Consider the following 57,671-nt stretch of genomic DNA (forward strand, 5'->3'; position numbering starts at 1 on the left):
TTCGGTGCTGGGCAAGAGCGATGATCCCGAAACCGTCGCGACCAAGATCTTCGACTACACCATCACGAGCCTCGACTGGGCGCGCAAGAAACTAGATTTCGCGGCCGTGGGGCGCGCGGTCGATCTCTTGGCGAAGGCGCGGCGCATCGAGTTCTTTGGCTTTGGCGCATCGGGAATCGTCGCGCTGGACGCGCAGCAGAAGTTTCCGCTCTTCGGCGTGCCGTGCGTCGCGCATCAGGATTCGCATCAGCAGTTCATTGCGGCATCCATGCTGAAACCTGGCGATGCGGTCGTCGCAATTTCGAATACCGGATCGACGCGGTCGCTGATCGAAGTGGCGAGGACGGCGAAGGAACGCGGCGCGAGCGTGATCGTGATTACAGGCTCGAACAGTCCTCTGACGAGCTTTTCCGACGTCGCGGTGATCGCGGAAACGCTGGAAAACACGGATGTCTATACGCCGACTACTTCACGTCTTGCCGCGCTCGTGATCATCGATATTCTGTCCACGAGCGTCGCGTTGCGCAAAGGCGAAGCGCATACGCTCGAAGTACTGGACATGAAAAAGCGTCTGGCCGACATGCGCTCGACCGGCGTGATTTGATCCGAGCAAATGACTGATGCCGGCTCAGTTTTCGATTGAAAACGTGCCTTCCATCACGTTCACGCATTTCCCGCCGATGCGCACGCGTGGCCGCCCTTCATGAACATCGACGGTGGTGATCAGAATGCTCGGGCGCCCCATGTCCACGCCCTGGCCCGCGCGAAGCGAAAGTTCGGAAACGCCCCGCACGTCGGCGATAAGCGCAACCGCTGCCGCTGTCGCGCTGCCGGTCGCGGGATCTTCGGTCATGCGTGGCGTGAACATGCGCGCTTGAATGTCGGTCGACGTGTCATCGCCGAAATCGCGGGTATAGGCATAAATTGACGTGGCGCCATCGATGGGCAACACCTTCTTGTAGTCCACGAGACTCGGAACGCAGCGACGCAACGCTTCCCTCGACGCAAGCTCGGCCACGACGAACGGCAAGCCTACGGACGCCACTTGCGGCGCGTGGGCATCGGTACGGATATCGCCTGGATCAAGCGATAAACACGCGGCCACGCTTTCCGCCGATAACACCGATGCCCGCGTCAGCCGTTCCGGCACGGTGAGTTCTGCTCCGACCACGCGGCCGCGCTCTTTCATTTGCGTAACCGGCACGAGCCCCGCGCCTTCTTCGAACACGAGCCGATCCGGCAAGGGCGTGCCCTTCGCCGCAGCGCGCGTTGCGAGGACAAATGCCGTGCCGATATTCGGATGTCCCGCGAACGGAATCTCGCGGCTCGGCGTGAAAATGCGCACCCAGGCGGTATTCGCGGCGTCGCGCGGCGGCAAAACAAACGTGGTTTCGCTATAGCCGAATTCGGCGGTGATCGCTTGCATCTGGCTGGTCGAAAGCCCTTCGGCGTCGAGCACGACGGCAAGCGGATTGCCGTGGAATTGTGTATCGGTGAAGACGTCCGCTGTGACATAACGACGGTTCATGGCTCAGGCTCCTGTTGGATAAAACGCAGCCGCGATAAGCCCGCATTGTGGCGGCATTTCCAGGCCATGCACCATGTACAGTTACATCGGCACGCGTTGGGCCAGCCTACGAAAACACCCGGAACACATGAACAGTTCGTGATGTTTTCCGTCTCAAACTCCGCTTGCATATCCACCATCTACCGGCAGCGTCACGCCCGTGATGAACGCCGACGCCGGCGATGCCAGAAACAACGTCGCCCCAACGAGGTCATCGACTTCGCCCCAGCGCTTGAGCGCACTACGCGCCGCGATCTTGTCGGCGCTCGAAGGCACTTCCCAAAGCGCACGCGTCATATCGGTGCGATGGTAGCCCGGCGCAATCGCGTTCACGCGCACGCCCGCCGGCCCGAACGCGTGAGCCAAGGACCGCGTCAAACCGAGAATGCCGGTCTTGCTCGCGCAATACGCGGGCACTTCCACATCGGCGATATAACTCAGCATTGAAGCCACGTTGACAATCGCCCCGTGCGCGCGTTCGAGCATGTCGCGCGATGCCATCGCGAGACGCATGGCGGCAGTCAGGTTCACGTCGATCACTTCACGGAATACATCGTCACGATATTCGTCGGCGGGACGCGCAACGCCCGCGGCATTCACGAGCACATCGAGTTCTGCAAGGCTTCCAACAAACGCCTTGATAGCGTCGTTGTCGCGGACGTCGAGCTGCTCGAAGCGGATGCCCTCGAGCGTCGAGTCCGCGCGCAAGGCGTCCAGCTTTCGCGCGGAGCTTCCCGTCGCGATCACTTCGGCGCCGAGCGCTGCAAAACCTTGCGCGATCGCGAGACCAATCCCGCTCGTCGCGCCCGATACAAGCACCTTCTTTCCATCGAAGAGGCCGGGACGGAACGCCGCTGTTTCCTGACCTTTGAGTTCAGTTGCCATGATGTTTCTCGCGTGAGTTCAGATTGAGGTTTCGAAGCGCGCTCATTGGACTGCGTAACGGTAACGGTCCATCGCTTTCAGTGCGGCAACGACGAGCGCTGCATCGACGGGATATGGTTCGTTGTGGATGATCTCGCCCGCGCGGCACGCACGCTTCGCAACGGTTTCGAGCGCGGCTTGATCGGTGACGTCCACGTTGATATCGGCGAGCCGCGTCGGCAATCCGACAGCACGGCAGAACCTGAAAACGCGCTGACGCTCGTCATCCGGCACCGCCGATAAAAACAGCGAAGCCAGCACGCCAATCGCGACCTTCTCGCCGTGCAACAAGCCATGCGATGAAGGCAGATCAGCCAGACCATGATGAATCGCGTGCGCCGCCGCGACGCCGCCCGACTCGAAGCCCACGCCCGAGAGCAACACGGTCGCCTCCAGCGTGGCATCGAAATCCGGCGTGACGATCTGCGCGCGGCAATCGTCCACGGCCTGCACGGCGTGCGCGAACAAGGTATCGCGGCAGAGCTTTGCCGCTTCGAACGCGAGCGCCGTTCCGCGTCCGCCGCAAAGGTTGTTCGCGTATGCGCGGCGGCAGGCATCGGCTTCATAGAACGTGGCGAGCGCGTCCCCAATTCCCGCGATGAAAAACCGCACCGGCGCGCACACGATCAGGTTGGTATCGAGCAGCACGAGATCCGGATTGCGGCGTACGAAACGATCGCGCACCACGCGCCCTTCTTCGTCGTAGATCACGGCGAGCGCCGAACACGGCGCATCGGATGCGGCAATGGTCGGCACGCATACGAACGGCAGGCGCAGGTCGTCGGCGGCGGCGCGGCCCGTGTCGACCACCTTGCCGCCACCGAACGACACTACGATGTCCGCCCCGCTTTCGCGAATCCACTCGGCGGCGGCCGCGACCGAACGCTCGGTGCAGGCGGCATCGACGGCGCGCACGACGAGCTTCACGCGCTCCGCCTTCCGTAACGCCGGCTGCAACAGCGCCGCCACGTTGGTATCGACAAGACACGCGGCGTGCGTGCCGAGACGCGCGAGTTCGGCATCGAGGGAATCGAGCGCGCCTGCGCCCTGGACGTATCGCGATGGAAAAATGCTGGTTCGTAGCATGGTCGTGGATCAGGAATTAATGCGCACGCCGAGTGCGGCGGCGAGTTCGTGTTCGGAGAAAACCAGTTCGGCGCCGTCGGGAAACGACCGTGCGGCGTCCGGATGTTCGGGCCACGCCAGCACGCGCATGCCTGCCGCGATGGCCGCACGCGCGCCCGTCGGGCTGTCTTCGACGACGATTGCTTCATCAGGCTCGATGCGCAAAAGCCACGCGGCGCGTTCGTACGGTTCGGGATGCGGTTTGCCGTCGCGCACGTCGTTGGTGCTGATCGAAATGAGTTGCGGATCTTGCAAGTCGAGCGCGCGAAGTCCGGCTTCGAGCAACATGCGCGATGAATTCGATACGATCGCCTGACGAATTCCCGCTGCACGCACCGCACGATAAACGCTCAGCGCGCCGTGTCTGGGGCGCATGTTTATCGCTTCGGAAACGTAGTGGCGCGCGCGTGCCATCGACCAGTCGTCGTAATCGAAATCGACGCCGAAAAGCTCGCGACACAACGTGTGCACTTCGCGCGCGGTCTTGCCGAATATCGATGCATGAAGGTTGTCGTTCGGCTCGATGCCGTGATGTTTCAGGACCGCGACGAGCGTCGCCAGATGCAGCGCTTCGCTGTCCGCGAGCGTGCCGTCCATGTCCCACAAAACTGCCTTGATTGCGTGCGTCATTTGCGTCGTTTGCGTCATGCGTGGGTCTCGGCGAGACGATCGAGGTCGTCGTAGAACTGTTGCGAGCTGGCGTAGAGCCGCTCGAAGATCGGCATCATCCGGTCGTAGGTGTCGGCGGCGCGCGGATCGGGCTGCACTTCGCGCTCGAACTGAACGAAGGCCGCGACGGCGTCGCCAAGACGCGCGAACTGGCCGTGCGCGGTCGCCGCGAGAATCGCGCAGCCCATCACGCCGCATTCCACTTCGGCCGGCACGAGAATGGGCGTCCGATACATGCTCGCCTTGATATCGAGCCACAACGCGGCCTTCGCGCCGCCGCTCGCGGCAACGAGCCGTTCCATGCGCACGCCCGCCGATTCGATCACGCCAATGTGGCGGCGCACGCCGAACGCAACGCCTTCCAGCACGGCCCGATGCAAATGCGCCGTGCCGTGTTTTGCGCCGATGCCAAAAAATTGCGCCCGTGAATTCGAGTGCTCGCCAAGACGCTCGCCGGTGAGATACGGCAGGAAAAAGAGTCCTTCGGAACCGACCGGCGCTTCCGCCGCTTTCTGTGCGACGGCGTCGTAGCTCAAGGCGTTTTCGTGGAAGGCGCGGCGCGCCCAGCGCATCGCGTCGCCGCCTGAATCGAGCAGCATGAAACGTCCCCACAAGCCTTCGGCCGTCGCCACGTTCGATACTTCCGGATGCAGCATGGGGGTATCGGCGATAACGGTGATGATCGACGACGTACCCGTGATGTCCGATCCGAGACCCGGCGCGTACACGCCCGAGCCGAGCACCGACAACGGATAATCCGCGCCGCCGACGAGCACCGGCGTGCCTTCGCGCAAACCAGTCGCTTGCGCGGCCTCGGCGCTCACGCTGCCGAGAATCTCCTGCGGCGCGCGGATAGGCGGGAATTTGGCGATATCGAGGCCGAGTGCATCGAGCATCGGCCTGGACCAGGTCCGCGTTTGCGGGTCCATCAGGAAACTCGTCGATGCGTCGCTCCAGTCCCACGCGCGTTCGCCCGTGAGACGGAAGTTGATGTAGTCCTTCGACATGAAGACGGTCGCCGCGCGCTCGTACGCTTGCGGTTCGTTCTGCTTGAGCCATTGCAGCTTGAAACCGGGCCACGCGGGCGTGGCGGGATTTGCCGTCAGCGGAAGATAAGCGGTCGAGTCGTGTTGCGCCCGGAAGGCTTCGACTTGAGCGAGCGTGCGTTTGTCGTTCCAGAGCGGCGCGGTTTCGCGGGTGAGCTGGCCGTCGGCATCGATCAGAACCGTGCCGTGCATTTGCCCGCACGCGCAGATTGCCGCGATGTTCGCCGCCGCGTCCGGCACGCTTTCGAGGACTTCGCGAATGGCGCCGGCCGCGCCTTGCCACCAATCGGCGGGGCGTTGTTCCGACCAACCGTAACGCGGCACGATTTGCTCATGCTCACGCGCCGCCATGCTGGCTATTTTTCCACGTCCGTTGACCAGGGCAGCGCGAACGCTGCCAGTGCCGACGTCGATGGCAAGGTAATACGTCTCCATGACTCGAGTCCCCAGGTATTGCCTGAACGAGCGAATTCGCGATGCGAAGATCCGCGCCGAGCTTCTAATTAACGTTATCTTGACTACGTTTTGTAGTCGTGTCAATTAGCTGCTGACGCTTGTTCCGCCTTGAAATTGCTGATCGATCAATCCTGAGTCTCGTTTTCGTGCCCTCTATTTCGTTCTTTTCACTAACTTTATTCTCCAGCGATGCGAAAGACCTTTCGCATCGCGTTCAAGCCTGAAATATCAATACAGCACGTTCTTTGCAACCGGCTGATCGATGTTGCCCTTATCGACCATCACCACGCCCGTATCGACAAATTTCGGCGGCGATTTCTTCTCGATCACTTGGACCACCGTTTCAATGCCCTTGTAGCCCATCTGATAAGAACCCTGCACGGCGATAGCCTGAATGGTCCCGTCCTTCACAAAATTCTGCAGATCCTGGTTGCCGTCGAAACCGATCGCCACGACCTTTCCAGCCTTGCCCGACTGCGCCAACGCACGACCCATGCCGACAGCAGTCGGTTCATTTGCACCGAAGATGCCCTTGAGGTCAGGATTGGCGGCGAGTACGTCGGTCGTCTGGTTCAGCGCGTTCGCCATTTGCGATTGCGAGTAGAACGGGCCGACCACGGTCAGCTTCGAATGCGCTTCCAGGTATTTGCGGAATCCGCCGACACGCGCAGCTTCCGACCCCGCGCCCGCCACGTACGACATCAGCGCAATCTTGCCCGTCTGCCCCACCTTCGCGATCAACGCCTGCGCGCAGAGCTCGCCGGCCTTGGCGTTATCGGTGGAAAGGAAAGCCTGGTAGTACTGCTTGCCCGAATCGGCGAGCGCCGAGTCGATGATCACCACGGGAATATGCGCTTCCCACGCCTTCTTCACGGCCGGCACGAGCGCATCCGGATCGGACGCGGCCAGCACGATGCCCGAGACCTTGCGGTTCACCGCGTTCTCGACCATGTTCACTTCGGCCGCTATATCCGATTCAGCCGTCGGCCCCTGGAAGGTCATGGTGTAACCCTTCTGCTTGGCCATCGCCGCAGTCGCGCCCTTGTTGACGTTCTGCCAGTAATTGGAATCGGCGCTCTTCACGATCACCGCAATCTCGCCGCCCGCGGCAAAAGCGGTGCTCGCGGCAACGGCCAGCATGGTGGCAAACATCGCTTTCGTAGTCAGTTTCATGTCTCGCTCCTTTGGTTTTATAAGGCCGCTGCGGCCCGCTTCGCTTCTGCCCCTCGGACGCTTTCACGACAATTCCCGCGTCCGATAAAACTCATCGCCGGTTTCGAATCTGGTCGATCCACACCGTGCCCAGGATCACGAGGCCAATGATGATCTGCTGGATAAAACTCGATACGCCGTTCATGTTCAGGCCATTGCGCAAGATGCCGATCACGAACGCGCCGATCGCCGTGCCCGAGATCGTTCCCACGCCGCCCATGAGCGATGTTCCGCCGATCACCGCGCTGGCGATGGCATCGAGTTCGTACATCACGCCTTCGTTCGGCTGTGCGGTCACGAGCCGCGACATCAGCACGCAGCCTGTCAAACCGGCGAGCGCGCCGGACAGGACATACGTGAACAACTTCACGCGATTCACGTTCACGCCCGACAGCCGCGCCGCTTCCGCATTCGATCCAACCGCGTAGATATGCCGCCCGAGCGATGTCCGGCTGAGCATGATCGAAACCAGCACGGCGAGCACGACCATGATGATCACGGGATACGGAATGCCGGGAAAAACGACATCGGGGAAACCGTCCGAACCCATCCGCACGATACGAAACAGCGACCCGTTGCCGAGTTCCGCGAACGAATCGCCGAGGCCCGACACCGGCCGTGCGCCCGTGATCTGCAACGCAACGCCGCGAGCGACCAGCATCATCCCCAACGTGGCGATAAACGGCGGCAAGCCCATGCGCGTCACGAAGATGCCGTTGAAGGCGCCGCAAACCGCGCCGACGATCACACCGCCGAGCATGCCGATTGGCACCGGAACGCCCGCCTTCACGAGCAACGCCGCGCACACGCCGGAGAGCGCGAGCACCGATCCCACCGACAGATCGATACCCCCGGTGATGATCACGCACGTCGCGCCCAACCCGAGATACGCAATCGACGTCACTTGCAGCGCGACCGTCATGCCGTTGCCGAGCGACATGAACGCGTTGCTCGTCGCGGAAAACACGATCACGAGCATCACCAGACTGCCGAGCGCGGCGAACTTCTGGATCAGGTCGCGGCGTCGTTCACGAGCGCGGGCGCGATCGGCATGAGCGGGATCTGTAGTCATCTCAAGCATGGGTCGTCCGTCCTGATGCGTAGTGCATGATTTCTTCCTGATTGGTCTTGCGGGTCTCGAGCACGCCCGCTATCTCGCCTTCGTGGAACACGGCGACGCGATCGGTCATGCCCATGATTTCGGGCAATTCCGAACTGATTAGGACTACGCCAATTCCCTGCGCGGCCAGCCGGTCCATGAGTTCGTAGATGGCGTATTTCGCGCCGACGTCGATGCCGCGCGTGGGTTCATCGAAGAAAAGAATCTTCGATTCGCGGAACAGCCATTTGCTGATCACCACCTTCTGCTGATTGCCGCCCGAGAGGTTGCGCGTGATCTGGTTCGCGCTCGGCGTGCGGATGCCGAGCGCATCGATATATTTGCGCGCGACCTTGCCTTCTTCCTCGAAACGGATGAACCCGCCCGCACCGGAAACCGCCTCCACGTTCGCGAGCGTGATGTTCTTCGCGACCGTCATTTGCAGCGCAAGCCCGTTGCCTTTACGATCTTCCGAGAGATACGCAATGCCGTTGCGGATGGCATCGATAGGCGAATGAATCGACAGCTTCTCGCCGCCCAGATGGACTTCGCCGCCGTCCACCGGATCGGCGCCGAACACCGCGCGCGCCACTTCCGTGCGTCCCGAACCCATCAAACCCGCAAAGCCCAGAATCTCTCCGCGACGCAATTCGAAACTCACCGGTCCGAAGACTTCGCGGCGCTTCAAGCCATTGACGCTCAAGAGGACATCGGTTGTCGGCTGCGATTTGCGTTCCGGGAACACATCGTCGAGATCGCGCCCGACCATATGCGACACCACCTGGTCGATGGTCGTGGCCGCGAAGTCATCGGTGGAAATCGTGCGGCCATCGCGCAGCACGGTCACGCGGTCCGCGATCTCCGCCAGCTCGTCCAGCCGATGCGAGATGTACACAATGCCCACGCCCGACTTGCGCAACTCCTTGATGATCCGAAACAAATGCACCGTCTCGGATTCGGTGAGCGACGACGTGGGTTCATCCATGATCAGAAGCCGCGCGTTGAGCGACAGCGCCTTCGCGATTTCGATCATCTGCTGTTGCGCGACGGACAACGACCCAACCAGCGTTCGCGGTTTCAACGGCAGGCCGATCCGGTCGAGCGCGGCCTGTGAATCGGCGGCAAGCCGCGCACGATCGATAAATATCCCGCGCTTCGGCTCGCGCGCCAGAAAGATGTTTTCCGCGATCGACAGATGCGGAATCAGGTTCAGCTCCTGATGAATGATCGCGATGCCCGCGGCTTGCGCGTCGAGCGTGGACGCGAAATGCTGCACGCGGCCATCGAGATAGATCTCGCCTTCATCCGGCCGATATTGCCCGCTGACAATTTTCATCAGCGTGGATTTGCCCGCGCCGTTCTCGCCGCAAATGGCGTGCACTTCGCCGGCGCGGACATCGAAGCTGACGTTCTGCAACGCAATTACACCCGGGAAGCGCTTGCCCACGCCATTCAGGCGCAGCAAGGATTCCGCCGGCATGACGGAGCGGGACGAAACGTCCGGTTCGGCCGTCACGGTCATCGCACGGCCCGAGAGACTGATTGGGACGGATGCATCGTTTTTGTCTCCTCGATGTGTGGCAGTTCGTCCAAGTCGATCCTGCAATCAAAGTGGTCAAGCCAATTTAGTGTTTGAAGATCCGGCCTGACCTGTCGCTAATGATAATGGCGTTATGCCTGTACTGGAATCGCGGTATTTACCCTTATATCCAACGACATACGCTCCAAGCGATGCTGGCGCGAATTAAGCGCAATTGGTCAAGCCACCTTACACGTTTTGGTCCGGACATCGCCTGCACCTTCATGACATCTCTCGTAAAACCTGTTGAAACAAGGCGGCTGTATCAATCCATCGCCGATCAGATCAACACGCTTATCCGGCACGGAAGCTTTCAGGCCGGCACCCGTTTGCCGCCGGAACGTGAATTGGCGCAGCAGCTGGGTGTATCGCGTCCGTCGTTGCGCGAGGCCTTGATTGCGCTCGAAATTCGCGGACAAGTCGAAATTCGCATGGGCTCGGGCGTCTACGTGTGCGACGTCGGCAGCGAAACATCGCCTTTGACCGCGATGGGCGAAAGCCCGACCGAGTTGATGCAGGCGCGCGCGGCAATAGAAGGATCGGTGATCGTGCTCGCGTGCACGCGGCTGACGTCCGACGGCACGGCCAGGCTGCAAAAAACGCTCGACGTCATGCGCGAGTTGATCGCGGCTGGCCGTTCGCCTTTGGATCCGGACCGGCAGTTCCATATCACTATCGCGGAAATTGCCGGGAATTCGGTGCTGACGCGTCTCGTAGGCGAATTATTCGATGGCCGCAACGACCCGATTGCGGCAAAAGCCAGCGTGCTTTCGGAGAACATCACCACGTGGGGCGTGGCGTTGTCCGAGCACGAACGCATTCTCAGAACGCTCGAAGCGCGTGATCCAATCGCCGCGCAGGCAGCGATCCGATCGCACCTGAAAGCATCGGAGGAACGATGGGTCGGCGACGCGTGAGTGGTCGCACGTCGTCGAAGCACGTCCCTAACCCTCAGAAAATCATCCCGCCACAGCAATGAATCCGTGTGTCGTTTTTTAGTTTCATGAATGATAACGATTCGCATTCATGTATAATCCGCACGTTTGTCAGGTCTTGTTGTCCAGCTGTAAATCCAGACTCGCAAGTCCAAACATAAACCCACGACAAAAGCACCGTTCCGTTGCCCATCGGATACCTGATGGATGACGGGGCGAAATCACGACCACTTCGCTACTCCGCTCCTTGATGCTTCCAAACAAACAGCAATCGCTTCGCGTCCGGCCCGTGTCCGCTGCCGTGCGTCATGTCTTCCTTCGTGCGGCGATGCCGCTGGCTATCAGTGTTGCAGGAACCGCGTATGCGCAAAGCGCGCCGACCGCGGATTCCGCCGACAAGACCCTTCCCGCAGTCAAAGTCCAGGGCACGGCGGAAGCGCTCCCCGGCGACTTTGCGCCAACATACAGCGGCGGCCAGGTTGCACGCGGCGCGAGTTTTGGCGTCCTGGGCGACCAGAAGATGATCGACGTGCCGTTCAGCATGACCACGTACACCTCGAAGCTGATTGAAGACCAGCAGGCGCGCACGCTCGCCGATGTCCTCGACAACGACCCGTCCGTGCGTTCAAGCCTGGGCTTTGGCAACCAGTCGCAAGTCTTCGTGATCCGCGGCTTCCAGTTGAATGGCGACGACATCTCGCTCAACGGTCTTTACGGCATTACGCCGCGTCAGCTCGTGGCGACAGAAACGCTCGAACGCGTCGATGTCTTCAAGGGCGCAAACGCCTTCCTGGGCGGCGCGTCGCCAACAGGCTCCGCAATCGGCGGCGGCGTGAACCTCGAACTGAAGCGTGCCGACGACAAACCCCTGACGCGCGTCACCGTAGAAGGCACGGCTTCGGGCGAACTCGGAACCCATGTCGATGTGGGCCGCCGCTTCGGCAGCGAAGGACAATTCGGCGTGCGCGTGAACAGCTTCGTGCGCGACGGCGAAACCAGCGTGGACGACGAGCACAGGCGCAGCGAGGCGACGTCTGTCTCGCTGGATTATCGTGGCGACAAATTGCGGCTTTACGGCGACTTCCTGTATCAACGCGAACGCGCAAACGAAGCCCGTCCAACCGTGAACCTGAGCGGCACGGACATCGTGATTCCGGCGGTGCCTTCCGCGACGCACAACTATGCGCAGCCGTGGTCGTTCACCGCGCTCGAAGATACGGTCGGCATAGCGCGGGCGGAATACGACTTCATGCCGGGCTGGACCGCTTACGTGGCCGGCGGCGTGCATCACGCGAACGAGCATGGCGATTATTCGTCGCCGAACTTCAACGGCGATACCGGATTGACGACGGCGTTTCGCCTCGGCGTGCCGCGCAAGACCGATGCATATTCAACCGAAGGCGGCGTTCGCGGACGCTTCAACACCGGTCCTGTTTCGCATTTCGTCACGCTCGGCGGATCGCTTACGAGCATTGAAGACCGTTCGGCTTTCGACTTCTCGAATACGTACAACACGGATCTCTACAACACGCCACAGGTGCCGCGTCCCGGGGCGAGCCCGGTCGGCAATTTCGCCGATCCGTTCGTCACCGACCGCGTGCTGATCCGGAGCGTGGCGGTATCGGATACGCTCGGCTTTTTGAACGATCGCGTGTTGTTCACGCTTGGCGCGCGCCGCCAGGAACTGCATCAGAACAACTACGACACGGGCACCGGCACGCTCACGTCTTCGTACAACGATTCCATCACCACGCCGATTCTCGGGCTCGTGATCAAGCCCTGGCAGAACGTCGCGTTCTTCGCCAATCGCAGCGAAGCGCTGGCGCAGGGACAACCGGCGCCATCGACTGCGGCGAACTTCGGCACGAACCTCGCGCCATCGCGCTCGAAGCAATACGAAGTCGGCGTGAAATACGATACGAACCACTTCGGCTCGACTTTTTCCGCTTACCAGATCGAAGAACCGAGCGCGTACACGAACGGCGACAACATCTTCGCGGCGAACGGGCGCGAACGGCATCGCGGGCTCGAGGCGTCGATCACCGGCGAGCCGTACAAAGGCGTGCGCTTGCTGGCGGGCGCGTCCTATATCCAGGCTGAATTGCTCGACACCGCCGGCGGCCTGACCAACGGCAATCGTCCAACCGGCGTACCGGCGTTCCTGTTCAATCTCGGCGCGGAATACGACCTGCCGATGGTGCCCGGCCTGACGTTCACGGCGCGCTATCTGCACACGGGCAAGCAATATTTCGATGTCGCCAATACGGCATCGATTTCATCGTGGAACCGCTTCGATCTCGGCGCGCGTTACGCGACCAATGTGTTCCACAAGAACACGACCTTCCGGGTCAGCGTCCTGAACGTGGCGAACAAGGCGTACTGGGAATCGGCCGCGACATCGGGTCAAGGGTACTTGACGCAAGGCGCGCCGCGCACGTTCCTGTTCTCTATGACGACAGACTTTTAATGCAGGTTGCAAGCATGTGTTGAATAGCGCCGGTGGAAGATTTCCGCCGGCGCTTTTTTATGGCTTACGCGTTTTGCGCATCTCGCGCCGGGCGCGCCCAAACGCTATCTTGTGCGCCCGTTCTGACTCGCCGCGCCGTCATTCGCCACATCCAGCCAAAACACGCGGCAGCAGCGAGCGCGCCAATATCGACGCCAACGGTGGACGATTCGAACCACATTCCCGTCGATGGAAACAGCCAGCCAATCGCCGATACCACCGGCACGAGCAAGGTTGCGAACGTCGTCATCGCCAGAAGTTCGACCGATCCGCGCGCCCCGCCCCGCACGAACGCCCAGCCAATGCTCGCTAAAAACACGGCGTAGTAGATCCGCGCGTGCCAGGCCGGCAGATCGGCGACGCGTCCACTTAATATTTTGCCGGCGGCGAGCGTCGCGGAAATGCCCGCCATGCAACCGAGCGTCACGCCGACCGTCAGCGCGGCCATGAAATACGTGGCCGGCCGTTGCCTGACCACAATGCTTTCGCCGCGACGTTCGGCCTTGCGGCGGCTTTCTATCCATAGCAAGTTGCCCGAATAAAACAGAAAAGCGCCGCCGAGTCCGAGGAAGAAATACGCCCATTGAATCGTTCCGCCGCCATAGCTGCCAAAGTGCAGCGCGAAGAGCGCGCTGGTGGCGGCGGACCACGCGGTGCCATCGGCGCCGGGAAGGAACTGTGCATTCAGAAAGCGGCCGGACACGGGATCGAGCAACGCGAAACCGCCGCTGCGAGCGAGATAACGCGGATCGTCACCCGCAACGAACACAGTCGCGCCCGGTTCCCCCGCGCCCCGGTAACTCAGCTCGGACGGCTCGAACATGGGTGCACGCTGTTTCACGGACGCGAGAATTTGTTCGGGTGGAAGCAACTTGGCGGAATCGAAACCCGGCGCGGCCGGCGCCTTCGCGAAATACGGGTTTTGCGCTTTGATGGTGGCATCGAGCGTACCGCCGTAGATCACCCGGTCCTGCACCGGAAAGATGTAATCGTTCAGCCCGAACGCAACGACCGACAAAGCCATCACCACATGAAACGGCAAGCTCAAAATGCCGACTACGTTGTGTGCATCGAGCCACATCCGCTTGAGGTTCTTGCCCACCCGCACCACGAACAAATCCTTGATCAGGCTCGGCAACAGCACGATCACGCCCGATACCAGCGCGAGCCCGTACACCAGCGAAACCACGCCCATTACGCCCATGCCGACATCGAAACCGCCGGGAATGCCCGCCGTCATATGCAGGATATCGATGAACCTCGCGGCGTCCGACAACCCTCGGATATGCGTCTTCAGGTGGCCTTTGGCATCGAGCGTCGTGGAAACGCGTTGCGGTTTGCCGCGCTCGCGCCACGATAAACTCGCTTGCCCTTTGGGTTCGAGCCGCAGCGTGAACTGCCGCCGCGCAGCGGGAAAAGCCGCCAGCGTCTGTTGAATGACCGACGGCGCCTGCGCCATCGGAAACACTTGCACGCGGGCGACGGGCGGCGTAACCCAAGCGTCGAGCGTGTCTTTGAACATGGTCACCGCGCCCGCATAGAACGCGATAAAAAGCGCCAGCCCGGCGATGATGCCCGTCCACGTATGAACTGTCTTATAGACGCGAATGACGTCGCTGCGCATGCTTTTCCAGTTAGCGAACAATGAAATGGCGGGCGAGCGCAAGCATCGCGAAACCGAGCGCATTGGCGCCGCCGAGCCACAGCCACGCGCGCACTCCGCTGCGAAACACGAAGCTCACGCTCATTACGCCGATCCACACGGGCGGCACGAGCCACATTGCGACCTGGAATTTGTTTTGTGCATCGAGCGGACCGGGTGTGAGGCAAGCGAGCAACCCGCTCGCGGCAATCCCAAGCCAAATCCGCCGATAACCCCCGCCAGCGTCTTGAGCGTCCAGTCACGCGACGTGATTTCGGCTTTCTTGCCGGACCGGCCGGTCTTCGAAGTCACCGCGGCGCGTCCAGCGAGTGAGGCCGAGAGCGCGACCGGGCGGCTAGCACGCCAAGGAACGGACATGCGGTCAGACACGCCATGACTGTAGTGAACACGACAGCCAGCGCCGTAGCGGGATGCAACCCGTTTGCTCCGATCACAATCGCCGAGCAAATGAACACCGCCGAAAGCGTCCTGCAAATTCGCGGCGCCAGCTGCGCGCTCAGCCAGCGCTGTCCGGGCGCCGCGAGGTAGTACAACAGGGAACCGGCGATCGCAAACACAACGGATGCCGGCATAAAGACGTCATGCATGGAGATAAAGCGCGTTCGTCCTGCCCGAAACGAGCATCGCGGTCAGGACAAGTTATTGAGAATCATTATCATACAGAAAATCCAGATTCCGCGTATCTCTCGCTCGATGGACAACCCCGGAAAAACGCAAACGGCCCGCCTGAAGGCGAGCCGCTGGATTGCAAGCTGCAACAACGTGATAACTGGCGCTTCCTTGCCGAATGAATTTGTTTCCAACCACCGGCGAGATCGCTCACGCTTACATAATCACCGCGTGGTCATAACGCTTACTGGCGCTTGGTCGCCTCCTTCTTCAGTTTCTTCGCCTCTTTCTTTTCTTTCGGCGATTTCAGTGCAACCTTTTTCTCGGATTTCTTTGCGTCCTGGGCTTTACTCATAGTGTGCTCCGTAGTTGACCTTGAATTATTGCCCGGGTGTTACCCCAGGCTGGCTGTGAGCCGTTGTTAATCGATCCGTGAACGCAGTTCAATCGATCCGTGAACGCAGTTCTTCCGCGCTCACAAGCAGCGCCTGATAGCCGGAGCGCGCGTGCTCGGGCAAATCCGGATCGCCGATAAGCGTCCCCAGCGTTTCGATCACGCTGTACAAAATTCCCTTCGCGGCCTTGGCGGCCAGCACGCCCGAAGAATATGAACTGTCGACGTGGCTGATGGCGGCATCGAAGTGATCCTGCTCGGGCGGCGCATTGACGTTGACCGAAGGCGTGACGCGGTCTTCTGTCGGGTTGGGTTCCATGATGATCGACCTCTCTGGTTGGTACATGACATTCAGCCGGTCACGTACGATATCAGTCCGTCACCGGTTGAATCATATGTACGCGACGTTCCACCGCAGGCTCGCGAAGCGGCGCGCCACATTCGGTCAGCAGCGAACGCAGTTCGAGAATGACCGGAAACACCTCGTGATTATGATCGGCGCCTTGCCGGTCGTGCGCTTCCTGCTCGCGCTCGACGATCCACCGGTCTTCCTTGAAGATACGCTCGGTGAACCAGACCAGCAACGGCCAGGCGGCATCGAGAATGCCCGGAATCTTCGGCCGCCGGATCGACAGCAAACCAAACGTGCGGTTCGTGCGCTGCTCGGCGTCGAGCGGCACATACGCAATCCACAGATCCATCACCATGGTCTGGTCCTTCGTGCGGATCCGTAGCGTCTGATACGGATATTCCGTACGAATCGTCATCACGTCCTTGTTGTTATCGTCGGGCTTCGTGCCGCGTTTCTGGCTGAATACCAGCGCTTCGCCGATCGGCTGCTTGCCCTCTTCACGCGCGAACGTATAGTTCACCTCGACCCAGTCCTCGCCCCGGCTGCGTCCGACCGAACGCGCTTTCATCTGGCCCATCTGCTTGCGGTGCAGGAACTGATGGTTCATGTCCATCAGGTTTTCGTGCATGAAGGAGTAATGGCACTTCACCTCGCGGCCGAAGCGGCGGGTTTTATAGGCTTTATCGCCGACGGAACCGAGCGCCGGGAACGGCACCGTTTCAGCCAGCAAAGGGTCGCCCGGGAAAATGAAGATCAGGCCGGCTTCCTCGCGGCACGGGTATGAGCGCACGCCGTTGGGTAGGCGCTCGCGCCCGAGATAGGGAACGTCGATACATTTGCCGGAGCAGTCGTAGGTCCAGCCGTGATAACAGCATCGGATGGATTCGCCGTCGACCACGCCTGCATGCAATGGCACTTGCCGATGCGCGCAGCGGTCTTCGAGTGCGAACACCTTGTCGCTTTCGGTACGGACCAGCACAACCGGGTCGCCGGCGAACTTCACGCCATGCGCCTTGCCGCGCTTGACTTCGCGCGACCATGCAACGGGATACCAGTGATCGGGATTGATATCGACGCGGCGCAGATCGCGCGGCGTTTTTTGAGCTTGTTCGGCGGGCGTGCCGCTCGTGACGGCTTCCTGCTGCAGCGCTACATGCATGTACGATGCCTCCGCTTGAGGGTATCGGCGAAAAATCGGCTCAATATGAGCCGAAATTGGCGAAAAGATGTTTTGGGGAGACGATGCAACCTACGGGCCTACCGCAGTCTACACGCGAGAGGCCGTTTGAGGCGCAAACGCGCCGTGCTTAAAGTTCGGCGAAGGCGTGCGGGGCGGGCATCGGAGCAGAAAATTTTGCGGATCCCCGCTGCCGAAACCTAGATTTGCGCACGCCTGAACACGAGACTGAAGTTGTTGGCGGGCATGGGCACGACTTCTTCCATCGCCAGACCGGCGCGGCGGCCCAGTTCCACCACGTCCTCCATGTCGCGCACGCCCCAGTCGGGATTGGTCGCGCGAAGCTGGGCATCGAAAGCTTCGTTCGATGGCGCCGTGTGCGCGCCGTCGCGTTTGTACGGTCCATAGAGGAACAGCACGCCGCCGTTGGTCAGCCGTTCGCCCGCGCCGCGAAACAGCGCTTCGGCCGCCGCCCACGGCGCAATGTGGATCATGTTGATGCAGACAATTCCTGCAAGCGAGTCGGGCACGGGCCACGGCGTGGCGCATACATCCAGCGCGACCGGCGCGTTCAGGTTGGCGAGGGCGGCGTGGACCCGCCATGCATCGATGGACGCAAGCGACTTTTCATCCGGGTCACTTGGCTGCCACGTGATGCCCGGCAGTGCCGCGGCGACATGCACCGCGTGCTGACCGGTGCCGCTCGCAACCTCGAGGACGGTTCCGCTCTTCGGCAATACACGCACGAGGACATCGCGGATCACGTCGCGATTACGTGTGGCAGCCGGCGCAATACGGCGCAGGCTATCGGAGTTATCGGTGCTCAAAGCGCATCTCCAGGGGAAGTGGTGGCGAGCGTAAGCGCCCGGTTTGCGTGGGTCAAGAGAGATCCGACTCGACCAAAGCACGGGTAAAACGTAATTAAAACAGTTCAGCCGTACGAGCGCGCCTGGCGCGGCCCGAATCCTGCTTCCTCGTGCGGCCCTCGATCAAACCTGTGTATCCTGACGCACTTGAACGCCGGCACCGACCACCCGCACCCGGAACCCGGAAGGCCGCCAGCCCCGGCATTCGCATCCCGCCCGGACGCTTCCCGGTTCACATCATTCCATGGAGCCTTTCATGCCAACCGATACCCCTTCTGGCGAGCAAAAGCCGAACCAGGAAACGATGAGCGAAGAACTCATCAACTTCGCGGCCGAAGTCTTCGATACCGCCCGCCGCGGCGACGCCGCCATGCTCGACGCATTGCTGCACAAGGGCCTGCCGCCCAACATGCGCAACGACAAGGGCGACACGCTCGTGATGCTCGCGAGCTATCACGGTCACGCCGACGCCGTGCGGGTCCTGCTGCAGCATAAAGCCGATCCGAACCTGCGCAACGACAACGGCCAGACGCCGATTGCGGGCGCGGCGTTCAAGGGTTACAAGCCGGTTATCGAAGCGCTGCTGGAACATGGCGCGGACGTGGAAGGCGCATCGCCCGATGGCCGTACGGCGCTGATGATCGCGGCCATGTTCAATCGCGTCAAAATGGTCGAGTTCCTGATCGCGCATGGCGCAAATCCGGACGCCAAGGACGCAAACGGCTTTACCGCGCGCGATGCTGCCGCGAAAATGGGCGCCCCCGACACCGTCGCGCGACTCGCGGAAGCAACCGAAGCGAAGTCGCGGCCGCCGGGCGTCTGACCTTCCGGCTTTCTGGCAAGGCAACGACCGATAAACCCGCGCCATCGATCACCCCGATTGACGGCGCACGACTCTTTTGAAGGCGATCCGGCAACATGGAGCTCTTGTGATGAGGGGTGGCTTAACGCAGGGCGGCTTTCCGCAGGGCGGCTTTCCGCAGGGCGGCTCAACGCAGGGCGGCTTTCCGCTACGAGCGTATGACTGGCACTGGCGCGCGATGGCCAGGACGCTTGCGATCCTTATCGGCCTGGCGTTGGTCTCGGTCATGTCCGGATGCAGCCTGTTTCCGACACAGCCGGCCGCGCCGATCATCGATTTGTCGACACCGCAGCCGGCGAGCGAGCCCGAAGCCGTAGAACCGGAAGAAGAGCCGGCTTCCACGCCCGTTGCCACGCAACCGCCCATCGAGCAAAAAGCACCGCGTCCGAAGCCCAAGCGCCGCGTCGTCGTGCCGAAAAAACCGCCGCCACCGCCGCCTCCGCCCGTCGAAGAGAAAGCGCCCCCGCCTCCGCCGCCGATTCTCACCACGCGCATCATGCAGCACGAGCAGATCCATGGTCTGCTCGACAGCGAGATCCAGCGCGACGGCAAGATCGTCGGCCGCGCGGTGGACATGTACGTGGACGCCGCCGCCAAGCCTAAGCTCATGATCGTGAACCTGTCGGGCTTCCTCGGCGTGGGCGATCGCAAGGTCACGTTCCCGTGGAGCGCGTTCCGTTTCAATCCGGCCGACAAGAAAGCGCCCGTGACGTTTGTCATGCCGCAAGCGGCCGCTGGCAAAAAGGCGGAAGCGCCGCCGAAGCCGGGTTCTGTCGCCGAAGTTCCGCCGACTCTTGCGCAACTCGTCGATTCAAACGTCACGCAAAAGAGCGGCGCGCGCATGGGCCGGGTGGTCGATGTGTTGATCGATTCGCAAGCGCAGCCGCAAGCGCTTGTCATCGACCTCTCCGATTCCCTCGCCGGCGACAAGCGGCAAGTCGCGGCCAACTGGCCGGACCTGCGCGTGGTTTCGCGCAACAAGGTGATGCAATTGCAACTGGATTTCACCGATACACAGATCAAGGCCGCACCGACCTATTCGCCCGATCAGCCGATCAAGATCATCTCGCCCGTCGTGCCCGCAGCAGAACCGGCCGCGGCGTCGGAGCCTGCATCGGCGGCGGCGGCATCAGCGGCGACGGCGGCATCGGCTGCGGTACCTGCTTCAACGTCCTCGGGACCGGTAGCGGCTGCATCATCCGCCGCGCGGCCCTCGAAACAATGAGGACGATCTGAAATATGGTTACTGCACGAAGTCTGCGCGCGCTGGATTGGCTGAACTTTTTTGTCGCGAATGTGCAGACCGGCTTCGGGCCGTTCATCGCTTCCTATCTCGCCGCGAACAAGTGGACGCAGGGCGAGATCGGGCTGATGCTGAGCGTCGGCACGATCAGCGCAATGGCGAGCCAGCTGCCCGCCGGCGCGCTCGTCGACGCTCTGCGCAACAAGAAAGGCGCGGCAGCGGCTGCGATCATCGCGATCATCATCAGCGCGTTGCTGCTGGGCGCGAGTCCCACGTTCGTGGCCGTGTTCGCGGCCGAAGTGCTGCACGGGTTCGCGAGTTGCATGCTCGTTCCGGCAATGGCCGCCATCTCGCTCGCCCTCGTCTCGCGCGCGGATCTCGGCACGCGGCTCGGGCGCAATGCGCGATGGGCGTCCATCGGCAGCGCGCTGACTGCCGCGTTGATGGGCGTGTTCGGTGAATATCTGTCGCTGCGATCGGTGTTTTTCCTGACCGCCGCGCTTGCGTTGCCGGCGCTCGTCGCGTTGAACATGATTCATCACGAGATGCCGCCGGTCGTGCCGCGCATGAAAAAAGCGGCATCGAAAGCAGGCTCGACGATTTCCGATGCCCTCAGTTCAGCCGGCGGCGAGCGCCCTGAAAGCCTGCGCGATTTGCTCCGCGATCCACGCTTGCTGACTTTCGCCGCGTGCGTGGTGCTGTTCCACCTTTCGAATGCGGCGATGCTGAATCTCGCCGCCGGCGAAGTCACCGCGCACATGGGCGACAACGTTCAACTGGTGATCGCGGCGTGCATTATCGTGCCGCAGTTCATCGTGGCGGGATTGTCGCCTTGGGTCGGGCGGCAGGCGCAAACCTGGGGACGACGGCCGGTGCTGATCCTCGGTTTTTCGGCGTTGCCGTTGCGCGCGCTGCTGTTCGCCGCCGCCAGCAGCGCGAGCAGCCCTTATCTGCTCGTGCCGGTGCAAATGCTCGATGGCATCAGCGCGGCGGTCTTCGGCGTGATGTTGCCGCTGATCGCAGCCGACGTTGCCGGCGGCAAAGGCCGATACAACTTGTGTATCGGATTCTTCGGGCTGGCGGCGGGTGTTGGCGCGACGTTGAGCACGGCGATAGCCGGGTTTGTCGCCGACAAATTCGGTGTGAATACGAGTTTCTTCGGGCTCGCGGCCGCGGGTGCGCTGGCTGTCGCGCTGGTGTGGCTGGCCATGCCGGAAACCCGCGATGCCGCTGCAAACGACGAAGCCGCGAAGAAAGACAAGGACAAAGACAAGGAAGCCACGCCTGCGGGGTGAACGGATATGACCGAAACGAGCGTCAGTGAAGGGTTTTCGTGGTCGCGGCACGACGGCGTGGTCACGATCCGCCTGACGCGCGTGGAACAGCACAATCGTATCGATCCCGCGGATGTGGCGGGACTGCGTGAGGCGATTGCCGCAGCTTCAACCGATACAACAACATTTGCGCTCGTTGTCACGGGCACCGGTTCGACCACCTTCAGCTCCGGCTACACGCTTTCGGCGCTTGCTGCCGGTGATATCGACGATACGTTTGAAAGCCTGCTCAACGAGCTCGAAGCTTGTCCGCTTCCTACAATCTGCGCGCTGAACGGCAGCGTGTACGGCGGCGCGACAGACCTTGCGCTGTGCTGCGATATCCGGATTGGCGTTGAAGGTTCGCGCATGTTCATGCCGGCGGCGCGCATCGGCTTACATTACTACCCGGACGGCATGCGCCGGTATGTCCGCGAACTCGGGCTCATGCAGGCGAAGCGGCTTTTTCTCACCGGCATGGCAATCGATGCGCCCGAGATGTCGCGCATCGGCTTCCTGACCGATCTGGTCATGGCCGATCAACTGACGACGCGCACAGCGGAATATATTGATGCCTTGCGCGCTTGCGAACCCAACGTCGTGCGTTCGATGAAACAGCAACTCAATGCCATCGCGACCGGCGATTCCCAGGCTTTAACCGATCGATCCGCCTACGAAGCTTCGCTCCAAAGCCCGGCGATTGCCGAGCGCATCAAACAGCGGCGAAGCTGAGTCATTCAAGCGGCTTCAACATGCCCAACAGCGTGGGAATCAGCTCGCTCACCGTCGGATGAATATGCATCGCGCGCTGCAATGTGGTGTACGGCGCGTCGGCATTCATGATGTCGATAAACGTATGAATCGCTTCATCGCCTTCTATTCCCAGAATTGCCGCGCCCAGAATCTTCTTCGTATTTACGTCGACCAGCACCTTCATGAAACCGTCCGTCTCGCCGCGCTCACGTGCCCGGCCTACGCGCGACATCGGCATGGTGGCGATCAGCGCGGCGCGGCCATCTTTTCGGACCTCCGCTTCGCTCATGCCGACGCGCGCAAACGGCGGATCCACAAAAACCGCGTAACACATGATTCGCGAATCGACGCTGCGTGATTCGCCCTCCACCACGTTCGACGCAATGATCTCGTAATCGTTGTACGACGTATGCGTGAAGGCGCCGCGCCCGTTGACATCGCCGAGCGCCCAGACGCCTTCCGTTTTGGTGCGAAGCTGGCCATCGACGTCGATCAAACCGTGCTTGTTCGGCACAATGCCGGCGTGTTCCAGCCCGAGGTCATCGGTATTCGGCGTGCGTCCCGTGGCGAACAAAAGATGCGATGCATCGACGTTGTTTCCATCCTTGAACCAGATCCGCACGCCCTCGCCCGCCGCCTCGACCTTCGACGTCTCCGTGTTGAAAAGAAACGCCACGCCATCGCGCGACAGAACCTTCTGAACCTGCTCCGCGAAATCCTTGTCTTCGCGCGCGAGGACCCGGTCGCCCCTCACGAGCACCGTCACGCGGCTGCCGAAGCGCGCGAACATCTGCGCAAATTCCAGCGCGATATAACTGCCGCCCACGATCGCCAGATGTTCGGGCAACTGCGTCAATTCAAGAATTGTGGAATTCGTCAGATATGAAATTCCCGCCAGCCCTTCGATTTCCGGCACGGTCGCGCGCGTCCCGGTATTGATGAAAATCGAATCCGCCGAGAGTTCGTGCTGCTGGCCGTCGTTGCCTTGCACGATGATGGAATGCGGCCCGGTAAAGCGCCCGTGACCATTGAAAACCGTCACGCCCGAGGTTCCCCGCAACCACTTCTCCACGCCGTCGCGCGATGCGCCGATGACTTCGTCCTTGCGCGCCTTGACGCGCGCCAGGTCCACGCGAACGCCGCCATCGAGGATCACGCCGTATTCTGCCGCGTGGCGCGCGACGTACGCCGCGCGTGCGCTCGCCACATACGTCTTGGTGGGCGTGCAGCCAACGTTCACGCACGTCCCGCCGAACAACGACCGTTCGATGACCGCCGTGCGTTTGCCGCTCTCTGCAAGCTTCACGGCCAGCGGCGCGCCGCCTTGTCCTGTCCCGATCACGATGGCGTCAAAGTGTTGCGACATGTTGATGTCTCCTCCGGTTGGTCCAGCGGGGTTTTCGTCTTTGCATGGTAGCTCTCTGCTGGCATCGATGCATCAGCAACGCTTCCCGCCGTGTGTGCGTTTTACGCATGGACGGGTCGAGATTTAATCGCTTGTGGCCCAGTGTCACGCCCGCTAAAACTACCGCCATTCACGTCGCGGATCCGCTGCGGCGCTTCATTCCGGGCAATCACGATGCGCACCTACCGTAACTTCATCGACGGCCGCCTGATCGACTCATCGTCCGATCGGTTTGCCGATGTCGACAATCCCGCCACCGCCGAGATCATCGCGCGCGTCACGCTGGCGTCAGAAGACGATGCGCTCGCCGCCGTGGAAGCTGCATCGCGGGCGCAGAAAACGTGGCGCAAGCTGAGCTCGATCGAGCGCGGCGAACATCTGCGCCGTTTCGCCGACGCCATCGTGGAACGTGCGCCGCAAATCGGCGCGGCGCTGGCGCTGGAATCGGGCAAAAGCGTGGCGGATTCGGAAAACGAAGCCCGCTACGCCGCCGATATCACCCGTTACCACGCCGAATGGGCGCGCCGGATTGAAGGCGAAGTCATCCCGAGCGACACGTTCGACGAAAACCTCGTGCTGCATCGCGAGCCGATTGGCGTGATCGCGTGCCTGATCCCGTTCAACTATCCGGTCTACACGCTGTTGCGCAAGGTCGCGCCCGCGCTGATCACGGGCAACACGGTCGTGGTGCGGCCGAGCAACAACACGCCAACGTCCGCGCTCGAAGTCGCCGAAGCCGCCCGGCAAGCGGGTTTGCCGGCCGGCGTGTTCAACGTGCTCGCCATGGACCACGCGACCGCCGGCACGGTCTGCACGCATCCGGCCGTCGGCATGATCACGCTGACCGGCAGCGTGAATGCAGGGCGCATCGTGCTCGATTACTGCAAGACGAATATCGCGAAACCTTCGCTGGAACTCGGCGGCAAGGCGCCGGCGATCATCGAACCCGATGCCGATCTGGAAGCTGCTGCGAGCGCCATCGTCGGATCGAAGACCACGCATTGCGGCCAGTTGTGTACCGCGATGGAACGCGTCTACGTCCATGCAAGCGTGCACGATCGCTTTGTCGAATTGCTGCGCGCGAAGCTGAGCGCGGTGAGTTTCGGCGATCGCTCAAAAGACGCATCGCTGATGGGACCGCTGGTCAGTCGCGCGGCGCAACACAACATTCACGCGATGGTGCAACGCGCCGTCGCCGAAGGCGCGACGATCGCAACCGGCGGAACGTTGCCCGACACCGCCGGTTTTTTCTACCCGCCCACGTTGCTGCTCAATTGCCGCCACGACATGGAGATCGTGCGAGAGGAAATCTTCGGACCGGTGCTGCCAGTGATTTCGTACGACACGCTGGACGACGCCCTCGCCATGGCTAACGACCATCAATACGGCTTGTCGTCGGTGCTTTATACGGAGAACTATCGGACCGCCATGCGCGTGGCCAACGAGATTGAAGCGGGCGAGCTTTACGTGAACCGCACGCCCGCCGATCCGTATCAAGGTTTCCACGCGGGCTGGAAACGCTCGGGCCTCGGCGGCGACGACGGCAAGCACGGCATGCTCGAATTCACCCAGACCCGCCTCGTGGTCATGAAGTACTGATTTTTCCCCAACCTGCATGGATCGATAAAAACAGCGCGCCTCAAGAGCGCGCTGAAGGAGACTTATCGTGGATAAAACCTTGACCGGCATCACGCCGGCAGTTGCTGAAACAAGCCGCTCACAACGATACATCCAGCTCCTGCTGCTGGTCATTGCCGCAGGCGCAATCTACCCGCTGCTGTATCTGCGTCAGGTTTACCAGACGCCGATGCTCGAGTTTTTTCATATCGACAACAGCCAGCTTGGGTATCTGTATTCCATCCTGGGCACGGTTTTCCTGCTGTGCTATTTGCCGAGCGGCTGGCTTGCCGACCGCATCGCGCCACGTTTCCTGATCTGCTTTTCGCTGATTGCCACCGGCGCGCTCGGGCTGGTTTATTCGACCGCGCCGAGCTTCCCCGTGCTGCTCGTCGTGTTCTGCTGCTGGGGATTGACCACCGGCCTGACCTTCTGGGCGTCGATCCTCAAGCGCGTCAAGACCATCGCGGCGCACGACGAACAAGGCCGCTTCTTCGGGTTGCTCGACGGCGGCCGGGGTTTGATCGAAGCGCTGCTCGCGACCGTCGCGCTCGTGATCTTCGCCGCTGCAACCGAAAAACACGGCTTGCCGACGAATGTGGGTTTCCGTTACGTCGTTTATCTGTATTCGGCGTTTTGTATCGGCCTGGGATTGCTGATGGTGATGGTGAAGGAACCGCCTGCCACGCAACAGGAGCTTCAGCAAGCAGCGGATAACCTGACGCAGAAACACAATCTGTGGCGCGACCTCGTTTTGCTGATGCGTATTCCGCAGCTCTGGCTGATGGCCGCCGTCGTGTTCTGCGGATACCAGATCTTCTGGGCAACCTACAGCTTCTCCGCGTACTTGCAGGTCGGCGACCTCAAGATGACGGTCGTGATGGCCGGCACGCTCACCACGCTCAAGCTGTGGATGCGGCCAATTGGCGGAATTGGCGGCGGGTATCTCGGCGATCGTTTCTCCACGCTCGGCGTTCTGAGCACCGCGTTGTTTCTCGCCGCGATCGGGCTCGTCGCGCTGGCCGTGCTGCCGACCCTGCATATAGAACCACGCGTGGGGGTTGCGGTTATTGCGGTCGTGGTGCTGGTCATCGGCATCCTGACGTACGCCATTCGTGGTCTCTACTGGTCGCTGCTCGATGATTGCGGCATTCCGTTGCGCATCACGGGCCTTGCGATCGGGCTGGTTTCGCTGATCGGTTATTCGCCTGATGTCTTTCTGCCGCTCGTGAACGGCTGGACTACCGAGCATTTCCCCGGCCTTCCCGGCTATCAAATTTACTTTTCCTACATTGCTGTGATCAGCGTGATTGGCGGCGTGGCCGCGCTCGCCCTGATGCGCATGCGCAAGACCGTTACAAAGGATGCCATCCGATGAAAATCGTCTCCCTCGAAACGCATTTCGTAGCCGTGCCGCCGCCGCATCTTGGCGGCATGTACTGGATCTTCGTGAAGCTGAAAACGGCTTGCGGCATTGAAGGCGTGGGTGAAATCTATTCGGCGACGTTCCATCCGAAAGCGATGGCGCACATCATCGACGACGTCTTCGGGCGCTACCTCCAGGACCACGATCCGCATCATGTCGAGCGCTTCTTTCGCGAGGCATATTCGAGCGGCTTCACGCAACGTCCCGATCTCACGATGATGGGCGTGGTCAGCGGCCTGGAAATGGCGTGCTGGGACATTATCGGCAAGGCAGCGGACAAACCCGTGTACGAACTGATGGGCGGCCTCGTGAACGAACGGCTGCGCTCGTACACGTATCTGTATCCGAAAAACGCAGCGGGTGAATACGATTACGACGACGTCGATCTCGCCGCCGAGTGCGCGGTGAAGAACGCGGACCTCGGCTTCACCGCCGTCAAGTTCGATCCGGCCGGACCGTACACCGCGTATTCGGGCCATCAGCTTTCGCTGGAAGTGCTCGAACGCTGCGAGACATTCTGCAAGCGCATACGCGAAGCCGTTGGCAACCGTTGCGACCTGCTGTTCGGCACGCACGGGCAGATGGTTCCATCGTCGGCAATCCGCTTGGCCCAACGGCTCGAAAAATACGATCCGTTGTGGTTCGAAGAACCCGTGCCGCCCGGCCAGGAAGACGCAATGGCGCAAGTCGCGCGCCATACGAGCATTCCGATCGCGGCAGGCGAGCGCCTGACCACCAAGTACGAATTCTTCAAGCTGCTGCAAGCGGGCGCGGCATCGATTCTTCAATTGAACGTTGCGCGTTGCGGCGGCCTGCTCGAAGCCAAGAAGATCGCGGCGCTCGCCGAGGTCTATTACGCGCAGATCGCGCCGCATCTCTACAACGGACCCGTTGGCGCGGCTGCGAGCATCCAGCTCGCCGCGTGCACGCCCAACTTCCTGATTCAGGAAAGCATCGGCACATGGGATGGTTTTCATGCGCAGATATTGAAGACGCCGATTCAATGGGAAGACGGTTACATCATTCCGTCGAAAGCGCCGGGACTCGGCGTGGAACTCAACATGGATGTGGTGCGCGCGCATTCCCCTTATACCGGCGATCGTCTGCATCTGCAGATGGCGTCAAAGCCCGCCGATGTACGGGATTCTTCTCCGGCCAAAGGCTGAGGCGAGTAATTGAATATGACTTACGACTACATCATTGTTGGCGCCGGATCGGCGGGCTGCATCCTGGCCGAGCGCTTGTCGGCATCGGGACAACATTCCGTGCTGGTCCTCGAAGCCGGTGGCAAGGCCGATTCGTTCTGGTTCAAGATACCCGTGGGTTTTGCGAAGACGTACTACGATCCCGCGTGCAACTGGATGTACTACTCCGAACCCGAAGCGGAACTCGCCGGCCGCAAGATCTACGCGCCGCGAGGCAAGGTGCAAGGCGGCTCGGGCTCCATCAACGCGATGATCTTCGTGCGCGGCGCGCCACGCGATTTCGACGACTGGGCTGCGGCCGGCAACGCGGGCTGGTCGTATAAAGACGTGCTGCCGTATTTCCGCAAGCTCGAGACGCACGCTGCCGGCAACACCGCCGTGCATGGTTCGAGCGGCCCGATTCAGGTGACGTCCATGAAAGACGGCATCCATCCGATCACGCGTCATTTCCTCGATGCCTGCGACGAACTGAAGATCTCGCGCAACGACGACTTCAACGGCGCGCGAATCGAAGGCGCAGGCGTGTACGACGTCAACACGCGCAATGGCCAGCGTGCATCGAGCAACGTGGGATATCTGGAACCGGCGTTGAAACGCAAGAAAGTGCGCATCGAACATCATGCGTTGACCACGCGCGTGCTGTTCGATGCACGGCGTGCAACCGGCGTCGAAGTCATGCAGAACGGCGTTACGCGAACGTTCAGTGCGAAGCGGGAAGTGCTGCTGTGCGCAGGCGCCGTCGATACCCCGAAGCTGCTGCAACTTTCCGGCGTCGGTCCGGCGCATTTGCTGGCGCGCCACGGCATTCCGCTCGTGCACGCGTCGCCGGCCGTCGGCCAGAACCTGCAGGATCATCTGTGCGCGAGCTATTACTATCGCGCGAACATGCCGACGTTGAACGGCGATTTTGGATCGCTTCTTGGCAAGCTGAAACTCGGTCTGCAATATTTGCTGACGCGCAAGGGACCGCTTGCGATGAGCGTGAACCAGGCCGGCGGTTTTTTCAGCACCGATCCCGCCAGCCCGCACGCGAACATGCAGCTTTATTTCAACCCGCTGTCGTACCAGATTCCGAAATCGAGCCGCTCGCAACTCACGCCCGAGCCGTATCCCGGATTTCTGCTCGCGTTCAATCCGTGCCGCCCGACAAGCCGCGGTTCCATCGAGATTGCATCGTCGAATCCCGCCGATGCCGCCCTGATCCGCGCGAACTATTTGACGACGCAAAAGGATATCGATGAAGTGATTCAGGGCAGCCGCCTGATCCGTTCCATCATGAAGGCCGACGCATTGCGCGCAGTGACGGTGGAAGAAACGTTGCCGGGCGAATCGGTCGTGCCCGAAGGCGACGACGCCGCCATGCTCGAGTATTTCCGCGAAAACAGCGGCTCGATCTACCACTTGTGCGGCTCATGCGCGATGGGCCCGGACGCGCGAACCGCGGTCGTCGATAACCGCTTGCGCGTTCATGGCATGGAAGCGTTGCGGATCGTGGATGCATCGATTTTCCCGAACGTCACGTCCGGCAACATCAATGCACCGGTGATGATGGTCGCCGAAAAAGCCGCGCAGATGATCCTCGACGACGCCATCTCAGGCAATTTCGTTCAACGTGAAGCACTCGCCGAAGCCTCGGCCTGAAGCCATTGCTGAAACAGGCGCTGCGTCCCGCTTGCACGCTGTTCGGGACGCAGCACGAACCAGTACGATTGCCGCCCTTCTATCTCCACATCGAGCACCTGGCGCAATTGCCCCGACGCCAGTTCGGCCGCGATCATGTGACGATCGGCAATGGTGATGCCCATGCCGTCGACCGCTGCTTGTATCGACAGATCGAGCACGTCGAATTCGTGACCGCCGTCCGTATCCACGCCTTCAATCCGCGCCGCGTCCAGCCAATGCTGCCACGTGAGGTATCGCTGATCTTCGCCCGATAACACGTGCAGCAGCGTAAAGCGGTTCAGGTCCACCGGCGCGCGCTCACCTTCGCGATCCAGCAATTCCGGCGACGCCACCGCAATGTGGCGTTCGTGCATCAGCAAGGTACTTTCGAGGTTGTTCCATTCGCCATCGCCGAAACGAACCGCGCAGTCGAGCCGGTTCGAATCCGCGATGCCGTCCTCCACGCGCGTCGTGATGCTCAGGTCCAGTTCCGGGAACGCCGCGCGCAAACGGCCAAGACGCGGCACGAGCCAGCGAGCCGCGAACGTAGGCGGAACGTTGATGCGAAGTCGATTGACATCGTTTTTCTGGCTGATCGCACGCACCGTCAGCTCGATCTTGTCGAACGACTGCTGCAGCGCGCGCAAAAGCACCCGGCCGCTGGGCGTCAGAACCAGATGCTGATGCCGGCGCGCGAACAGCGTCTCGCCGAGTTGCTCCTCCAGTTGCCGGACCTGGCGGCTGACGGCGCTTTGCGTGACGTTGAGCAGCGTGGCGGCGCGGGTAAAGCTGCCGGTCGTGCCGGCGGCTTCGAAGGCTTTCAGCGCATTGAGCGCGGGCATTTTACGTTTCACGGTAATTCGATGGTTCTGCGATTCGAGGGTTCGTAGGTCTCAGAAAGCCGGTGCACCTCATTGAGCATGTCCGGCAATCGCGTGATATTACGCAGGCCGCCGCCGCGACTGTGACGAATTCATGATTTTCGGCGTCCAAAGATGAAACGGCGTTCCGGCTTTTATCGTTAAGCCGGCGTGGTGGCACGTCCCTTGCTCCAAATGAGGCCTACGTTGCATCAACCTCAGGCTCTCATGACCGAAACGATATGGTTTCTCGTCGTTGGCGGTGTGCTCATCTTCATGGGGCTTGCCAGCTCGACGTTCAAAGAACTTCCCATCAGCAGCGCAATGGTTTATCTGGCGATTGGCTTTGGGCTCGGCCCGTTTGGTCTGGGTCTCCTCAAGATCGATCTGCTCGGCGACGCCACTCTGCTGCGCCGAATCACCGAAGTCGCCATGCTCGTATCGCTGTTCGCGATCGGCCTGCGCCTGCGCGTGCCGCCGACCGACCGGATCTGGCTATTGCCCGTGCGCCTCGGCTTGTTAGCGATGGTCGCAACCGTCGCCATCATGACGCTTGCCTGCGTCTACTTGCTGCACATGAGCTGGGGACCCGCATTGCTAATCGCTGCGATGCTCGCCCCGACCGATCCTGTCCTGGCTCACGACGTGCAAGTCCAGGTTCCCGGCGATATCGATCTCCTGCGTTTTTCGCTGACCGGCGAAGGCGGCCTGAACGATGGCATCGCGCTGCCGTTTGCGCTGCTGGGAATTGCGGTGTGCAACTACGAAGCGTCGCCGCAACAGGCTTTAAGCTGGCAATTTGCCGGCGATGCGTTATGGGGCGTGGCAGGCGCGTTGGCGGTCGGCTGGATTTTGGGCGACCTAGCCGTGCGGCTGATCGCGTTTTTGCGTACGCGTTATAGCCTGGCGCTTGGGCCGGAGGGGTTTTACGCGCTTGGCCTGATCGCGCTTTCGTATGGCATCGCGGAATTGATGCACACATATGCGTTTCTGGCCGTGTTCGCGGCGGGCCTCGCGATGCGCCGTGTCGAACAGAAAGCGAGCGGCGATAAATCCGCGCACGAGGCTGTAGGCAAGATCGACGCGCAGGATGTGGGCGCGACGGCTTCAGACCCCGATCGCGCGCACGCGTTCGTTGCGGAACGCGTACTCGGCTTCACGATAGAACTCGAACGCATCGCCGAAGTCGCCGTCATGCTGATGATAGGAAGCGTGCTCGCCAACGTGTGGGACACACTTTTCACGTGGCATGGCGCGGCCGTTATTGCGCTGTTGTTTTTCGTGGCGCGGCCGGTTTCGGTGCAGGCGTCGCTGATTGGATCGTCGGCTACGAAATCGCAACGGCTGCTGACAAGCTGGTTCGGGATTCGCGGCGTCGGATCGTTTTATTATTTGCTGTATGCGCTCGAACATGCGCCCCGGAGCGCCGCGCAGCCGCTCGCGCCGCTGGTGCTGGCGGTCATCGCGGCGTCGGTGATTCTGCATGGCATTACTTCTACGCCGTTGATGAACCGGTATCGAGGCTAAGGCGGCGTTGAAGGCGGCGTTGAAGCCGCCCTTGCCCCGTCTCAAGCCTCGGCAAGTTCCCGCACGCCCGCCACTTCCCGCGTGCCTTCATACAAGCGGCCGAACCGGTTGTCCAGGAACGCCTGCAAAGGAACCTGTTCCTGCCTGATAAAGCCGCTCGCCGGCAACACGCCTTCACGGAACAGATCGAGCTCTGCGCAAATCGCGCCGGCGGTTGTGATCTGGATGGCGCTCATCGGCACGCCGCATATCTTCTTCGCGAAGATTTTCCGCGTGAAGACATCCTGCACGAGACGTCCGTCCCGCATGCCGGTCGCCGTGACAAACACCAGCACCACGTCTTGCGCCGTCGCCGGAACCGCGCGGCGCAACATGGCCTTCAATCCGTCACGGTCACTCGACATGCGCAGATCGTCGAGCAGGAATTTCATCAACTCACGATGTCCCGGGTAACGCACCGACTTGTAATCGAGCGATTCCACTTTCCCCGCCAGCGTCTCGCACAACGTTCCAAGGCCGCCCGATGTATTGAACGCCTCGTACTCGGTGCCATCGAGGGAAAAATGTTCCAGGCCTTCCAGCGGCTGCACCCATTGCGTACTGCCGTCGCGGATTGCTTCGCATGGCTGACAGTATTCGTTGATCAAACCGTCAATGCTCCACGTCAGGTTGTACTTCAACGCGTTCGTCGGGAATTCGGGCAACGCGCCCACGCGCATCTTGACCTCGCGCAACTCGGTGAAACGCTTCGCGAGATCGTGCGCCACGATGCCGATAAACCCCGGCGCCAGCCCGCATTGCGGCATGAACGCGTGCGTGGAATTGTCGGCGATGGCGCGAATTGCGTGCGTCGCGCGGACGTCCTCGGTGAGGTCGAAGTAATGCACGCCCGCGGCCTTCGCCGCTGTTGCAACGGTCACGGCGAGGTAATACGGCATGGCGTTGATGAGCGCATCGAAGCCCTGAAGCGCGATGCGCAGCGCGTTGGCATCGGCGGAATCCACGCGGCGGGTTGCAATGCCCTGCGCTTCGAGCAGGCTGAGCGCGTGAGCATCGCGGTCGAAAGCCACGACTTCATAGTCGCCGGTTTCACGCAGCAAGTGGGCGATGCTCTGGCCAATCAGGCCGGCGCCGATGAGGGCTATTTTCATGTTTATCTCCTTGATGGGCGTCACGGGGCAATCCCTGAACACCAGTTTAGGAGCGCATGAATATTGATAAAAGACACAAAAAGATGCGATTCGACATCATTTTTCGACGTTTTGACGATACATCGATACAAAACGTCAGCTCATGCCACCTCGATCCACCTTGCGCGCAAGGATGATGGACGTCGTGGTGCGTTCCACGCCTTCCAGGCCGCCGATTTCATCGAGGAGATCGTTGAGTCTGTCCGGCGAATCCGCCCGCAGCCACGCAACGTAGTCGAACTCGCCGCTGACCGCGCACAGCAACTGCATCTCGGGCATTCTGGCGAAGCGCTTTTGCACGTCGCGGCCGTACTTCGGCGCGAGCTTGATGCCAACGTATGCCTGGATGCTGGCATCGAGCACGTCTTGTCCGAGACGCACGCCGTAACCCGCGATCACGCCGGTTTTCTCGAGCCGCGCAAGCCTTGCGATTACCGTCGTGCGCGCAATGCCGAGCTGGCGCGCCAGTTCCGACACGCTCTCGCGTGCGTTCGCCTGCAATGAAGCGACGAGATTCCGGTCGATATCGTCGAGTTGATCGAGACGCGGCGGTCGCATGGAACGTGATCCTTTCGTTAATACAACGCGTTGAGCAGCAAGGCATTAGATCATGGGCATCAATCTGCGCTCGATGCAGCAGGTTGGTTAAACTCCGTGGTCTCGCGCGAATTTTTCGCAGTCGTATCGGTTGTAAGCAGTTGTGGCAACCAAGGCAAGCCTCGGCGCTTACGTGATATTAATAGCGCCAGGCTTCGCAGCACATGAGGTATTTCGCGTGTATCGCTTGCCCCTTCTTAATGGACCCAAGGTGTCACCCATGAAAAAAACACTCGTTGCACTGGCCGCCTCTCTCGCCCTTTCTACCGCATTTGCCCAGTCTTCCGCGCCGGCCGCCGCATCCATGCCGGGCGCTTCGGCGCCCGAATCAGCGCGTGGTCAGGCTCGCGAAGCGCGCGTCGAGCAACGTATCGCCGATCTGCACAGCAAGCTCAAGATCACGTCGGCTCAGGAAGACCAATGGAACAAGTTCGCCGATGTCATGCGTGACAATGGCCACACGATCGGCGAGTTGTATCGTCAGCGAATCGCGCTTGGCACGAACACCTCGGCCGTGGACGACATGAAGCAGTACGCGCAGATCACGCAAGCGCAGGCGGACGGCACGAAGCGTCTCGTGGATGCATTCGAGCCGCTTTACGCAAGCCTTTCGCCGGAACAGAAGAAGCTCGCCGATGCCAGCTTCCATCAGACCGCGCGCCGTGGCGAACACAAGGGCCGCAAGGCACCGCGCAGCAAGGCCACGCCGGACAGCATCGCGCCGGACGCGGCGTCTGCAACCAAGCCGTAAGCCGGACAAAAGCGCCTGCACCGGAATTTCCGTGCAGGCGTTTTTCTGTTTACGAAGTGCAAAAAACAAGGCTTGGCGTTACGATCCCCGGTCTTTGAAGCTTCGGCCTTTTAACGACACTACGCATGACATCGATTAACCGTCTCGACCTGACTACCGACTCCGCCGCGCAACGCGTGGTGAAAGATGAAACCGTGAACGTTGAATTTGCGCGTGAAGCGGGATCGCTGATGAGTCTGGAAGGCCCGAACCGCTATGAGCCTGGCGATGCGCTCATCACGAGCGCGACCGGCGAACGCTGGGTGGTATCGCGGGACCGTTTCGATGCGAAATATGTTCCTCGCGGAAATTTCAGGCATGGCGACGCGGGCGCGTATCGAAACATTCCGGTTGTCGTGCTGGCGAAGCAGATGCAGGAAGCGTTCTCCATAGCGCGATCGGACGCCGGCGATGTATTGCACGGCGTGAAAGGCGACTGGGTCATGCAATACGCGCCGGGCGATTACGGCGTGGTGAAAGCGGCGCGGTTCGCCAAGGTTTACAAGCCGGCTTGAGCCTGGATCAGGCGAAGTCGTCGGCCATATCGATCTCCACGTTTCTCGGCACTGTTTCGCCGTTCGCGTACATCTCTTCCAGCGCGCCCAATTCGGTCTCCACATACGCACGCAGCACCGCATAACTGCGCGCGTGCATCCGCGGCGGCATTGCGCGATAACGCGCGAGCGCGGCAGGTTGGAAGCGGATATCGATGGCAATGCGGCGCGCCGTCGTCCCGAAACGCATGGCAATGTAATGAACGACGAGCGACAAACGGCCTTCATCGCCGGGACGCTCAACGAATTGCGTCTGTTCCGGGAACAGATCGCTGATCACGCGCGCCAGGATTTCGATATCGGCGCTCGGACATTCGAATTGATATTCGTCGCTCATTTCAAACTCCGTTCTTCACGCGCGCCGCACGATCGGCCGTCACTCTCACGCCGATAAAATATCGACGCAACGCCCGCATCACGATCAGGCCGAACACGAGATACACGGCGTCGGCGGCAAGCAACGGGATCAGCCGCGCCTGATACAGCGCGATAGGCAACGCAATCAGCGCATGCGCCGCGATCATGAACGGCAACGTGAAGCGGAACCGCTCGCGCAACATATGCCACATCACGACAGAAAACCCGATCTGAAACACGAACGCCGCAGCACGTTCGACCACGAACAGCGCAGCGGTTTCGGGCGTGAGGCTGTTCAGCACCATATGCAGCCGCAATAGCGATTCTGCTGGAACGCTCGTGAAATACTGGTCGAGCATGTTGCGGTCGGCAAGCGTGGCATATAAAAGCCATTGCAGTTGCACGAGCACGCCCACGAGCCACGCTTCCGCGCCGCCATGACCGATTCCATAACCGAGCGCGGTGCCCGGCTTTTGCAACGAAGCGGGGTTGCGCCGGATCAGCCATTTCATGCCGATGAACCGGCCCACTTCCTCGCACACGCCTGTTGCGAGCGCGCCGTACATTACGAACAACACGGGATTCAACAGCAAGCCGACGGTCGTGGCATTGCTCAGCATCAAACCGTGCAGGCCGCGTTCGATGACCATCGAAAAAAGCGCGAACACCGCGATTCCGATAATCACGTCACGCCGTTCGAAGCCGTAACGCGGCTTCATTCTTCTGTACAGCCAGAAAGGCAAAGCCGCGATCAGCAGCGTTGCAAGCGTGAGGCAAACCAGCGTCAAGACACTTACCATCAATCGATATCCTCAAAAACCGTGTTTCGCTATATTTCGCCCGCAAGCGTCGATGTCCGCACGACCAGTTCGCCCGGCAGCAGGCATTCTCGCGGCGCCATGACCGCGCCCTCGATACGCTCGTGCAGGAATTCGACCGCGCGCTCGCCTATGGTATAGGTCGGCTGGCGCACGGTCGTCATTCCGGCAAGTTCGGCCCACTCGGAATCGTCGATACACATCAGCGCCACATGCCGTTGCCACCCGGCGCCGTGCTGCTCTTTCATATGCAACGCGACACGCAGCGCAACCGGCGCGTTTGCCGCGAACAACGCGATACGGTGATTCTGCTGCCGGCTTGCGTTAATACGGGCATCGATCTGATCGAGCGCAACAGCGGCGGGTTCGTCATGATCCAGATCGAGCACGATTGTCTCACCCGAGACCCCGAGGGCGCCGATAGTGTCACGAAACGCCGCCTCGCGCACGCGGCGCGAGCTGACATGCGTGAACGGCTGCACCACGAACACAAGCTCGTCGAAGCCCTGCAGCGCCAGATGACGAATCGCCGACGCGACGGCCGCGGTGTTGTCGAGTCCGACCATATCGGTGATCAGGCCATCGATGGAACGATCCACCAGCACCACCGGCACACCGCCGCGCGCGAGCGTTTCAAGCGTTTCCTCCTTCACACCAAGCGCATTCACGATCACACCTTCCACGCGATACGTGCTCAGCAATTGCAGATAGCGCCGTTCGAGATCGACTTCGTTGGCTGCGTGACAGATCAGCGGCATATAACCGAAAGCGTGGCACGCCGCTTCAACGCCCTGAAGCACTTCGACCGAATACGGATTGGTCAGGTCGGCGAGCAACATGCCGATCAGCCTGTTGCGCCCGCGTTTCAGGCCACGCGCCATCTGGTTCGGCCGATAGTCGAGTTTCGCGATTGCCTCTTCTATGCGCTCGCGCAAATCCGTCGACAAAACGCCCGTTTCGCCATTCAAATAACGCGAGATGCTGGTCTTGCCCGTGCCGGCTTCGCGCGCGACATCGGTGATGGTCGCGCGGCGTTCGGCCGAAAAATTGTCTTTTGACATGATCTCGTGCAGTAAAAATAAAGCGCGCCAGAGCGCGCTTTATTTAACAAGGCGGATTGGAGACAACGCCGCTCAGCGCTTCAAGGCTTCCGGATTCACCATGTTATTGGTCAGCGTGCCGTTGAGCGCGCCAATCAGATTCTCGGCGGCGTTCTTGTTCATCGCGTGGCGGGTTTCATGCGTGGCCGATCCAATATGCGGCAACGCCACCACGTTTTTCAGCTTGAGCAACGGGGAATCCGCGGCAAGCGGTTCCTTCACGAAAACATCGAGACCGGCGCCCAGGATCGTGCCGTTTTGCAGCGCTTCGATCAGCGCGGTTTCGTCGACGGTCGGTCCGCGCGACGCATTGATCAGGATCGCGCTCGGTTTCATCTTCTTCAGCTGCGCCGCGCCGATCAGGTTGCGCGTCTCGTCGGTCAGCGGCACTTGCAGCAGCACGAAATCGGAGGTGGCGAGCAATTCATCCAGCTCGACTTTCTTCGCGCCGTAATCGCGTTCGGCCTTTTCGTTCGCGCTGCGATTCGTGTATTGCACCTTCATCAAAAAGCCCAGCGACGCACGCCGCGCCACCGCTCCGCCAATCCGGCCCAAACCGATAATGCCCAGCGTCTTGCCCTGCACATCGACACCAAACTGTTCTTCGCCAATGCTCTTCGTCCACTTGCCCTCTTTCACCCATTCGGCGAGTTCCACGACGCGCCGCGCGCTCGCAAGGATCAGCGCAAAAACCGTATCCGCGGTCGATTCGGTCAGCACGTCAGGCGTGTTCGTGAGCACGATGCCGCGGCGGTTCAGGTCGGCGATATCGAAGGCATCGAAACCTACGGATACCGTCGCCAGCGCTTTCAGTTTCGTTGCGCCTTCGAGCATGGCGGGCGTGATTTGCGTGCTTGCACCAATGGCGCCGTCGGCATCTTTCAGCGCTGCGACAAACGCGTCGTGCTGCTTCGGATCGACGGTCGTAACGTCCGCATGTTCCTGCAAATAGGCCAGCACGTCCGCGGGCAGCGGCTTGTACGCGACGATTTTCTTTTTCATCGAAACGGATCCTGTGAGATTAGTGGGCGGCAAGTTTCGCGGCGGGCGCAACCGGCTGCGGTTTCACGGCGAGCGTCAGAATGACGGCGGCAACGAGCGCCGCGCTCATGAACACGTACGAAGCAGCGGGCGTGCCCGTCGCGCCGTTCAGATACCCGACAACGTACGATCCCACGAACGACCCGAGCGCGCCCATGCTGTTGATCAGCGCCATTGCGCCGCCGGCGACGTTCTTCGGCAAGAGTTCGGGCACGATTGCGAAGAACGGTCCGTAAGGCGCGTACATGGCCGCGCCCGCGATCACGAGCAACGCATACGACGCCCAGAAATTCGTGGATCCCAGCAAGTACGATCCCGCGAACGCAAACGCGCCGATCAGCAAGAACGGCCATACGAAAAGCTTGCGTCGTTCGAGTTTGTCCGATGCCCACGACGCAGCGATCATCGCAATGGTGGCGGCGAGATACGGCACGGCCGAAAGCCAGCCGGTTTCGACCATGCCGAACGTGGACGCGTTCTTGAGGATCGACGGCAGCCACAGCACGAAGCCATACACGCCGATGCTCCAGCAAAAGTATTGCGCCGAGAGCTTCATCACGGCCGGTGACTTGAATGCTTCGCCGTAATTCTTGACCGGCTTGATCGCGGCTTGTTCCGCGCGCAGGGTTTCATCGAGATCGCGCTTTTCCTGGTCGGACAGCCATTTCACCTGCGCCGGCTTGTCCTGCACGATAAACCACCAGATCACCGCCCAGATGATCGCCGGCACGCCTTCGACCACGAACATATGACGCCAGCCGAACGCGTTGATCAGATAGCCCGATACCACCGACATCCACAGCACGGTCACCGGATTGCCGAGAATCAGGAACGTGTTGGCGCGCGAGCGTTCGGACTTTGTGAACCAGTTGGAGATGAAGATCAGCATGGCCGGCATCACGGCCGCTTCCACGATGCCGAGCACGAAACGCAGCGCCATCAGCGATGGAATGTTCGTCACCACGCCGGTCAGCGCCGCGCAGCCGCCCCACAGGATCAGACTGACGAACACGAGCTTTTTCACGCTGCGCCGTTCGGCGTAGATCGCGCCCGGAATCTGGAAGAAGAAATAGCCGAGGAAAAACAACGCACCAATCAACGATGCAAGCCCCTTGCTGATTCCCAGGTCGTGATTGATCCCCGCCGCCGATGCAAAACCGAAATTCGCCCGGTCGAGATACGCGAGGCTGTAGGTGATGAACACGATCGGCATGATCGTCCACCAGCGGCGCACCGCGAGTGTGGGTGGGTTCGTCGTTTTATCGCTGGCTTGTTGCATGCGTGTCTCCGTCCGTTGGGCGTGGGCGCGTTACGAAGCGACCGTTGTGGGCGCGTGTTCCAGCTTGTCGAGTTCGGCGCGCGTCGGCAGGCCTTCGCTGTCGCCGATCACCTGAATGGCCAGCGCGCCAATGCGGTTGGCGCGCGTCAACGCGTGGCGCACATCGCGGCCTTCGAGCAGCGCGCTCACTACGCCGACGGCAAAACCATCGCCTGCGCCGACGGTATCGACAACCTTTTCAACCGGTATTGCCGGCACGACGCCCTGCTCGTTGTCCGCGGTCCGGAAATACGCGCCGTGCGCACCGAGCTTGACCACGACGCCCTTCGCGCCCTGATCGAGATAAAACTTCGCGATGTCCTCGGGCTCCGTGTATCCCGTCAGGATCTTGCCTTCGCTCACGCCCGGCAAGACCCAGTCGGCGTGCCTGGCGAGCGCGTTGAGCGCCTCGGCCATCGCTTCTTGCGACGGCCAGAGCGTCGGGCGCAGGTTTGGATCGAAGGAAATGGTCTTGCCCGCGCGGCGCATTTCGGCGGCCATATGGAACGCGAGTTCACGCGATGTCGCCGAGATCGCGGGCGCCACGCCCGTCAGATGCAAATGGCGCGCGCCGAGCACGTAATCGGCAACGTAGTCATCGAGCGACAAATGGCTCGCCGCCGAACCCTTGCGGAAATATTCGATGGACGGATCGCTGCCATCGTCGTTCTTCGACTTCAGCTGGAACGCGGTCGGATAACGCTCGTCGATAGTCACGCGGCTTGCATCGATACCCTCTTGCGCGAGCACGTCGAGCACGTAACGGCCGAACGAATCGCGGCCGACACGGCTCATCCAGCCGACCTTGAAACCCAGCCGCGACAAGCCGATCGCGACGTTCAAATCGGCGCCGGCGACACGCTTGGTGAAATGTCCGACCTTCGCGAGATCGCCGGTTTCGGTCGCGACGAACAGCGTCATGGCTTCGCCGTAGGTCACGACGTCGAGCGCCGGATTCGTGTGCGGTTTTTCGTGGTTCATGTTCATATTTAAGCCGATGCAATTTGCCTGACGTAGCGCGCGGCGTCATCGGCGAGATGCGCTGGGTCGAACGGGAATTCGATACCGCGCGGAACGTCGGGAGGGAGTTGTTTTAAAAGTGCGGCGAAGTAGCCGTCGTCGATTGCGGGCGCGGTTGCGAAACGCCGCGCGCCTTCGCCTTGCACGGCCTTGCAATGGATGTAGGTCACGTAACTGCCAAGACGCCTGGCTGCTTCGAGCGGATCCTGTTCGGCCCAGCGCCAGTTGCCGGTATCGAAAGTCATCGATAACGCGTGCGAGCGCGGTTTCAACGCTTCGAACAAGGCGGCAAATGCGTCGATCGTGCCGCCGACCTTCAGTTGCCCGTTCTCGACTACGACCTTGGCTTTCGATCCGGCGATTCCCGCAATTAGCCGATCGAGCGTGTTTGCATCGGTCGCCGTGCCTGTGGTTGCCGACCCGCCCAACTGAAACTTGACGATTCTCGCGCCGAGCGCATCGGCTTCTGCCAGCGTTTGGGTCATCGCGGTTTCTTCGAGCGCGCCATGGTCGTTGAACAAGGTGGCAGGCGTGGAATAGACAGGCCAGATTCCGGCTGCGCGGATCGTGTCGCCGAGATGGCGCAGGGAATCGGGCTGCGATTGCGTGTCATCAGCGAACAACTCGCGGCGCACTTCAAAGCCTGCCGCGCCCGCTTTTGCCGCGGCTTCCGCCCAGGGCGCGTGACCATCGCGACGGATCGCTTCAACGCCAAATGCGCTTGCAACGATCACCACCGGGACGCTTTCGGCAGAACCGTTATTTTTGATCGAATTTCCTGAATTGCAGGATTCCACAGTCGAATTGGCCTCGAATCGCGCCTTGGAACCGGTTCCAAGAACAATTTTTAAAAAAGACGCATTGCGTCCGGTATTTCGAGATGATCCGCCAGCGACCGGGTGGTTGCCATCATGGAAATCCCCTAGAAGTGGATTTGCGCCGCGAAACGCGTCACGGCTGCGCATCGTGTTCCAGACATATCGCATAGAAACTCGCCGCTACCCGCGATGGCGCCGCCGCGTGCGGCATCAATATAGAAAAACGTCGCGTCAACGGCTCGGGCGCGATGCGCAAACGGTGCAGAGCGCCGTCCTCGTGACGCATCGACATTGCCGATACAAACCCGATCCCCATTCCCGCCCTCACCGCTTCCTTCACGCCTTCCACGCCCGCAATCTCCAGCGCGACGCGCATCTGAACTCCGGCGCGCGCGCAAGCACGTTCGACCAGCTGACGCACGCCCGAACCCGCCTCGCGCAACACCAGCGGCCCGGCGCAAAGCGCTTCGAGCGTGGCCTCACCGCCAGCCGTCGTCAAAGCGTGGCCACTCGGCGCAATCGCGACGATTTCGTCCTCATGCCACGGCGTGGTTTCGGTCCCGGGCGGTAGATCAGCGCCGACTGGCCCTTCGATCATCGCGATATCGAGCGAACCGAGGGCCGCGACGATCTCGGTCGTATTGCCATCGATAGTGTGAATCGTCACGCCCGGATGTCTCCGATGAAACGCTGCAATCAGATAAGGCAGCAGATAACTTGCGGGCGTCGTACTCGCTCCGATCCGCAACGTGCCGCTCTCGACGCCGCGCAACGCGTTGCGGTACGCGTGCGCCTGACCGAAGGTTTCGCGAATTCGCGCGGCATACACGACGAGCTGTTCGCCGGCAGCGGTGAGCTTTATGCCTCGGCCGTCGCGTTGATAGAGCGGTTCGCCGAACTCATCCTGCAATTGCCGCAATTGCCCGGAAACCGCCGGCTGTGATAAATGCAGCGCAATCGCCGCCCGGCTGATATTTCCATGCTCAGCGACGGTCGCGAAGGTTATAAGCTGGTCAGGGGTCATATGCGGGTAAGTATCGGCTGGGCTGATACTTTACATCCTAAATGACGATTTTTCATATCGATATATCTAGAATAGGATTGGCGTCATCAAACCAAGGTGAAAAAGCCATGTCCTCCGCTGCCACGCCCGTCCTGAAAGCCACCACGCCGCCTAGCACGCGCGGGCAACTGAATGGAATCCTGTTCGTTGCCTTATTCGCCGCCGCTGTGACGCAGTTATCGGCGTTGCCCGCAATCGCGAATTTAGGCTTGAGCCCGTTGATCGTCGGCATTGTGGCGGGCGCGATCTACGGCAATGCGCTGCGCGACGGCATGCCGGAAAGCTGGGCATCGGGCGTGAATTTCTCCGCTCGCAAGCTGTTGCGTATCGCGGTCGGATTTTTCGGGCTGCGCGTAAGCCTGCAGGAGATCGCGCAGGTCGGCTTGCCGGGGCTGACGGTTTCGGTTTTGGTGGTGGTGAGTACGCTTGCAATCGGCACGTGGGCGGGCATGAAGCTGATGAAGCTCGACCGCGATACCGCCCTGCTGACCGCTGCTGGCAGCGCGATTTGCGGTGCGGCCGCTGTGCTTGCGTTCGAGTCGACGCTGCAATCCGAGCCGCACAAGAGCGCGATGGCGGTCGGGAGCGTCGTGCTGTTCGGCACGCTTTCCATGTTCCTCTACCCGCTCGCCGTGCATCTCGGCTGGTTACATCTGGACACGCTTGGCGTCGGCTTGTTTTTCGGCGGCACGATTCACGAAGTGGCGCAGGTCGTGGGCGCTGCGAGCAATGTCAGCCCGGAAGCGACGCACATTGCGACCATCGTGAAAATGACGCGCGTGATGCTGCTGGTACCGGTGCTGCTCGCGATCGGCATGTGGGTGAACCGCTCGCGCAATGCTGCGGCTGGCGCCGATGGCACGAAGCGCAAGCTCGCCATTCCGTGGTTTGCGCTCGGTTTTCTTGCGCTGGTCATCGTGAATTCGCTGCACGTTTTACCCGATACCACCACCCACGCGCTCAACACACTCGATACATTTGCATTGACCATGGCAATGACGGCGCTGGGTATCGAAACGAGGATTGCGCAGATTCGTCAGGCCGGGCCGCGGGCGCTGGTGACGGGGGCAATTTTGTATGCGTGGCTGGTTGGCGGGGGACTCGCGATTACGGTGGGCGTGGAACGGTTGCTGGGATAAGAGGCCACGAAACAAAAGCAAAACCCCGCGCAACGCGGGGCTTTTGCTTTTACGCCGTTTGCACGATCGAAGTTTGCTCGGTCGGCACAACCGTTGCTACCTTTCTTGGTTCACTCCCACAGCATTCAGCATGAGGATCTTACGAATGGCGTACGAACTCTATTACTGGGATGGCCTTCAAGGACGCGGCGAATTTGTCCGGCTTGCGCTCGAAGACGCGGGCGCGGAATACATCGACATTGCGCGCGGCGCGAAGAAAGACGGTCAGGGCACGGGCGCGATGATGAAGATCATCGAAAGCAAGAGTAAGTCGCATATTCCCTACGCGCCGCCGTTCCTGAAAGACGGTGAGTTGATCGTGCCGCACGTGGCGAATATCTTGTTTTACCTCGGACCGAAACTCGGCCTCGCGCCCAAGGACGAGAACCTGCGCTACGTTGCAAACGGTGTGCAACTGACCATCGCGGACATGGTGACCGAGGTTCACGATACCCATCACCCGCTCGCCTCCGACCTCTACTACGAGGATCAGAAGGACGCGGCAAAAGTGCGCGCGAAAGATTTCATCGATAACCGGATTCCCAAGTTCTTCGGCTATTTCGAGCGTGTGCTCGAGCAAAATCCGCACGGCCCCAAACATATGGTCGGCGATAAAACCACGTACGTGGATCTATCGATATTCCAGCTTGTCGAAGGTCTTCACTACGCGTTCCCGCGCGCGACCAAAAAATTTGCGAAGCACTATCCGCACGTTCAGGCACTCCATGATGCCGTGCTCGAACGCCCTAATATTGCTGCATATGTCGATTCGGAACGCCGGATTCCTTTCAACGAATCCGGCATCTTCCGTCATTATCCCGAGCTGGATCAGGACGCCGTGTAACGGACGCCGTGTAACGGACCCGGTGTAACGGACGCCTGAACCTTCTCCGTTTGAATAACCGTAATCAAAAGGAGCATCAGATGGTTGAAACGATTCCCTCATTTGGACTGGGCACTTTTCGTGTGGATGCCGAAAAGACCGTGAACTCGGTCAAGAGCGCGCTGCAACTCGGCTACCGCCATATCGATACCGCGAAGTTCTACAACAACGAGGAATCCGTCGGCAAAGGCGTGCGCGATTCCGGCATTCCACGCGACGATATCTGGGTCACGACGAAGGTCTGGCACGACCAGTTGCGTCGTGAGGACGTAGTGAAAAGCCTCGTTGAAAGCCACAAGAAACTGAACATCGGCACGATCGATCTCGCGCTCGTCCACTGGCCGTCGCCAGACAGCGTGGTGCCGATCGCCGAGACCATCGCCGGATTTCAGGACGCGCAAAAAGAAGGGCTGATCCGCCATTTCGGCGTCTCGAACTTCACCGCGCCCCTGCTTGAGGAAGCGCTGAAGGCGCCGGGCGGCGAAGGCATTGTGACTAATCAGTTCGAGATCAGCCCGTTCCTCGCGAACCGCAAGCTCGTTGAAGCCACGCAGAAGCTTGGCGTGAAAGCGACCGCCTATATGCCGCTCGGCGAAAGCCGCGCGCACAAGGACCCGACGCTCAACGAAATCGCGAAGAAACACGGCGCGACGGCCGCGCAGGTGACGTTTGCGTGGTTGTTGTCGCGGGATATCGTGGTGCTGTCGGCATCGACGAATCCGGAACATCAGCAAGTCAACTGGGACTCGCGAAAGCTCCAGCTCGACGCCGACGACATCGAGAAAATCGATGCTCTCGATGAAGGCGAACGCCACGCCAAACCGCCCTTCGCGCCGAAGTGGTGAGATAGCGTTGAGATATTGAACAGCCCGGCCGCGCGCCCTGCACGGCCGGGTTTTTTTATCGCCGCAATCCGGGCGCGCAAGAAGTCCTCACGGCCAGTCGCCGATGATATCCTTGCCCCGCACAATCCGTCCGATCCGCTCAAACCAAGCTCACGTGCTTTCATTTCTTCTCAAGCTGCGTACCCGCGCCCAGCGCCGATTCCGTTTTTCCGAAGCCCATACCATGCTCGTCTGGGCGGTAATCGTCGGCGTGGCCGGTGCGTTCGCGACGGCGGCGTTCCGGATCGGTATCGACGAATTGCAGCGGATCTTTGGCGGCGCGAACGGCAACTTCGTGGAGATGGCGACCCGCCTGCCCTGGCCCGTGCGCGTCGCGCTGCCCGCGGCAGGTGGATTGATCGCAGGGCTGTGTCTTCTGGTGGCGCGGCGGCGCACCACGACTCAGGCGCACGCCGATTACATGGAAGCAGTGACGATCGGCGACGGCGTGGTGCCGGTATCGCAAAGTTTGTGGCGGAGCGTTTCTTCGCTCTTCACCATTGCAAGCGGCGGCTCGATCGGACGTGAAGGATCGATGGTGCAACTCGCCGCGCTCTGTGCGTCCCTGATCGGCCGATGGGTTCACTTCGATCCCGCTCGTCTGCGCCTGCTGGTCGCTTGCGGCGCGGCGGCCGGGATCACGTCGGCTTATAACGCCCCGATTGCCGGCGCGTTCTTCGTGACGGAGATCGTGCTGGGTTCCATCGCGATGGAAAGCTTCGGGCCGATCGTCGTCTCGTCGGTGGTCGCGAACATCACGATGCGCGAGTTCGCGGGTTATCGGCCGCCATACGAAATGCCCGTGTTCCCGACCGTGACGGGCGTGGAAGTGCTGCTGTTTGTCGTGCTCGGCTTGATCTGCGGCGTGCTCGCGCCGTATTTTCTCAGGTTGCTGTCGGCATCGAAGGAACGCTTCGCTCGTCTGCCATTGCCTGTTCCCGTACGGCTCGCGCTCGGCGGGTTGATCGTCGGCGTGATCTCCGTGTGGTATCCCGAGGTCTGGGGTAACGGTTATGAAGTCGTGAACTCGATCCTGCATCACGCGTGGACCTGGGAAGCGCTCGCCGCCGTGTTGCTCTTCAAGATCGTCGCGACCGCTGCAACCGCCGGTTCGGGCGCGGTCGGCGGGATCTTCACGCCAACGCTTTTCGTGGGCGCGGTCGTCGGCTGCCTGTTCGGACTCGCGGCGCACGCCATCTGGCCGCACTCGACATCGGCGCCCTTCGCCTACGCGATGGTCGGCATGGGCGCGTTCCTCGCCGCTGCCACGCACGCGCCGCTGATGGCCATCCTGATGATTTTCGAAATGACGCTGAGTTATCAGGTCATGCTGCCACTGATGCTTTCGTGCGTGGTGGCGTTTTTCATCGCGCGGGCATCGGCGCAGACTTCCATGTACGAAGTCACGCTGCGTCGTAATCGCGATGAAAAAGAACGTCTGCGCCTGGCCGCCACGCAAATGCGCGAACTTGTAAAACCGCCGGATACAGTCGTGCAACTCGATGCCGACGTGAAGACCATGACGCGCGTGTTTCTGGAATATCCGGTGAAATACCTTTACGTCGTCGATACAGACGGCCTGTTTCGCGGCGTGGTTGCGCTGAAAGACATCACGTCCGACCTCCTCGACGAACGCGATACCGCCGTGAAATCCGCGGCGGATTATCTGCAACCTCATTTCGATGTGCTGACGCCGGACATGTCGCTCGGCGAGGCACTGCAGCATTTCCTCGCGTTTCAGGGCGAGCGCTTGCCGGTGATCGATTGCACGGCGCGGCCGGTTTTGCTTGGTGTGGTCTACAAGACGTCGCTGCTGGATGCGTACTTCCGTCTCAATCCGTCTCCGCGCTAGATCGGGGACAAACCCGCGTTTTAATTGCGCGTCGCGTGCAAAAAAGCGGCGCGGTTGGCGGCAAGAAAGTTCGGCGCCGCTTCTAGAAATTACGCGAAGAACATCCGGTATCGCCGTGCGCCTTGAGGCTCGCCGCGACATTAGGAATCGTCTGTCGATTACTGCAAACGAAGGCGCTGCTGATTGGCATAACCCTTGCTCGATGCATCGCTGATATTCTTGTACTGCCTTGATCTGATTCGTTTTGTTGTCAGGAGGGTTGGGCGATGAAAACCTCGACGGTGTTATCCATGGCGCTGGTATCCGTGTCCTGCTACGCGGCCCCGCTCCACACGGGCGACGGTGCAGCCGATGCCGCGCGGCAGCAGCAGGCCATGCGCGTTGCGCTCGCTTTGCGCGCGAACGCAGCGCCGGTTTCGCCGCCCGCGCCTGATATCGCTGCACAGGAAATCGATCACGCCCGCTGGCGCCATGTGCCATTGCCGAAGTCACGCTCGCCGAGTCACGGAATGGTTAGCCAGGTGGTGCAAGTTCGCACGTAAGTCAACATTCCAAGGACACAGATGACCGATACACGCATCAGCGAAAGCCTGAATTACGAACCTATCGACGATGAAATCGCGCAAGTGCTGCGCGAGGTGAAATTCCCGGCCAACAAGGATGGCATTGTGGATGCTGCCCGCGAGGCGGGTGTAAGCAATGACGTAATCAGCGTATTCAACGGCTTGCCCGAACAGGACTACGCGGATGCGAACGCCGTGGAGCAACTGCTCGGCAGCAACGGCGGCTCCGGCATCTCAGCCTGAAAGAACGATCAATCTAGGTAGACCCGACTTTCTCCGTCCCGAACACGACCCGGCTGAAAAACTTTGCAAGCACGGCCTCGGACATTTCCGCGCCGCACGCTTGCGGGTCGGACGTGTAGAAAAACTGCATCCCATCTATCAACGCCGTCAATCCCAACGCCAGTTCTTCGGCAGCCATGGGCAACGGGGTGCCTGCCCGCTCTGAAAATGCAACGATATACGCCGTCGTCGTCTGCAACAATTCCCGGATGAATGCATTGAATTGCGCGCGAAATTTCGCATCGCGGCTCGACTGCAGTTTCGCTTCGACCCACAGCAAAAAACACTTGTTGTCGCGATAACACTCGCTGTAATACTGCAGAAGGCGCGCTTCCATGTCGGCGCGGTTCGCCTCGCCGTCGAAGATGGAATGCAGCCGCTTCATGATTACGTCGTGGTCGCGCTTGAGCAATTCCAGAAACAGCGCGGACTTGCTGCCGAAGTTCGAATAAAAAGCGCCGCGCGTATAACCGGCCGAACCGGCGATGTCCTCGACGCTCGCCGCGACAAAACCTTTCTTCATGAATACCGCTTGCGCAGCGTCCATCAAGCGCTCTCGCGTTTGATCGCGGCTCTGTTCCCGGGTGAGGCGAATTCGTTTCATGCGCGAAGTTTATCATCTCAAAATCTTCGATACACGACTGATTTCAGATACAGTATTGTATTAGAATGCATCGCGTATTTCGGTTTCGATGCGCCTGAAGGCATACGGACATTGGCTTTCAAGCGCTAATCGCTGCATTCAAACAGCTTCAACATTCCCGATAACGCGCGGCGATAGCTCCGATCATCGCCACGCGTTCACCGTTTTTGCGCCGAGGTCATTCGTGATTCTGCAAGTTTGTCGTCGCATGTTCGCGCCGTTATTGCCGGTCGATGGCCGCAGGCTTTCCGTTCGTGCAAGCCTCGCTGGATCGATCGGCGTGCTTGCCGTCGTGGCGCTCGCCGCGTGCAGCAAGAAGGAAGCGCCGCCCGTTGTTTTGCGGCCCGTGGTTGCAGTCGCGGCAGAAGCCGATACAAAAGGTTCGCAGTCGTCGTTGCCTGGCACTATCGAATCGCGCTACTCCACGCCGCTTTCGTTTCGCGTTGGCGGGAAGATCATCGAGCGCCGCGTGCGTCTTGGCGATCGCGTGAAGGCCGGCGAAGTCGTGGCGCGGCTCGATCCCGCCGACAACACCAAAAATGCCGCCAGCGCGGCCGCTCAGCTTTCGGCCGCGGAACATCAGTTGACCTACGCCGAGCAGCAAGTCACGCGCGATCGCGCACAGGCGAAGGAAAACCTGATCTCGCGTTCGCAGCTCGAACAGACAGAAAATGCGTACGCCGCAGCGCTCGCGCAGCGTAATCAGGCGCAGGCGCAAGCGGCGTTATCGCAGGATCAGTTGAAGTACACCACGCTCACTGCCGATAAAGCCGGCGTCATCACCGCCGAACAGGCCGACACGGGGCAGAACGTCTCGGCGGGACAAGCCGTCTATAACCTCGCGTGGAGCGGCGAGACAGACGTCGTGGCCGACGTGCCCGAAACCGCGCTCGCCTCGCTCGCGGTCGGGCAGAACGCCACGGTGACCATCGGCGCGCTTGCTGGCAAGAAGTTCGCCGCGCGCGTGCGCGAAGTGTCTCCCGCCGCCGATGCCCAAAGCCGCACGTATCGCGTCAGGCTCACGCTCGAAGCGCCCACGCCCGAAGTAAGGCTCGGCATGACCGCCGACGTCACGTTCGCGCAAACAGCGGCTTCGGCATCGGGAACTCCAACGCAATCGTTCACGCTGCCGTCTACGGCGCTCTTTCATGCGGGGAAACTGCCCGCTGTGTGGATAGTCAGGGCCGATAACGCGCTCGAACTGCGCCGCGTCGAAATCTCGCGTTACGGCGAGCGAACGGTGACGGTATCGCAGGGAATTTCAGCGGGCGATCGCGTGGTCTGGCAAGGCGTCCATACCGTCTCCGCCGGTGAAAAGGTTCGTGTGGTCGCGCCCCTGCATCCTGAAGATTTCGCGTCATGAGCGATCAGGAACGCAATCAATCCGCCGCCGAGGCGGCTGCGGCTTCGGGCGATTATCGACACGAAGAAGGCAGATTCAATCTCTCTGCATGGGCATTGCGGCATCAGGCGCTGGTCGTGTTCCTGATCGCGATGGCGACCATCTTCGGCGTGCTCGCCTACACGCGGCTCGCGCAATCCGAAGATCCGCCGTTCACGTTTCGCGTGATGGTCATCCAGACTTTCTGGCCGGGCGCGACCGCGCGGCAGATGCAGGAACAGGTCACCGACAAGATCGCGAAGAAGCTACAGGAAACACCGTCCACGGATTTCCTGCGCAGCTATTCGCGTCCCGGCGAATCGCTCCTTTTCTTCACGATGAAAGACGGCGCGCCCGCGAAGGAAGTGCCGGAAGAGTGGTATCAGGTCCGCAAGAAAGTCGGCGATATTGCCGCGACATTGCCACAGGGCGTACAAGGCCCGTTCTTCAACGATGAATTCGGCGACGTCTTCACGAACATCTATACGCTCGAAGGCGACGGCTATTCTCCGTCGCAGCTTCACGATTACGCCGACTCGTTGCGAACCGTGCTATTGCGCGTCCCGGGCGTCGCGAAGGTCAATTATTTCGGCGATCAGGACGAGCGTGTCTACGTCGAAATATCGAATACGCAATTGACGCGGCTCGGCATCTCGCCGCAGCAAATTGCGCAGGCTATCGACGGACAAAACGCCGTTGCGCCAGCAGGCACCATGAATACGCCCAACGACCGCGTGTTCGTGCGTCCGAGCGGCCAGATCACCGACATGGCCGCGCTCGCCGACACGCTCATTCGCGTGAACGGCCGCTCGTTCCGCTTGGGCGACATTGCGACCATCAAGCGTGGTTATATCGATCCACCCGCCACGCAAATGCGATCCGGCGAAAAGCCGGTGCTCGGTATAGGCATCACCATGCAGCCCGGGCAGGACGTAGTGCGTCTGGGCAAGGCGCTCGACGCGCAAGTGGCGCAGCTGCGCACGCAGCTTCCCGCTGGCCTCGTGCTCAATGAAGTGTCGAGCATGCCGCGGGCGGTATCAAAGTCAGTGGACGACTTCCTCGAAGCCGTGGCCGAGGCCGTGTTGATCGTGCTAATCGTGAGCCTCGTGTCGCTGGGATTGCGCACCGGCATGGTCGTCGTGATCTCGATTCCGGTCGTGCTCGCGGTGACCGCCCTCTTCATGTATCTCTTCGATATCGGCTTGCACAAGGTTTCGCTCGGCACGCTGATTCTCGCGCTGGGTCTTCTGGTCGACGACGCCATCATCGCGGTCGAAATGATGGCCGTGAAGCTGGAGCAAGGATGGAACCGCTCGCGCGCGGCCGCTTATGCATACACGAGCACGGCGTTCCCGATGCTCACCGGCACGCTTGTTACCGTCGCCGGTTTCCTGCCCATCGCGCTCGCCAAATCGAGCACGGGCGAATACACGCGCTCCATCTTCGAAGTGTCGGCGATTGCCTTGATTGCATCATGGTTTGCGGCGGTGGTGCTGATTCCGTTGCTCGGCTACAAGTTGTTGCCCGAGCGCAAACGCGAAGCTCATCACGCGCACGACCACGAACACGATATCTACAACACGAAGTTCTACACGCGCCTGCGCGGCTGGCTTGCGTGGTGTATCGAGCGGCGCTTTGTCGTGCTTGGGATCACGCTGGTGCTGTTCGTGATTGCAATGGCAGGTTTCACGCTTGTGCCGCAACAGTTCTTCCCGAGCTCGGACCGTTCGGAATTGCTGGTGGACGTGCGCCTGCAAGAAGGCGCGTCGTTCGAAGCCACGTTGCGCGAGACCAAACGTCTCGAAAAGGTGCTTGAAGGACGTCCGGAGATCGATCACATCGTGAACTTCGTGGGCACGGGCGCGCCGCGTTTTTACCTGCCGCTCGACCAGCAATTGCCGCAGCCGAACTTCGCGCAATTCGTGATCACGGCAAAGTCGGTGGAAGATCGCGAGAAGCTCGCAAGCTGGCTTGGACCGGTCTTGCGGGAAAAGTTTTCATCGATACGAACGCGGTTGTCGCGGCTCGAAAATGGTCCGCCGGTGGGCTACCCGGTGCAATTTCGCGTGAGCGGCGACGACTTGCCGACTGTGCGTGGCATCGCCGAAAAAGTGTTCGCTGAAATGCGGGCTGACAGCGGCACCACGAACGTTCAATACGACTGGGACGAGCCCTCGGAGCGTTCGGTGCGCTTCCAGATCGACCAGAAAAAAGCGCGTGAACTCGGCGTGAGTTCGCAGGACGTGTCCAATTTCCTCGCGATGCAATTCACGGGCTACACGGTGACGCAGTATCGTTTGCGTGACAAGCTGATCAGCGTCGACCTGCGCGCGCCGCAACGCGAGCGCGTTGATCCGGCAAAACTCGCCACGCTCGCCATGCCCACGCCGAACGGTCCCGTGCCGCTTGGGACCATCGGGCACGTGGTGAACGATCTGGAATACGGCGTGATCTGGGAACGCGATCGCCAGCCCACCATTACCGTGCAGTCCGATGTAAGCGCCGGCGCGCAGGGTATCGACGTGACGCATGCAATCGAGAAAAAACTCGATACGCTGCGCGCGAGTTTGCCGGTGGGTTACAGGATTGAAGTCGGCGGACCGGTCGAGGAAAGCGGCAAGGGTCAGGCGTCCATCAACGCGCAGATGCCGATCATGGTGATCGTCGTGCTGACGCTGCTGATGATTCAATTGCAGAGCTTCGCGCGCGTGATGATGGTCGTGCTGACCGCGCCGCTTGGCTTGATTGGCGTGGTGATCGCGCTGCTGCTTTTCAACAAGCCATTCGGTTTTGTCGCCATGCTCGGCGTGATCGCCATGTTCGGGATCATCATGCGCAACTCGGTGATTCTCGTGGACCAGATCGAACAGGACGTTGCCGCAGGGCATCCTCGTTTCGACGCCATCGTCGGCGCCACGGTGCGGCGCTTCCGTCCAATCACGCTCACCGCGGCGGCCGCCGTCCTCGCGCTGATCCCGCTCTTGCGCAGCAATTTCTTCGGCCCGATGGCCACCGCGCTGATGGGCGGCATCACGAGCGCGACCGTGCTCACGCTGTTCTATTTGCCGGCGTTGTACGCGGCATCGTTCAGGGTGAAGCGCCACGAGCGCGCGGGTCATGAAGACCCGGGAATGCCGGATGTTCACAACGGAGGCCGGTCATGATGCGCTTTTCTCTGACTGCGCTGGGCATTGCAACCGCCTTGTCCGCGTGTTCGTTCGGGCCGGACGGAACGCCGCCCGTTTTGCCCGCCGTGCCGCATTACGGCGTGGCGGCGCAACCGCAGCGCACGGTGGCGGCCGAAGGTGTATCGCAGACATTCGATGCCAACGCGAAACCCGTCCCTAACTGGTGGAAACTTTATCAATCGGACACACTGAACGCGCTCGTCGATGAAGGCCTGCGCAACAGCCCGAGCCTCGCCGCCGCTGACAAAAGCCTTGTTGCCGCCCGCGAACAACTGCGCGCGCAAGTCGGTTCGTCGATGCTACCGAGTATCGACGTGGGCGGACAGGCGAACCGCGAACGTGCTATCGGCGTGCCGAATTTCGGGCCGCCGACGGTGCTCTACAACCTCTTTGTCGGCCAGATCCGCGCGCAGTACACGTTCGATCTGTTCGGCGCGGCTCGGCTCGCTGACCGCGCGCTGGCGGCACAAGTGGACAGCCAGTCCTGGCAATTCGATGCCGCCCGCCGTGCGCTCGCGGCGAACATCGTGACGGGCGCAATCAGTGCGGCTGCGTTGCGCGCGCAAATCGACACCACCGAGCGCTTGATCGTTCTCGCCGATGAAGACGCGCACGACACGCAGCGCCGCTTTGAGCTCGGCTCGGCGTCTCGCGCGGACGCGCTCAATGCGCAATCGGGCGCGGCATCGCTTGCAGCTTCCCTTCCCGGCTTGCGCGCCCAATGGCTCGCAACGCGTCATGCGCTCGCCGTTCTGCTCGGCCGCACGCCCGATCAGGCGCCGCCCGATCTCGACCTGGCGGCGCTGACGGTGCCGTCGAACGTGCCGGTCGTGGTGCCGTCGGATCTGCTGGCGAGCCGACCGGACATCCAGGCTGCCGATGCCTTGCTCAAAGCCGCCGCCGCGCAAGTCGGCGTGGCGACGGCGCAGATGTACCCGAGTTTGTCGTTATCGGCGCAAATGGGGAAAGCCGGTTTCAGCTGGCCCACGGCGCTTTCGGGCGCGGGCGCCATCTGGGGAATCGGCGCGTCGCTCTCGCAGCCGCTCTTTCACGGCGGCGCGCTGCTCGCGCAAAAGCGCGCGGCGCAGGCGAGTTATGAAGCCGCGGTTTCGCAGTACAAGCAGACGGTGCTGACGGCTTTCCGCAACGTCGCGGACTCGCTTGCGGCGCTCGAACAGGACAATCAGGCGCTGAATTTCGCCGATACCGCCAGCCGCACGTCCATGAGCGTCTTCACGGATTCGGCGGCGCGTGCAAGGCTGGGCGCGGTTCCGCCGTCATCGGTCCGGGCTAGCGAACGTCAATACCGGAATGCGCGCCTCGACGCGATCCGTTACGAAAGCGCCCGCCTCACCGATACCGCGCTGCTATTTCAGGCAATGGGCTCGCCGAATGGCAGCGCTTCGAACTTGACTACAGCGGACGCCGCCAAGTGACCGTGAAAGTGGACCAGGTAAGTGCGCCGCACGCCGACGGGTTGAATCCGCTCTTCGACTTTTCGCGCTCGGGAACAAAGGCCACGCACTTTCACGAATGAAGCATTGCAAATGTAGCGTTCACTATTCGGATAAATCGCGTTATCGCGGACCGGGATTTGCCATAGGCTTGCAATCTTTCGTGCAATCTGAGGAACCGCCATGTCTCGCCCACCGATTCGCGATGTCGTTCGACTCGCTCATTTGGGACTGGAAAAAGTCGCTCTGGCGTGTGCGGCCTTCAGTTTGATGCACGCAACCGCTCGCGCCGACGAACCCGCGCCTTCCAGCCCCGTGACCATTGATCAATGGGCCGCGCCGTCCAACGCGCAAGCAGCGGATCTGATCGTTCAACGCGAAATCCACGACGACCCGTGGGCAAACCCCACGGCAGGCCGCCTGGCTCACGACGATCCGTGGAGTGCAGCTCCCGCAAGTCAACCCAGATTGGGCGAGCAGTTACACGTGGCGAAACCTGCTCCAGCAGTCGTCCAGGTGCTGCAGGCTCCGCCGCGAGCGAGGGCGCTTGTAATGGACAGTTCGGACTGGAATGAAATGCCGCGCGGACGTTCGCCCGGGTTGATCGCAAGCAACAACGCATGGCGCAAACGCATCGTGCCGGAGCAAGCGGCAACAATCGAGCGCAGTATCGCGGACCGCAATCAGCGTACTCAGCCAGCAACCGTATTAAAACTCGATACCAGCCTGCAACTCGACCCTTGGAGCGCCCCGGCAAGCTCTTCCAGCAGCGCCGATAACGCCGCGGACTGGAAGAATCTCAATCTCGCTTCGGCTCATCAGCCGCGAACGTGCGACCGCGACTGGAGTATTTTTTCCGGCGCCAACTGTCTTGATTCGAAGGGTCCGGCTGACGCCGTTAAGGACAACATGAAGTCGAATCCACTGCCGGCCGCGCAGTCATCGAAGCTCGAACAGACAGGCAACGTTGCATTGTTTCGCCGGTCGCGCATGCTGATCGATGCAATGACGGAAGGACGTCAAACCATCAAGGATTCCCCGACCCAGGCAAGCCGCAACGTTGTGCGCAGCCGTATTGCCATAACGCCGGACGGCCGCTGGCGCGCGCCGATTGTCCAGGACGCGGAAGCGGCTATGCGAAACTAGGCGCTCAGCCGGCCACCTCAATACGGTTGCGACCATCGCGTTTTGCACGATACAACGCCAGATCAGCTGCTTCGATCAATTGCTTCACGTTCTCGCCCGGCTGCGGCACTTGCGTCACGCCGCCCACGCTGATGGTCACGCACTTGGCAACCGCGCCCGTATGCGGCACGGCGAGTTCCTGAACGGCAAGGCGGATTTTCTCGCCGAGAATGCGCAATCCCGCAGCCGCCGTGGACGGCAACACCACCGCGAATTCCTCGCCGCCAAAGCGCGCGGCCAGATCGGCGGGACGGTTCAGACATGATTCGATTGCACGCGCAACGAGCTTCAGCACGTCGTCGCCGGCAACGTGGCCGTAGGTATCGTTGTATGACTTGAAGTTATCCACGTCGATCATCAGGAAACCGAGCGTCGACTTATCGCGGGCGGCGCGTTTCCACTCGGCGCTCAGATAATCGTCGAGGCATCGGCGATTCGACAAACCCGTCAGCCCGTCCGAATTCGTCAGGCGCTGCAATTCCAGATTCGTTTCCAGCAGCTTTTGCTGCGACTGACGCAACGCGCGATACGCCTCGTCGCGCTGCACGAGATTCAGGTAGGACTGGGAGTGGTATCGAATCCGCGCAATCAGCTCGATACTATCCGGCAACTTCACCAGATAATCATTGGCGCCGGCTGCGAATGCCGCACTCTTGATCCGCGGCTCTTCCTTGGTCGACAACACGATGATCGGGATATCGCGCGTCGCTTCGTGTTCCCGATATTGCCGCACGAGCGTCAAGCCATCCACGCCGGGCATCACCAAATCCTGCAGGATCACGGTCGGCCGCGTGGCCTGAGCCACGCGCAAGGCGTCCTCGGGATTCGCGCAGTAGTGGAAGTCGAGCCGCGCTTCATCGACCAGCATGCGGCGAACGGCCTCCGCCACGATGGTCTGGTCGTCGACAAGCAGCACCATGACCGCGCTTTGCGCGGCGCTCGGCATGTTCAGCGCATCGTCGAGCAGCTCGGCGGCGCGCTGGGCTGCGGCCGACGTGTCTTCGGCAGCGCCGCCCGGCGCCGCCTCCCGGCTCTCCAACTCGCGTTGGGCGCGTTCTGCAAGCGGGTCTGCGTTTCGATGTTCCATGACTGTCCTGTTGATCCTGAATACTCAAACGGTTTTCTGGCGCGAGCTCAACCACCTCGCTTGCGCGACGATGCAAACGCACTGACCACGGCGTTTGCGATGTTCTGAAGCGGCAGTATGGAAACGGCCGCATTGATCGCGGCGGCCGCTTTCGGCATGCCATATACAGCACACGTCGCCTCGTCCTGCGCGATCGTGTAATACCCCTTGGCGCGCATGGCGGCAAGGCCCGCAGCACCGTCGCGGCCCATGCCGGTCAGGATAACGCCGACCGCGTTACCGCCCCAGCGCGCCACCACGCTGTTAAAAAATACATCGATGGAAGGCCGGTACGGCGTCGACACCGGATCTTCCGTGTAAGCAAGCCTGTTTC

53 protein-coding genes (2 of these 53 only partly in view) are annotated in these 57,671 nt (G+C 61.0%); 24 read left to right on the forward strand and 29 right to left on the reverse strand.

What is annotated here, in order from left to right; genetic code table 11:
• Positions 1-604: the 3' portion of an SIS domain-containing protein gene (locus tag ASG35_RS05095; RefSeq protein WP_056353489.1), read on the forward strand. The gene continues 254 nt to the left of window position 1, outside the view; the window shows 604 of its 858 coding nt (coding positions 255-858); its start codon lies off the left edge, out of view; it ends in the stop codon at positions 602-604.
• A 24-nt stretch (positions 605-628) separates the two neighbouring features.
• Here the strand turns inward: ASG35_RS05095 and ASG35_RS05100 are convergent, their stop codons facing one another.
• The 8 genes from ASG35_RS05100 to ASG35_RS05135 form a co-directional block, all read right to left on the reverse strand.
• On the reverse strand, positions 629-1,528 hold the full coding sequence (locus tag ASG35_RS05100; RefSeq protein ID WP_056353493.1) for a PhzF family phenazine biosynthesis protein: 900 nt from the start codon (positions 1,526-1,528) through the stop codon (positions 629-631).
• Positions 1,529-1,681: 153 nt separating this feature from the next.
• Positions 1,682-2,452: an SDR family NAD(P)-dependent oxidoreductase gene (locus tag ASG35_RS05105; protein WP_056353495.1), complete on the reverse strand. Its 771-nt coding sequence runs from the start codon at positions 2,450-2,452 to the stop codon at positions 1,682-1,684.
• Between the two features lie 42 nt (positions 2,453-2,494).
• Positions 2,495-3,577, reverse strand: a complete 1,083-nt coding sequence (locus tag ASG35_RS05110) for a glycerol dehydrogenase (protein ID WP_056353499.1) — start codon at positions 3,575-3,577, stop codon at positions 2,495-2,497.
• Positions 3,578-3,586: 9 nt separating this feature from the next.
• Entirely contained in the window at positions 3,587-4,264 is a 678-nt protein-coding gene (locus ASG35_RS05115; protein WP_235527446.1) for an HAD family hydrolase, read from the reverse strand.
• Positions 4,261-5,766, reverse strand: coding sequence for a xylulokinase (locus ASG35_RS05120; RefSeq protein WP_056353502.1), 1,506 nt, complete (start codon positions 5,764-5,766; stop codon positions 4,261-4,263). The genes ASG35_RS05115 and ASG35_RS05120 overlap by 4 nt, the downstream gene beginning before the upstream one ends.
• A gap of 249 nt (positions 5,767-6,015) precedes the next feature.
• On the reverse strand, positions 6,016-6,960 hold the full coding sequence (locus ASG35_RS05125; RefSeq protein WP_056353506.1) for an ABC transporter substrate-binding protein: 945 nt from the start codon (positions 6,958-6,960) through the stop codon (positions 6,016-6,018).
• Positions 6,961-7,051: 91 nt separating this feature from the next.
• The gene (locus ASG35_RS05130; protein WP_056353509.1) at positions 7,052-8,080 is read right to left on the reverse strand and encodes an ABC transporter permease; all 1,029 of its coding nucleotides are present in this window, start codon (positions 8,078-8,080) and stop codon (positions 7,052-7,054) included.
• The gene (locus ASG35_RS05135) at positions 8,073-9,620 is read right to left on the reverse strand and encodes a sugar ABC transporter ATP-binding protein (RefSeq protein ID WP_056353510.1); all 1,548 of its coding nucleotides are present in this window, start codon (positions 9,618-9,620) and stop codon (positions 8,073-8,075) included. The genes ASG35_RS05130 and ASG35_RS05135 overlap by 8 nt, the downstream gene beginning before the upstream one ends.
• A gap of 281 nt (positions 9,621-9,901) precedes the next feature.
• Between ASG35_RS05135 and ASG35_RS05140 the strand changes: the two genes are divergently transcribed.
• Together ASG35_RS05140 and ASG35_RS05145 are read left to right on the forward strand one after the other, a co-directional pair.
• Entirely contained in the window at positions 9,902-10,594 is a 693-nt protein-coding gene (locus tag ASG35_RS05140) for a FadR/GntR family transcriptional regulator (protein WP_056353513.1), read from the forward strand.
• Positions 10,595-10,862: 268 nt separating this feature from the next.
• Positions 10,863-13,079: a TonB-dependent receptor gene (locus tag ASG35_RS05145; RefSeq protein ID WP_056353517.1), complete on the forward strand. Its 2,217-nt coding sequence runs from the start codon at positions 10,863-10,865 to the stop codon at positions 13,077-13,079.
• Positions 13,080-13,143: 64 nt separating this feature from the next.
• Here the strand turns inward: ASG35_RS05145 and ASG35_RS05150 are convergent, their stop codons facing one another.
• The 6 genes from ASG35_RS05150 to ASG35_RS05175 all read right to left on the reverse strand — a co-directional run bounded on the left by ASG35_RS05150 (position 13,144) and on the right by ASG35_RS05175 (position 18,140).
• Positions 13,144-14,742, reverse strand: coding sequence for a PepSY-associated TM helix domain-containing protein (locus tag ASG35_RS05150; protein WP_056353520.1), 1,599 nt, complete (start codon positions 14,740-14,742; stop codon positions 13,144-13,146).
• Positions 14,743-14,752: 10 nt separating this feature from the next.
• Positions 14,753-14,956 (reverse strand): hypothetical protein, encoded by a 204-nt coding sequence (locus ASG35_RS05155; protein WP_235527447.1) that lies wholly within the window; start codon positions 14,954-14,956, stop codon positions 14,753-14,755.
• A gap of 112 nt (positions 14,957-15,068) precedes the next feature.
• Positions 15,069-15,353: a hypothetical protein gene (locus ASG35_RS05160; protein ID WP_235527448.1), complete on the reverse strand. Its 285-nt coding sequence runs from the start codon at positions 15,351-15,353 to the stop codon at positions 15,069-15,071.
• 480 nt (positions 15,354-15,833) lie between these two features.
• Positions 15,834-16,103 carry a hypothetical protein gene (locus ASG35_RS05165; RefSeq protein WP_056353527.1) on the reverse strand — a complete coding sequence of 90 codons (270 nt, stop codon included), beginning with the start codon at positions 16,101-16,103 and terminating at the stop codon, positions 15,834-15,836.
• 52 nt (positions 16,104-16,155) lie between these two features.
• Entirely contained in the window at positions 16,156-17,295 is a 1,140-nt protein-coding gene (locus ASG35_RS05170; RefSeq protein ID WP_056353529.1) for an aromatic ring-hydroxylating oxygenase subunit alpha, read from the reverse strand.
• A 218-nt stretch (positions 17,296-17,513) separates the two neighbouring features.
• Entirely contained in the window at positions 17,514-18,140 is a 627-nt protein-coding gene (locus tag ASG35_RS05175) for a DUF938 domain-containing protein (protein ID WP_056353532.1), read from the reverse strand.
• Positions 18,141-18,483: 343 nt separating this feature from the next.
• On the opposite strand from ASG35_RS05175, the gene ASG35_RS05180 reads away from it, so the two are divergent.
• The 4 genes from ASG35_RS05180 (at position 18,484) to ASG35_RS05195 (ending at position 22,329) form a co-directional block, all read left to right on the forward strand.
• Positions 18,484-19,002 carry an ankyrin repeat domain-containing protein gene (locus tag ASG35_RS05180; RefSeq protein ID WP_156393016.1) on the forward strand — a complete coding sequence of 173 codons (519 nt, stop codon included), beginning with the start codon at positions 18,484-18,486 and terminating at the stop codon, positions 19,000-19,002.
• A 109-nt stretch (positions 19,003-19,111) separates the two neighbouring features.
• Positions 19,112-20,266, forward strand: a complete 1,155-nt coding sequence (locus tag ASG35_RS05185) for a hypothetical protein (RefSeq protein ID WP_235527449.1) — start codon at positions 19,112-19,114, stop codon at positions 20,264-20,266.
• Between the two features lie 14 nt (positions 20,267-20,280).
• The gene (locus tag ASG35_RS05190) at positions 20,281-21,579 is read left to right on the forward strand and encodes an MFS transporter (protein ID WP_056353535.1); all 1,299 of its coding nucleotides are present in this window, start codon (positions 20,281-20,283) and stop codon (positions 21,577-21,579) included.
• A gap of 6 nt (positions 21,580-21,585) precedes the next feature.
• Complete coding sequence (locus tag ASG35_RS05195) at positions 21,586-22,329, forward strand: enoyl-CoA hydratase/isomerase family protein (RefSeq protein WP_056353538.1); 744 nt, start codon at positions 21,586-21,588, stop codon at positions 22,327-22,329.
• 1 nt (position 22,330) lies between these two features.
• Here the strand turns inward: ASG35_RS05195 and ASG35_RS05200 are convergent, their stop codons facing one another.
• Positions 22,331-23,716: an FAD-containing oxidoreductase gene (locus ASG35_RS05200; RefSeq protein ID WP_056353541.1), complete on the reverse strand. Its 1,386-nt coding sequence runs from the start codon at positions 23,714-23,716 to the stop codon at positions 22,331-22,333.
• A gap of 213 nt (positions 23,717-23,929) precedes the next feature.
• Here ASG35_RS05200 and aldA point away from each other — a divergent pair, with 213 nt between their 5' ends.
• The 4 genes from aldA (at position 23,930) to ASG35_RS05220 (ending at position 29,644) form a co-directional block, all read left to right on the forward strand.
• On the forward strand, positions 23,930-25,354 hold the full coding sequence (aldA, locus tag ASG35_RS05205; protein ID WP_056353544.1) for an aldehyde dehydrogenase: 1,425 nt from the start codon (positions 23,930-23,932) through the stop codon (positions 25,352-25,354).
• 67 nt (positions 25,355-25,421) lie between these two features.
• Positions 25,422-26,750, forward strand: coding sequence for an MFS transporter (locus tag ASG35_RS05210; protein WP_235527450.1), 1,329 nt, complete (start codon positions 25,422-25,424; stop codon positions 26,748-26,750).
• Positions 26,747-27,964 (forward strand): mandelate racemase/muconate lactonizing enzyme family protein, encoded by a 1,218-nt coding sequence (locus tag ASG35_RS05215; RefSeq protein ID WP_056353550.1) that lies wholly within the window; start codon positions 26,747-26,749, stop codon positions 27,962-27,964. The genes ASG35_RS05210 and ASG35_RS05215 overlap by 4 nt, the downstream gene beginning before the upstream one ends.
• A gap of 15 nt (positions 27,965-27,979) precedes the next feature.
• Positions 27,980-29,644, forward strand: coding sequence for a GMC family oxidoreductase (locus ASG35_RS05220; RefSeq protein WP_056353553.1), 1,665 nt, complete (start codon positions 27,980-27,982; stop codon positions 29,642-29,644).
• Here ASG35_RS05220 and ASG35_RS05225 read toward each other — a convergent pair.
• The gene (locus ASG35_RS05225; RefSeq protein ID WP_200945691.1) at positions 29,611-30,507 is read right to left on the reverse strand and encodes a LysR substrate-binding domain-containing protein; all 897 of its coding nucleotides are present in this window, start codon (positions 30,505-30,507) and stop codon (positions 29,611-29,613) included. The genes ASG35_RS05220 and ASG35_RS05225 overlap by 34 nt on opposite strands.
• A 246-nt stretch (positions 30,508-30,753) precedes the next feature.
• Here ASG35_RS05225 and ASG35_RS05230 point away from each other — a divergent pair, with 246 nt between their 5' ends.
• On the forward strand, positions 30,754-32,052 hold the full coding sequence (locus ASG35_RS05230) for a cation:proton antiporter (protein WP_056353559.1): 1,299 nt from the start codon (positions 30,754-30,756) through the stop codon (positions 32,050-32,052).
• 41 nt (positions 32,053-32,093) lie between these two features.
• Here the strand turns inward: ASG35_RS05230 and ASG35_RS05235 are convergent, their stop codons facing one another.
• Positions 32,094-33,203, reverse strand: a complete 1,110-nt coding sequence (locus ASG35_RS05235; RefSeq protein ID WP_056353561.1) for a saccharopine dehydrogenase family protein — start codon at positions 33,201-33,203, stop codon at positions 32,094-32,096.
• Between the two features lie 135 nt (positions 33,204-33,338).
• Positions 33,339-33,800 (reverse strand): Lrp/AsnC family transcriptional regulator, encoded by a 462-nt coding sequence (locus tag ASG35_RS05240; RefSeq protein ID WP_056353564.1) that lies wholly within the window; start codon positions 33,798-33,800, stop codon positions 33,339-33,341.
• Positions 33,801-34,059: 259 nt separating this feature from the next.
• On the opposite strand from ASG35_RS05240, the gene ASG35_RS05245 reads away from it, so the two are divergent.
• Entirely contained in the window at positions 34,060-34,590 is a 531-nt protein-coding gene (locus ASG35_RS05245) for a Spy/CpxP family protein refolding chaperone (RefSeq protein WP_056353567.1), read from the forward strand.
• 125 nt (positions 34,591-34,715) lie between these two features.
• Entirely contained in the window at positions 34,716-35,144 is a 429-nt protein-coding gene (locus ASG35_RS05250) for a PGDYG domain-containing protein (protein WP_056353570.1), read from the forward strand.
• 7 nt (positions 35,145-35,151) lie between these two features.
• Here ASG35_RS05250 and ASG35_RS05255 read toward each other — a convergent pair whose 3' ends face one another.
• From ASG35_RS05255 to ASG35_RS05290, 8 genes are all read right to left on the reverse strand, one after another.
• Entirely contained in the window at positions 35,152-35,520 is a 369-nt protein-coding gene (locus ASG35_RS05255) for a DUF3022 domain-containing protein (RefSeq protein ID WP_056353573.1), read from the reverse strand.
• Between the two features lies 1 nt (position 35,521).
• A complete protein-coding gene (locus ASG35_RS05260) occupies positions 35,522-36,340 on the reverse strand; it encodes a YhfC family intramembrane metalloprotease (RefSeq protein ID WP_156393011.1) in 819 nt (272 codons plus the stop codon).
• Between the two features lie 29 nt (positions 36,341-36,369).
• Entirely contained in the window at positions 36,370-37,419 is a 1,050-nt protein-coding gene (locus tag ASG35_RS05265) for a LacI family DNA-binding transcriptional regulator (protein ID WP_056353580.1), read from the reverse strand.
• 72 nt (positions 37,420-37,491) lie between these two features.
• Positions 37,492-38,460, reverse strand: a complete 969-nt coding sequence (locus ASG35_RS05270) for an NAD(P)-dependent oxidoreductase (protein WP_056353583.1) — start codon at positions 38,458-38,460, stop codon at positions 37,492-37,494.
• A 19-nt stretch (positions 38,461-38,479) separates the two neighbouring features.
• The gene (locus tag ASG35_RS05275) at positions 38,480-39,778 is read right to left on the reverse strand and encodes an MFS transporter (protein ID WP_056353585.1); all 1,299 of its coding nucleotides are present in this window, start codon (positions 39,776-39,778) and stop codon (positions 38,480-38,482) included.
• A gap of 30 nt (positions 39,779-39,808) precedes the next feature.
• Positions 39,809-40,798 (reverse strand): sugar kinase, encoded by a 990-nt coding sequence (locus ASG35_RS05280; protein ID WP_056353845.1) that lies wholly within the window; start codon positions 40,796-40,798, stop codon positions 39,809-39,811.
• Between the two features lie 8 nt (positions 40,799-40,806).
• The gene (locus tag ASG35_RS05285) at positions 40,807-41,574 is read right to left on the reverse strand and encodes a sugar phosphate isomerase/epimerase family protein (RefSeq protein ID WP_235527451.1); all 768 of its coding nucleotides are present in this window, start codon (positions 41,572-41,574) and stop codon (positions 40,807-40,809) included.
• Between the two features lie 214 nt (positions 41,575-41,788).
• The gene (locus ASG35_RS05290) at positions 41,789-42,679 is read right to left on the reverse strand and encodes a LysR substrate-binding domain-containing protein (protein WP_056353588.1); all 891 of its coding nucleotides are present in this window, start codon (positions 42,677-42,679) and stop codon (positions 41,789-41,791) included.
• 107 nt (positions 42,680-42,786) lie between these two features.
• On the opposite strand from ASG35_RS05290, the gene ASG35_RS05295 reads away from it, so the two are divergent.
• The 6 genes from ASG35_RS05295 to ASG35_RS05320 all read left to right on the forward strand — a co-directional run bounded on the left by ASG35_RS05295 (position 42,787) and on the right by ASG35_RS05320 (position 48,321).
• Positions 42,787-43,857: a YeiH family protein gene (locus ASG35_RS05295; protein WP_056353591.1), complete on the forward strand. Its 1,071-nt coding sequence runs from the start codon at positions 42,787-42,789 to the stop codon at positions 43,855-43,857.
• A 145-nt stretch (positions 43,858-44,002) separates the two neighbouring features.
• Positions 44,003-44,740, forward strand: coding sequence for a glutathione S-transferase (locus ASG35_RS05300; protein ID WP_056353594.1), 738 nt, complete (start codon positions 44,003-44,005; stop codon positions 44,738-44,740).
• An 80-nt stretch (positions 44,741-44,820) separates the two neighbouring features.
• The gene (locus tag ASG35_RS05305; RefSeq protein WP_056353597.1) at positions 44,821-45,624 is read left to right on the forward strand and encodes an aldo/keto reductase; all 804 of its coding nucleotides are present in this window, start codon (positions 44,821-44,823) and stop codon (positions 45,622-45,624) included.
• Positions 45,625-45,778: 154 nt separating this feature from the next.
• Positions 45,779-47,515, forward strand: coding sequence for a ClcB-like voltage-gated chloride channel protein (locus tag ASG35_RS05310; RefSeq protein ID WP_056353599.1), 1,737 nt, complete (start codon positions 45,779-45,781; stop codon positions 47,513-47,515).
• 266 nt (positions 47,516-47,781) lie between these two features.
• Positions 47,782-48,057, forward strand: a complete 276-nt coding sequence (locus ASG35_RS05315; RefSeq protein ID WP_056353603.1) for a hypothetical protein — start codon at positions 47,782-47,784, stop codon at positions 48,055-48,057.
• A 21-nt stretch (positions 48,058-48,078) separates the two neighbouring features.
• The gene (locus ASG35_RS05320; protein WP_056353605.1) at positions 48,079-48,321 is read left to right on the forward strand and encodes a DUF2795 domain-containing protein; all 243 of its coding nucleotides are present in this window, start codon (positions 48,079-48,081) and stop codon (positions 48,319-48,321) included.
• Positions 48,322-48,334: 13 nt separating this feature from the next.
• On the opposite strand, the gene ASG35_RS05325 is transcribed toward ASG35_RS05320, so the two are convergent.
• Complete coding sequence (locus tag ASG35_RS05325) at positions 48,335-48,964, reverse strand: TetR/AcrR family transcriptional regulator (RefSeq protein ID WP_056353608.1); 630 nt, start codon at positions 48,962-48,964, stop codon at positions 48,335-48,337.
• Positions 48,965-49,211: 247 nt separating this feature from the next.
• On the opposite strand from ASG35_RS05325, the gene ASG35_RS05330 reads away from it, so the two are divergent.
• From ASG35_RS05330 to ASG35_RS05345, 4 genes are all read left to right on the forward strand, one after another.
• On the forward strand, positions 49,212-50,366 hold the full coding sequence (locus ASG35_RS05330) for an efflux RND transporter periplasmic adaptor subunit (protein WP_082508242.1): 1,155 nt from the start codon (positions 49,212-49,214) through the stop codon (positions 50,364-50,366).
• Positions 50,363-53,548 (forward strand): efflux RND transporter permease subunit, encoded by a 3,186-nt coding sequence (locus ASG35_RS05335; RefSeq protein ID WP_082508233.1) that lies wholly within the window; start codon positions 50,363-50,365, stop codon positions 53,546-53,548. The genes ASG35_RS05330 and ASG35_RS05335 overlap by 4 nt, the downstream gene beginning before the upstream one ends.
• Positions 53,548-55,008, forward strand: a complete 1,461-nt coding sequence (locus tag ASG35_RS05340; RefSeq protein WP_442854809.1) for an efflux transporter outer membrane subunit — start codon at positions 53,548-53,550, stop codon at positions 55,006-55,008. The genes ASG35_RS05335 and ASG35_RS05340 overlap by 1 nt, the downstream gene beginning before the upstream one ends.
• A gap of 201 nt (positions 55,009-55,209) precedes the next feature.
• Positions 55,210-56,172, forward strand: a complete 963-nt coding sequence (locus tag ASG35_RS05345; RefSeq protein WP_156393013.1) for a hypothetical protein — start codon at positions 55,210-55,212, stop codon at positions 56,170-56,172.
• A 4-nt stretch (positions 56,173-56,176) separates the two neighbouring features.
• On the opposite strand, the gene ASG35_RS05350 is transcribed toward ASG35_RS05345, so the two are convergent.
• Positions 56,177-57,298: a diguanylate cyclase domain-containing protein gene (locus tag ASG35_RS05350; RefSeq protein ID WP_056353618.1), complete on the reverse strand. Its 1,122-nt coding sequence runs from the start codon at positions 57,296-57,298 to the stop codon at positions 56,177-56,179.
• Positions 57,299-57,345: 47 nt separating this feature from the next.
• Positions 57,346-57,671, reverse strand: partial view of a chemotaxis response regulator protein-glutamate methylesterase gene (locus tag ASG35_RS05355; RefSeq protein ID WP_056353620.1) — the end only. The gene runs 697 nt beyond the window's last position; 326 of the gene's 1,023 nt are visible here — the last part of the coding sequence; its start codon lies beyond the right edge, outside the window — the gene reads right to left on this strand; its stop codon occupies positions 57,346-57,348.

The organism is Burkholderia sp. Leaf177 (genome assembly GCF_001424345.1).
In the GTDB taxonomy this organism is placed as follows: domain Bacteria; phylum Pseudomonadota; class Gammaproteobacteria; order Burkholderiales; family Burkholderiaceae; genus Caballeronia.

Excerpts from the sequence above, each read along its gene's own strand:
- ASG35_RS05115 (WP_235527446.1), bottom strand. The coding sequence starts at position 4,264 with ATGACGCAAACGACGCAAATGACGCACGCAATCAAGGCAGTTTTGTGG.
- ASG35_RS05185 (WP_235527449.1), top strand. The coding sequence starts at position 19,112 with ATGAGGGGTGGCTTAACGCAGGGCGGCTTTCCGCAGGGCGGCTTTCCG.
- ASG35_RS05180 (WP_156393016.1), top strand. The coding sequence starts at position 18,484 with ATGAGCGAAGAACTCATCAACTTCGCGGCCGAAGTCTTCGATACCGCC.
- ASG35_RS05130 (WP_056353509.1), bottom strand. The coding sequence starts at position 8,080 with ATGCTTGAGATGACTACAGATCCCGCTCATGCCGATCGCGCCCGCGCT.
- ASG35_RS05165 (WP_056353527.1), bottom strand. The coding sequence starts at position 16,103 with ATGGAACCCAACCCGACAGAAGACCGCGTCACGCCTTCGGTCAACGTC.
- ASG35_RS05145 (WP_056353517.1), top strand. The coding sequence starts at position 10,863 with ATGCTTCCAAACAAACAGCAATCGCTTCGCGTCCGGCCCGTGTCCGCT.
- ASG35_RS05170 (WP_056353529.1), bottom strand. The coding sequence starts at position 17,295 with ATGCATGTAGCGCTGCAGCAGGAAGCCGTCACGAGCGGCACGCCCGCC.
- ASG35_RS05160 (WP_235527448.1), bottom strand. The coding sequence starts at position 15,353 with ATGCCGGCATCCGTTGTGTTTGCGATCGCCGGTTCCCTGTTGTACTAC.
- ASG35_RS05300 (WP_056353594.1), top strand. The coding sequence starts at position 44,003 with ATGGCGTACGAACTCTATTACTGGGATGGCCTTCAAGGACGCGGCGAA.
- ASG35_RS05325 (WP_056353608.1), bottom strand. The coding sequence starts at position 48,964 with ATGAAACGAATTCGCCTCACCCGGGAACAGAGCCGCGATCAAACGCGA.
- aldA (WP_056353544.1), top strand. The coding sequence starts at position 23,930 with ATGCGCACCTACCGTAACTTCATCGACGGCCGCCTGATCGACTCATCG.
- ASG35_RS05235 (WP_056353561.1), bottom strand. The coding sequence starts at position 33,203 with ATGAAAATAGCCCTCATCGGCGCCGGCCTGATTGGCCAGAGCATCGCC.
- ASG35_RS05245 (WP_056353567.1), top strand. The coding sequence starts at position 34,060 with ATGAAAAAAACACTCGTTGCACTGGCCGCCTCTCTCGCCCTTTCTACC.
- ASG35_RS05270 (WP_056353583.1), bottom strand. The coding sequence starts at position 38,460 with ATGAAAAAGAAAATCGTCGCGTACAAGCCGCTGCCCGCGGACGTGCTG.
- ASG35_RS05315 (WP_056353603.1), top strand. The coding sequence starts at position 47,782 with ATGAAAACCTCGACGGTGTTATCCATGGCGCTGGTATCCGTGTCCTGC.
- ASG35_RS05230 (WP_056353559.1), top strand. The coding sequence starts at position 30,754 with ATGACCGAAACGATATGGTTTCTCGTCGTTGGCGGTGTGCTCATCTTC.
- ASG35_RS05265 (WP_056353580.1), bottom strand. The coding sequence starts at position 37,419 with ATGTCAAAAGACAATTTTTCGGCCGAACGCCGCGCGACCATCACCGAT.
- ASG35_RS05345 (WP_156393013.1), top strand. The coding sequence starts at position 55,210 with ATGTCTCGCCCACCGATTCGCGATGTCGTTCGACTCGCTCATTTGGGA.
- ASG35_RS05260 (WP_156393011.1), bottom strand. The coding sequence starts at position 36,340 with ATGGTAAGTGTCTTGACGCTGGTTTGCCTCACGCTTGCAACGCTGCTG.
- ASG35_RS05140 (WP_056353513.1), top strand. The coding sequence starts at position 9,902 with ATGACATCTCTCGTAAAACCTGTTGAAACAAGGCGGCTGTATCAATCC.
- ASG35_RS05335 (WP_082508233.1), top strand. The coding sequence starts at position 50,363 with ATGAGCGATCAGGAACGCAATCAATCCGCCGCCGAGGCGGCTGCGGCT.
- ASG35_RS05100 (WP_056353493.1), bottom strand. The coding sequence starts at position 1,528 with ATGAACCGTCGTTATGTCACAGCGGACGTCTTCACCGATACACAATTC.
- ASG35_RS05120 (WP_056353502.1), bottom strand. The coding sequence starts at position 5,766 with ATGGAGACGTATTACCTTGCCATCGACGTCGGCACTGGCAGCGTTCGC.
- ASG35_RS05220 (WP_056353553.1), top strand. The coding sequence starts at position 27,980 with ATGACTTACGACTACATCATTGTTGGCGCCGGATCGGCGGGCTGCATC.
- ASG35_RS05255 (WP_056353573.1), bottom strand. The coding sequence starts at position 35,520 with ATGAGCGACGAATATCAATTCGAATGTCCGAGCGCCGATATCGAAATC.
- ASG35_RS05215 (WP_056353550.1), top strand. The coding sequence starts at position 26,747 with ATGAAAATCGTCTCCCTCGAAACGCATTTCGTAGCCGTGCCGCCGCCG.
- ASG35_RS05290 (WP_056353588.1), bottom strand. The coding sequence starts at position 42,679 with ATGACCCCTGACCAGCTTATAACCTTCGCGACCGTCGCTGAGCATGGA.
- ASG35_RS05135 (WP_056353510.1), bottom strand. The coding sequence starts at position 9,620 with ATGACCGTGACGGCCGAACCGGACGTTTCGTCCCGCTCCGTCATGCCG.
- ASG35_RS05105 (WP_056353495.1), bottom strand. The coding sequence starts at position 2,452 with ATGGCAACTGAACTCAAAGGTCAGGAAACAGCGGCGTTCCGTCCCGGC.
- ASG35_RS05295 (WP_056353591.1), top strand. The coding sequence starts at position 42,787 with ATGTCCTCCGCTGCCACGCCCGTCCTGAAAGCCACCACGCCGCCTAGC.
- ASG35_RS05110 (WP_056353499.1), bottom strand. The coding sequence starts at position 3,577 with ATGCTACGAACCAGCATTTTTCCATCGCGATACGTCCAGGGCGCAGGC.
- ASG35_RS05150 (WP_056353520.1), bottom strand. The coding sequence starts at position 14,742 with ATGCGCAGCGACGTCATTCGCGTCTATAAGACAGTTCATACGTGGACG.
- ASG35_RS05240 (WP_056353564.1), bottom strand. The coding sequence starts at position 33,800 with ATGCGACCGCCGCGTCTCGATCAACTCGACGATATCGACCGGAATCTC.
- ASG35_RS05280 (WP_056353845.1), bottom strand. The coding sequence starts at position 40,798 with ATGAACCACGAAAAACCGCACACGAATCCGGCGCTCGACGTCGTGACC.
- ASG35_RS05225 (WP_200945691.1), bottom strand. The coding sequence starts at position 30,507 with ATGCCCGCGCTCAATGCGCTGAAAGCCTTCGAAGCCGCCGGCACGACC.
- ASG35_RS05340 (WP_442854809.1), top strand. The coding sequence starts at position 53,548 with ATGCGCTTTTCTCTGACTGCGCTGGGCATTGCAACCGCCTTGTCCGCG.
- ASG35_RS05195 (WP_056353538.1), top strand. The coding sequence starts at position 21,586 with ATGACCGAAACGAGCGTCAGTGAAGGGTTTTCGTGGTCGCGGCACGAC.
- ASG35_RS05200 (WP_056353541.1), bottom strand. The coding sequence starts at position 23,716 with ATGTCGCAACACTTTGACGCCATCGTGATCGGGACAGGACAAGGCGGC.
- ASG35_RS05250 (WP_056353570.1), top strand. The coding sequence starts at position 34,716 with ATGACATCGATTAACCGTCTCGACCTGACTACCGACTCCGCCGCGCAA.
- ASG35_RS05275 (WP_056353585.1), bottom strand. The coding sequence starts at position 39,778 with ATGCAACAAGCCAGCGATAAAACGACGAACCCACCCACACTCGCGGTG.
- ASG35_RS05305 (WP_056353597.1), top strand. The coding sequence starts at position 44,821 with ATGGTTGAAACGATTCCCTCATTTGGACTGGGCACTTTTCGTGTGGAT.
- ASG35_RS05320 (WP_056353605.1), top strand. The coding sequence starts at position 48,079 with ATGACCGATACACGCATCAGCGAAAGCCTGAATTACGAACCTATCGAC.
- ASG35_RS05190 (WP_056353535.1), top strand. The coding sequence starts at position 20,281 with ATGGTTACTGCACGAAGTCTGCGCGCGCTGGATTGGCTGAACTTTTTT.
- ASG35_RS05125 (WP_056353506.1), bottom strand. The coding sequence starts at position 6,960 with ATGAAACTGACTACGAAAGCGATGTTTGCCACCATGCTGGCCGTTGCC.
- ASG35_RS05330 (WP_082508242.1), top strand. The coding sequence starts at position 49,212 with ATGTTCGCGCCGTTATTGCCGGTCGATGGCCGCAGGCTTTCCGTTCGT.
- ASG35_RS05350 (WP_056353618.1), bottom strand. The coding sequence starts at position 57,298 with ATGGAACATCGAAACGCAGACCCGCTTGCAGAACGCGCCCAACGCGAG.